The organism is Serratia grimesii NBRC 13537 (assembly GCF_001590905.1).
Taxonomy (GTDB): domain Bacteria; phylum Pseudomonadota; class Gammaproteobacteria; order Enterobacterales; family Enterobacteriaceae; genus Serratia; species Serratia grimesii.
Window position 1 is genome coordinate 1 of record NZ_BCTT01000013.1, and the last position, 57,671, is coordinate 57,671.

At 54.2% G+C, this 57,671-nt stretch carries 50 protein-coding genes and 2 tRNA genes (1 of these 52 running past the window's edge); 22 read left to right on the forward strand and 30 right to left on the reverse strand.

The annotated features are described in order from the left end of the window. Positions 1 to 47 precede the first annotated feature (47 nt). Positions 48 to 123 (forward strand) — tRNA-Val (locus SGR01S_RS17040). Positions 124 to 130: 7 nt separating this feature from the next. Next, a tRNA-Lys gene (locus SGR01S_RS17045) sits at positions 131 to 206 on the forward strand. Between the two features lie 338 nt (positions 207 to 544). Here the strand turns inward: SGR01S_RS17045 and dhbA are convergent. The 4 genes from dhbA to SGR01S_RS17065 are packed head-to-tail and all read right to left on the reverse strand — an operon-like array spanning position 545 to position 5,006. After that, positions 545 to 1,303: a 2,3-dihydro-2,3-dihydroxybenzoate dehydrogenase gene (gene dhbA / locus SGR01S_RS17050; protein ID WP_061808086.1), complete on the reverse strand. Its 759-nt coding sequence runs from the start codon at positions 1,301 to 1,303 to the stop codon at positions 545 to 547. Continuing rightward, positions 1,303 to 2,157: an isochorismatase gene (locus SGR01S_RS17055; protein WP_037423743.1), complete on the reverse strand. Its 855-nt coding sequence runs from the start codon at positions 2,155 to 2,157 to the stop codon at positions 1,303 to 1,305. The genes dhbA and SGR01S_RS17055 overlap by 1 nt, the downstream gene beginning before the upstream one ends. Positions 2,158 to 2,160: 3 nt before the next feature. Further along, positions 2,161 to 3,789 carry a (2,3-dihydroxybenzoyl)adenylate synthase gene (locus SGR01S_RS17060; protein ID WP_037423746.1) on the reverse strand — a complete coding sequence of 543 codons (1,629 nt, stop codon included), beginning with the start codon at positions 3,787 to 3,789 and terminating at the stop codon, positions 2,161 to 2,163. Positions 3,790 to 3,797: 8 nt separating this feature from the next. Then, on the reverse strand, positions 3,798 to 5,006 hold the full coding sequence (locus tag SGR01S_RS17065; RefSeq protein WP_037423749.1) for an isochorismate synthase: 1,209 nt from the start codon (positions 5,004 to 5,006) through the stop codon (positions 3,798 to 3,800). 198 nt (positions 5,007 to 5,204) lie between these two features. Here SGR01S_RS17065 and fepB point away from each other — a divergent pair, with 198 nt between their 5' ends. After that, positions 5,205 to 6,164 (forward strand): Fe2+-enterobactin ABC transporter substrate-binding protein, encoded by a 960-nt coding sequence (gene fepB, locus SGR01S_RS17070; RefSeq protein WP_061808087.1) that lies wholly within the window; start codon positions 5,205 to 5,207, stop codon positions 6,162 to 6,164. On the opposite strand, the gene entS is transcribed toward fepB, so the two are convergent. Then, entirely contained in the window at positions 6,151 to 7,419 is a 1,269-nt protein-coding gene (entS, locus tag SGR01S_RS17075; protein WP_061808088.1) for an enterobactin transporter EntS, read from the reverse strand. The genes fepB and entS overlap by 14 nt on opposite strands. Before the next feature lie 134 nt (positions 7,420 to 7,553). On the opposite strand from entS, the gene fepD reads away from it, so the two are divergent. The 3 genes from fepD to SGR01S_RS17090 are packed head-to-tail and all read left to right on the forward strand — an operon-like array spanning position 7,554 to position 10,461. Next, on the forward strand, positions 7,554 to 8,627 hold the full coding sequence (gene fepD / locus SGR01S_RS17080) for a Fe(3+)-siderophore ABC transporter permease (RefSeq protein ID WP_061808089.1): 1,074 nt from the start codon (positions 7,554 to 7,556) through the stop codon (positions 8,625 to 8,627). Beyond that, positions 8,627 to 9,652, forward strand: coding sequence for an iron-enterobactin ABC transporter permease (gene fepG / locus SGR01S_RS17085; RefSeq protein ID WP_061808090.1), 1,026 nt, complete (start codon positions 8,627 to 8,629; stop codon positions 9,650 to 9,652). Before fepD ends, fepG begins: the two co-directional genes overlap by 1 nt. Continuing rightward, the gene (locus SGR01S_RS17090) at positions 9,649 to 10,461 is read left to right on the forward strand and encodes an ATP-binding cassette domain-containing protein (RefSeq protein ID WP_061808091.1); all 813 of its coding nucleotides are present in this window, start codon (positions 9,649 to 9,651) and stop codon (positions 10,459 to 10,461) included. The genes fepG and SGR01S_RS17090 overlap by 4 nt, the downstream gene beginning before the upstream one ends. Before the next feature lie 65 nt (positions 10,462 to 10,526). On the opposite strand, the gene SGR01S_RS17095 is transcribed toward SGR01S_RS17090, so the two are convergent. Genes SGR01S_RS17095 through fes form a run of 3 tightly spaced genes read right to left on the reverse strand, consistent with a single transcriptional unit; the run spans position 10,527 to position 16,043 of the window. After that, positions 10,527 to 14,459: an enterobactin synthase subunit F gene (locus tag SGR01S_RS17095; protein ID WP_061808092.1), complete on the reverse strand. Its 3,933-nt coding sequence runs from the start codon at positions 14,457 to 14,459 to the stop codon at positions 10,527 to 10,529. A 32-nt stretch (positions 14,460 to 14,491) separates the two neighbouring features. Then, complete coding sequence (locus SGR01S_RS17100; protein WP_037423971.1) at positions 14,492 to 14,698, reverse strand: MbtH family protein; 207 nt, start codon at positions 14,696 to 14,698, stop codon at positions 14,492 to 14,494. Continuing rightward, positions 14,673 to 16,043 (reverse strand): enterochelin esterase, encoded by a 1,371-nt coding sequence (fes, locus tag SGR01S_RS17105; RefSeq protein ID WP_073963473.1) that lies wholly within the window; start codon positions 16,041 to 16,043, stop codon positions 14,673 to 14,675. The genes SGR01S_RS17100 and fes overlap by 26 nt, the downstream gene beginning before the upstream one ends. A gap of 321 nt (positions 16,044 to 16,364) precedes the next feature. Between fes and SGR01S_RS17110 the strand changes: the two genes are divergently transcribed. After that, a complete protein-coding gene (locus SGR01S_RS17110; RefSeq protein ID WP_061808093.1) occupies positions 16,365 to 18,644 on the forward strand; it encodes a TonB-dependent siderophore receptor in 2,280 nt (759 codons plus the stop codon). A gap of 91 nt (positions 18,645 to 18,735) precedes the next feature. On the opposite strand, the gene SGR01S_RS17115 is transcribed toward SGR01S_RS17110, so the two are convergent. The 3 genes from SGR01S_RS17115 to budA form a co-directional block, all read right to left on the reverse strand. Then, a complete protein-coding gene (locus SGR01S_RS17115; RefSeq protein WP_061808094.1) occupies positions 18,736 to 20,331 on the reverse strand; it encodes an ABC transporter substrate-binding protein in 1,596 nt (531 codons plus the stop codon). Between the two features lie 139 nt (positions 20,332 to 20,470). Further along, the gene (alsS, locus tag SGR01S_RS17120; protein ID WP_061808095.1) at positions 20,471 to 22,156 is read right to left on the reverse strand and encodes an acetolactate synthase AlsS; all 1,686 of its coding nucleotides are present in this window, start codon (positions 22,154 to 22,156) and stop codon (positions 20,471 to 20,473) included. A 39-nt stretch (positions 22,157 to 22,195) separates the two neighbouring features. Next, positions 22,196 to 22,975 carry an acetolactate decarboxylase gene (budA, locus tag SGR01S_RS17125; protein WP_037423980.1) on the reverse strand — a complete coding sequence of 260 codons (780 nt, stop codon included), beginning with the start codon at positions 22,973 to 22,975 and terminating at the stop codon, positions 22,196 to 22,198. 437 nt (positions 22,976 to 23,412) lie between these two features. Here budA and SGR01S_RS17130 point away from each other — a divergent pair, with 437 nt between their 5' ends. Next, positions 23,413 to 24,315: a LysR family transcriptional regulator gene (locus tag SGR01S_RS17130; RefSeq protein WP_061808096.1), complete on the forward strand. Its 903-nt coding sequence runs from the start codon at positions 23,413 to 23,415 to the stop codon at positions 24,313 to 24,315. Here SGR01S_RS17130 and eutC read toward each other — a convergent pair. Next, entirely contained in the window at positions 24,294 to 25,085 is a 792-nt protein-coding gene (gene eutC / locus SGR01S_RS17135) for an ethanolamine ammonia-lyase subunit EutC (RefSeq protein WP_061808097.1), read from the reverse strand. The two genes, SGR01S_RS17130 and eutC, sit on opposite strands and share 22 nt — an antisense overlap. Beyond that, the gene (locus tag SGR01S_RS17140; RefSeq protein WP_037423989.1) at positions 25,082 to 26,467 is read right to left on the reverse strand and encodes an ethanolamine ammonia-lyase subunit EutB; all 1,386 of its coding nucleotides are present in this window, start codon (positions 26,465 to 26,467) and stop codon (positions 25,082 to 25,084) included. The genes eutC and SGR01S_RS17140 overlap by 4 nt, the downstream gene beginning before the upstream one ends. 212 nt (positions 26,468 to 26,679) lie before the next feature. Between SGR01S_RS17140 and SGR01S_RS17145 the strand changes: the two genes are divergently transcribed. Next, positions 26,680 to 27,228 carry a nucleotidyltransferase family protein gene (locus tag SGR01S_RS17145; protein WP_061808098.1) on the forward strand — a complete coding sequence of 183 codons (549 nt, stop codon included), beginning with the start codon at positions 26,680 to 26,682 and terminating at the stop codon, positions 27,226 to 27,228. A 59-nt stretch (positions 27,229 to 27,287) separates the two neighbouring features. Then, the gene (locus SGR01S_RS17150) at positions 27,288 to 27,764 is read left to right on the forward strand and encodes a FlxA-like family protein (protein ID WP_037423994.1); all 477 of its coding nucleotides are present in this window, start codon (positions 27,288 to 27,290) and stop codon (positions 27,762 to 27,764) included. Here SGR01S_RS17150 and SGR01S_RS17155 read toward each other — a convergent pair whose 3' ends face one another. Continuing rightward, positions 27,765 to 28,685, reverse strand: coding sequence for a LysR family transcriptional regulator (locus SGR01S_RS17155; protein WP_061808099.1), 921 nt, complete (start codon positions 28,683 to 28,685; stop codon positions 27,765 to 27,767). A gap of 96 nt (positions 28,686 to 28,781) precedes the next feature. Between SGR01S_RS17155 and SGR01S_RS17160 the strand changes: the two genes are divergently transcribed. Next, complete coding sequence (locus SGR01S_RS17160) at positions 28,782 to 29,774, forward strand: bile acid:sodium symporter family protein (protein WP_037423997.1); 993 nt, start codon at positions 28,782 to 28,784, stop codon at positions 29,772 to 29,774. A 35-nt stretch (positions 29,775 to 29,809) separates the two neighbouring features. Here the strand turns inward: SGR01S_RS17160 and SGR01S_RS17165 are convergent, their stop codons facing one another. From SGR01S_RS17165 to zipA, 3 genes are all read right to left on the reverse strand, one after another. Then, positions 29,810 to 30,025: a DUF3820 family protein gene (locus SGR01S_RS17165; RefSeq protein ID WP_061808100.1), complete on the reverse strand. Its 216-nt coding sequence runs from the start codon at positions 30,023 to 30,025 to the stop codon at positions 29,810 to 29,812. Further along, positions 30,025 to 32,046: an NAD-dependent DNA ligase LigA gene (gene ligA, locus SGR01S_RS17170; RefSeq protein ID WP_061808101.1), complete on the reverse strand. Its 2,022-nt coding sequence runs from the start codon at positions 32,044 to 32,046 to the stop codon at positions 30,025 to 30,027. The genes SGR01S_RS17165 and ligA overlap by 1 nt, the downstream gene beginning before the upstream one ends. A gap of 78 nt (positions 32,047 to 32,124) precedes the next feature. Further along, positions 32,125 to 33,123 (reverse strand): cell division protein ZipA, encoded by a 999-nt coding sequence (zipA, locus tag SGR01S_RS17175; protein ID WP_037424006.1) that lies wholly within the window; start codon positions 33,121 to 33,123, stop codon positions 32,125 to 32,127. Between the two features lie 221 nt (positions 33,124 to 33,344). On the opposite strand from zipA, the gene cysZ reads away from it, so the two are divergent. The 5 genes from cysZ to crr all read left to right on the forward strand — a co-directional run bounded on the left by cysZ (position 33,345) and on the right by crr (position 38,244). Further along, positions 33,345 to 34,106: a sulfate transporter CysZ gene (gene cysZ / locus SGR01S_RS17180; RefSeq protein ID WP_037424008.1), complete on the forward strand. Its 762-nt coding sequence runs from the start codon at positions 33,345 to 33,347 to the stop codon at positions 34,104 to 34,106. Positions 34,107 to 34,289: 183 nt separating this feature from the next. Continuing rightward, positions 34,290 to 35,258, forward strand: a complete 969-nt coding sequence (cysK, locus tag SGR01S_RS17185; protein ID WP_037424010.1) for a cysteine synthase A — start codon at positions 34,290 to 34,292, stop codon at positions 35,256 to 35,258. A 395-nt stretch (positions 35,259 to 35,653) separates the two neighbouring features. Next, the gene (gene ptsH / locus SGR01S_RS17190; protein ID WP_004936458.1) at positions 35,654 to 35,911 is read left to right on the forward strand and encodes a phosphocarrier protein Hpr; all 258 of its coding nucleotides are present in this window, start codon (positions 35,654 to 35,656) and stop codon (positions 35,909 to 35,911) included. A gap of 46 nt (positions 35,912 to 35,957) precedes the next feature. Continuing rightward, positions 35,958 to 37,685, forward strand: a complete 1,728-nt coding sequence (gene ptsI / locus SGR01S_RS17195; protein ID WP_037424013.1) for a phosphoenolpyruvate-protein phosphotransferase PtsI — start codon at positions 35,958 to 35,960, stop codon at positions 37,683 to 37,685. Between the two features lie 49 nt (positions 37,686 to 37,734). Continuing rightward, entirely contained in the window at positions 37,735 to 38,244 is a 510-nt protein-coding gene (gene crr / locus SGR01S_RS17200; protein WP_037424016.1) for a PTS glucose transporter subunit IIA, read from the forward strand. A gap of 272 nt (positions 38,245 to 38,516) precedes the next feature. Here crr and SGR01S_RS17205 read toward each other — a convergent pair whose 3' ends face one another. Beyond that, positions 38,517 to 39,842: an ATP-binding protein gene (locus SGR01S_RS17205; RefSeq protein ID WP_061808117.1), complete on the reverse strand. Its 1,326-nt coding sequence runs from the start codon at positions 39,840 to 39,842 to the stop codon at positions 38,517 to 38,519. 5 nt (positions 39,843 to 39,847) lie between these two features. Further along, the gene (locus SGR01S_RS17210; protein WP_061808102.1) at positions 39,848 to 40,528 is read right to left on the reverse strand and encodes a response regulator transcription factor; all 681 of its coding nucleotides are present in this window, start codon (positions 40,526 to 40,528) and stop codon (positions 39,848 to 39,850) included. A gap of 175 nt (positions 40,529 to 40,703) precedes the next feature. On the opposite strand from SGR01S_RS17210, the gene SGR01S_RS17215 reads away from it, so the two are divergent. Both SGR01S_RS17215 and SGR01S_RS17220 read left to right on the forward strand, forming a co-directional pair. After that, entirely contained in the window at positions 40,704 to 41,897 is a 1,194-nt protein-coding gene (locus SGR01S_RS17215; protein ID WP_061808103.1) for an efflux RND transporter periplasmic adaptor subunit, read from the forward strand. Positions 41,898 to 41,899: 2 nt separating this feature from the next. Further along, on the forward strand, positions 41,900 to 43,849 hold the full coding sequence (locus SGR01S_RS17220; protein WP_061808104.1) for a MacB family efflux pump subunit: 1,950 nt from the start codon (positions 41,900 to 41,902) through the stop codon (positions 43,847 to 43,849). A gap of 3 nt (positions 43,850 to 43,852) precedes the next feature. On the opposite strand, the gene cysM is transcribed toward SGR01S_RS17220, so the two are convergent. The 8 genes from cysM to SGR01S_RS17260 form a co-directional block, all read right to left on the reverse strand. After that, a complete protein-coding gene (cysM, locus tag SGR01S_RS17225; protein WP_061808105.1) occupies positions 43,853 to 44,734 on the reverse strand; it encodes a cysteine synthase CysM in 882 nt (293 codons plus the stop codon). 82 nt (positions 44,735 to 44,816) lie between these two features. Next, positions 44,817 to 45,905: a sulfate/thiosulfate ABC transporter ATP-binding protein CysA gene (gene cysA, locus SGR01S_RS17230; RefSeq protein ID WP_061808106.1), complete on the reverse strand. Its 1,089-nt coding sequence runs from the start codon at positions 45,903 to 45,905 to the stop codon at positions 44,817 to 44,819. After that, positions 45,895 to 46,770, reverse strand: a complete 876-nt coding sequence (cysW, locus tag SGR01S_RS17235) for a sulfate/thiosulfate ABC transporter permease CysW (RefSeq protein WP_037424033.1) — start codon at positions 46,768 to 46,770, stop codon at positions 45,895 to 45,897. The genes cysA and cysW overlap by 11 nt, the downstream gene beginning before the upstream one ends. After that, on the reverse strand, positions 46,770 to 47,603 hold the full coding sequence (gene cysT, locus SGR01S_RS17240) for a sulfate/thiosulfate ABC transporter permease CysT (RefSeq protein ID WP_037424035.1): 834 nt from the start codon (positions 47,601 to 47,603) through the stop codon (positions 46,770 to 46,772). The genes cysW and cysT overlap by 1 nt, the downstream gene beginning before the upstream one ends. Beyond that, entirely contained in the window at positions 47,603 to 48,625 is a 1,023-nt protein-coding gene (locus tag SGR01S_RS17245) for a sulfate ABC transporter substrate-binding protein (RefSeq protein WP_061808107.1), read from the reverse strand. Before SGR01S_RS17245 ends, cysT begins: the two co-directional genes overlap by 1 nt. 205 nt (positions 48,626 to 48,830) lie before the next feature. Further along, on the reverse strand, positions 48,831 to 49,730 hold the full coding sequence (locus tag SGR01S_RS17250) for a Dyp-type peroxidase (protein ID WP_037424042.1): 900 nt from the start codon (positions 49,728 to 49,730) through the stop codon (positions 48,831 to 48,833). A 358-nt stretch (positions 49,731 to 50,088) separates the two neighbouring features. Continuing rightward, positions 50,089 to 50,673 carry an RpoE-regulated lipoprotein gene (locus tag SGR01S_RS17255; protein ID WP_061808108.1) on the reverse strand — a complete coding sequence of 195 codons (585 nt, stop codon included), beginning with the start codon at positions 50,671 to 50,673 and terminating at the stop codon, positions 50,089 to 50,091. Between the two features lie 133 nt (positions 50,674 to 50,806). Beyond that, positions 50,807 to 51,271, reverse strand: coding sequence for a DUF2919 domain-containing protein (locus tag SGR01S_RS17260; protein ID WP_037424048.1), 465 nt, complete (start codon positions 51,269 to 51,271; stop codon positions 50,807 to 50,809). A gap of 172 nt (positions 51,272 to 51,443) precedes the next feature. Between SGR01S_RS17260 and SGR01S_RS17265 the strand changes: the two genes are divergently transcribed. Continuing rightward, a complete protein-coding gene (locus tag SGR01S_RS17265) occupies positions 51,444 to 51,842 on the forward strand; it encodes a YgiW/YdeI family stress tolerance OB fold protein (RefSeq protein WP_061808109.1) in 399 nt (132 codons plus the stop codon). Between the two features lie 43 nt (positions 51,843 to 51,885). On the opposite strand, the gene SGR01S_RS17270 is transcribed toward SGR01S_RS17265, so the two are convergent. Beyond that, positions 51,886 to 52,311 (reverse strand): GNAT family acetyltransferase, encoded by a 426-nt coding sequence (locus tag SGR01S_RS17270; protein ID WP_061808110.1) that lies wholly within the window; start codon positions 52,309 to 52,311, stop codon positions 51,886 to 51,888. A gap of 205 nt (positions 52,312 to 52,516) precedes the next feature. Here SGR01S_RS17270 and amiA point away from each other — a divergent pair, with 205 nt between their 5' ends. The 3 genes from amiA to SGR01S_RS17285 all read left to right on the forward strand — a co-directional run bounded on the left by amiA (position 52,517) and on the right by SGR01S_RS17285 (position 54,963). Continuing rightward, on the forward strand, positions 52,517 to 53,404 hold the full coding sequence (gene amiA / locus SGR01S_RS17275) for an N-acetylmuramoyl-L-alanine amidase AmiA (RefSeq protein WP_037424057.1): 888 nt from the start codon (positions 52,517 to 52,519) through the stop codon (positions 53,402 to 53,404). Positions 53,405 to 53,587: 183 nt separating this feature from the next. After that, positions 53,588 to 54,508, forward strand: a complete 921-nt coding sequence (gene hemF, locus SGR01S_RS17280; protein WP_061808111.1) for an oxygen-dependent coproporphyrinogen oxidase — start codon at positions 53,588 to 53,590, stop codon at positions 54,506 to 54,508. Next, a complete protein-coding gene (locus SGR01S_RS17285; RefSeq protein ID WP_037424104.1) occupies positions 54,508 to 54,963 on the forward strand; it encodes a YaiI/YqxD family protein in 456 nt (151 codons plus the stop codon). The genes hemF and SGR01S_RS17285 overlap by 1 nt, the downstream gene beginning before the upstream one ends. A gap of 18 nt (positions 54,964 to 54,981) precedes the next feature. Here the strand turns inward: SGR01S_RS17285 and SGR01S_RS17290 are convergent, their stop codons facing one another. Together SGR01S_RS17290 and SGR01S_RS17295 are read right to left on the reverse strand one after the other, a co-directional pair. Beyond that, a complete protein-coding gene (locus SGR01S_RS17290) occupies positions 54,982 to 57,243 on the reverse strand; it encodes a TonB-dependent receptor domain-containing protein (protein WP_061808118.1) in 2,262 nt (753 codons plus the stop codon). A gap of 120 nt (positions 57,244 to 57,363) precedes the next feature. Continuing rightward, positions 57,364 to 57,671 carry the 3' portion of a S9 family peptidase gene (locus SGR01S_RS17295; RefSeq protein ID WP_082797639.1) on the reverse strand. Its footprint extends 1,825 nt past the window's final position, so only the last 308 of its 2,133 coding nucleotides appear in the window; its start codon lies off the right edge, out of view; its stop codon occupies positions 57,364 to 57,366.

Here is a 57,671-nt window from a genome sequence, read left to right on the forward strand (position 1 = left end):
ACCCACCACTCATTCTCTTGTTTAGCAGTACCCGGAAGTTCTGAAGTGGGTGATTAGCTCAGTTGGTAGAGCATCTCCTTTACACGGAGGGGGTCGGCGGTTCGAGCCCGTCATCACCCACCACTTCTGCGGGTCGTTAGCTCAGTTGGTAGAGCAGTTGACTTTTAATCAATTGGTCGCAGGTTCGAATCCCGCACGACCCACCAATACAGAAAAAAGCGCCTTTTGGCGCTTTTTTCGCATCTGTCGTTCAGAACCCCTCAAAACCTTTACCACCCTCCCAGTATCTTCATACAACTAACCATGCTCGTTATTAGGGAGAGCGTGCCGAAGGGGTCGTAGCGGCTTGCCCGCCGACCAATTTGCCGGGAGCAAATTGGAACGACTTCCAGTCGGCCCGTAGGGTGGGACACATGGACGTGTCCCATAATGGCCCCTCGGTGCGCTAGGCCGGGTATCTCGGGTTTAAAGACAACTATTTCACTACAAAATAAAGGCGCTGCAAGCAGCGCCTATAGGCTATAGCGAAGGTAAAACCTGATAATCAGGCCGCCAGCGTCGCCCCGCCATCAATCACAATATCCTGCATGGTGATATGGCTGGCGCGATCGGAAGCCAGGAACAAAATGGCATCGGCGATTTCCTGCGGCTGAGCAATTTTCCCCAACGGAATACCCAGTTTGAATTGCTCCGGGAAACCATTGATGGTGTTCTGCTCACCCGTTTCGTCCTGCCACATACCACGCTGCATTGGCGTATTGGTTGAACCTGGAGATACCAGGTTGCTACGGACGCCATAAGGGGCCATTTCCAATCCTACGGTTTGACACAGGCTACGCAATGCCGCCTTGGAGGCACAATAGGCCGCCATACCGACACGCGGTACATGGGCTGCATTAGACGCCACACTGACGATAGCACCACGCCGTTGGCGGCGGAAAACGGGCAAAGCATGGCGGAACATATTGAATGCGCCACCCGCATTGACGGCCAGACAGGCCAGCCAATCTGCAGTGCTGGTTTCATCCGTCATCCCCATACGCAGAATACCCGCCCCATTCACCAGGACGTCCAATTCACCTTGCTCAGCCAGCAAACGTCTACACACAAGGTCTACTGCGTCAGGGTCGGCGATATCCAGTACTTCAGTACGGAAGGCATATTCCGCCTCGCCAAAGTGCTTATCGAATCCAATCACCTCGGCACCGGCCCGCATAAAAGCTAATGCCGTTTCTAACCCAATCCCGGCTCCCGCGCCAGTAACCCAGACACGCTTACCCGCGAAATCGCCCTGTTGCCCCATCAGGCTTTCCCCTCTGACAACAGAGCCCACCAACCATCAATACTCGGGTTCTTGGCCAAGGCGATAAAATCAATATCACCACGGATTTTACGCCAGCGCGCTGCCAGCTCCATGATGCGCACCGAATCCAAACCGTAGTCGATCAGGTTTTCATCGTCACCCATATCTTCACTGTCTTCGTCGAGGAAAGGCATGATTTGCTGACGCAGTGCTGCCTTACTGGCGATGCCTGGCAGCAGTTCCGCGGTCGTTACCACACGACCACAACGACCTGCGGTATAACGCAGGGCCATCAGGTGCTCTTCACGGGAGAAGTCGGCCAGGCCGTCAGCCACCATAAACGGCTGAATATTACGCATGAAGGCATCAATCGCCGTGGTCATGCAGCCGATATGCGCGTACACGCCGCAGATAATCAATTGATCGCGTCCTGACTCCTGCAAAATTTCCTGCAAGGGGGAGCGGTGGAAAGCACTGTAGCGCCACTTCACCAACACGGTATCGTCGTCTTCCGGAGCCAAAGCAGCAACTACGGCTTGCTGTTCCGGATGTTTATTCAAACCCGGCCCCCACATGTCATTTAGCAAGGCGCGATCTTCATCGCTCTGCTGGTTCGGCTGCGCGGTGTAAAACACCGGGATACCCTGTGACTTGCAGTAACGGCGCAGGTTGGCAATGTTCTCCACCACCTGTTTGATCAACGGGCTGTCTTCACCCCAGAAATTCAGAAAATACTGCTGCATGTCGTGGATCAGCAGTGCAGCGCGCTGCGGTTCTACCGTCCAGGTCACTTTGTTGGTTGGCAGCTCAGCCTGAGTCGGCAACGCGTAATCATTAAGTTTTGGAATGGCCATGACTTATTCTCCCTGGACCAGAGTCAGTTGTTGCGCCTCTAGGCGTTGGCGCAACAGTTTTTTATCCACTTTGCCAACCGGGGTGAGCGGCAGCGTATCAACCTGTATAAAGCGGTCGGGTAACTTGAAATCGGCCACACCCTCGGCGCGTAAATGGCGACGCAGCACGACCGGTTTCAGTGCAGTTGTGGCGATAATATAGGCGCAGCTTTTTTCGCCCATCAGCTCATCCGGCATCGACACCAGCGCCGCATTGATCACTTCCGGATGGCGTAACAGCAGATTTTCGATCTCCTCGGCGGCGATCTTTTCCCCACCGCGGTTGATCTGATCTTTCTGTCGCCCCTCAACCTTCACATAACCGTCTTCGGTCAGGCTGATCAGATCGCCAGAACAGTAGAAACCGTCGTTATCAAAAGCCGCCGCGTTATGTTCCGGGCTTTGGTAATAACCGCGGAAGGTATAAGGCCCACGGGTCATGAGACGCCCGGTTTCCCCTACCGGCAGTGGGTTGCCATCATCATCAGCCACCCACAACTCGTCATCCGGAGACATCGGGCAGCCTTGGGTCGTCAAAATATGCTGATCGTCATCATCCAACCGGGTGTAGTTCACCAAGCCTTCCGCCATACCGAACACCTGCTGTAACTGGCAGCCGATTTCCGCGGGAATGCGTGCCGCCAGCGTTTCACCCAACTTGGCGCCGCCCACCTGTAGCAGCTTAAGGCTGGCCAGTTGTTGGCAACCGCCCCACTCTTCAATAGCCTGCAGCCACAGCGTCACCGCCGGTGGTACGAGCGCAGTCACATTAATCTGATGCTGATCGATTAGTCGGAAGCACTGCCCGGCATCGGGATCGCTGGCGAACACGACCAATCCGGCACCATAGAAAACACCCAGGACACCCGGGGAGCTCATCGGGTAGTTATGCGCAACCGGTAACGCGCACAAATAGCGGGTATCAACGTCGAAATGACAGATCTCCACACTGCGGCGAATGCTGTAGTAGTAATCATTGTGGGTGCGAGGGATAAGCTTTGGCGTACCGGTGCTGCCACCAGACAACTGGAAAAATGCCACCTGGTCTGCCGGAGTTGGTGCAACAACAAAATCTGCGCTGTCCTCTGCCAACCAAGCCGACAGTGACTGTTCACCGTCATCCTGGCTACGTAACCCCACCACACGCAATGAAGGATGCTCGGCACGGAACGCCGTCAGGAATTCGTCGTTACCAAACAGACCATGTTGACGGTCGGCAATCAGTAATGCCGGTTTGATTTGTGTGGCATAAGCGTTCAGCTCATTGCGTTGATGACTGAAGAGTGCGTTCACTGGCACAACACCCATTTTCAGCAACGCAAAGAACGTTACATAGAACTCGACCACGTTACCCAGTTGCACCAACGCAGTATCACCGCTTTGCATACCCCGACGTTGAAGGGCTGCAGCCAACCGGTCGGAAAGCTGGTTAAGCTGACGATAGCTCAGGCTACGTTGTGGGTCGATCAACGCGATGGCGTCATTTTTAGCCTGACGAGTGATGATGTCGGTCAATGGCCGATCAGTCCAATATCCGCGTTCACGATAACGACGGGCTAAATCATCAGGCCAGGGGGTAAAAGCAATACTCATGGGAATGTCTATCCTTGGTTCAGGCCAAACGCCCGCGAAATGGTACTGAGTTTGGTGCCGGTTTCATGCCACTCAGATTCCGGCGAAGAGTCCTGCACTATGCCGGCACCGGCAAACAGCCGCACCTGATTGCCTTGCACCGTGCCACAACGAATCGTCACCACCCACTCACCGTTACCTTCGGCATCACACCAGCCGACAATCCCGCCAAACAGGCCGCGGTCAAAGGGCTCCAGTTGCTTAATCACCTGGTGTGCCAATGCCGTCGGCGTACCGCACAGCGCGGGCGTTGGGTGCAGCAGGCAGGCCAGCGAGAGCGCATTTTCAGCACGGCTGGCAGCCTCACCGTCAATCGGTGTCGACAAGTGCCACAGCGTGGTGGTGCTCAATAACTCAGGTGTGGTTGGGATATTCAGATAGCTGCAACGTTCGGTCAGCACCTGCCGCATCCCTTCGGTGACAAACTGGTGCTCATAGCGATCTTTTTCTGATACCAACAGCTGCTGACTGATCTCGCGATCTCGCTGTGGATCGGCATTGCGTCGAGCGGAACCGGCCAACGGGTTAGAGAAAAATTGAGCGCCGGACTTACGTAACAGCAGTTCTGGGCTAGCACCCAGCAATGCCCCCTGTTCCAGCGGTACATGGAAGTGGAAACCATGTGGGTTCTGGGCGATGATACGCGCCATCAACGCCTGACGGTCCACCGGCTCGCGTGTTTCAATCTCCAGCAAACGCGACAGGACCACTTTATCCAACTGGTCGCCTTTGGTCGCTTCTACCGCATCCGCCACCATTTGCATGAAGGGTTGTTGAGCAGGTACCTCTCTTTGACGGGTAATTTCCGGCAAAGCGTCCTGTGGAGATTTCACGCTGGCCAAAAAGGCATCGCGTTCAAACCATTGAGTGTGCTGAGGGATAAACAGCGCAGAGGGTTGATGAGTGTCAAACGGGATCGCACCGCACAAAACCGGGTTCTTAACTCCTGCCAGTTTGGCCTCAGCAAAAGCATGCTGCACCGCCTGCTGGAATTCGCCATTCAATTGGTCGCCATCCAGGGCCGGCAGCGTGATTTTGGCGAAGCAGCCTTGCGTGCTCAGGCTACGGAAAGGAGAGGTAAAGAAAAAGCCGGAAGTCGGCGACACACCTGCGACAGGCTGTTCGCTATCCTTGCTTTGTGGCTTCTTATGCCCGGTACCCTTTACTGTAACACTCATCGGTTCTCCCTTTCGTATCATTAACAATAACCCGTATAATAATGATTATCATTTGTATTGAATCGCGTTAAATTACCCTCGTGAATATGCTATGTCAATAAATGTAAACAGTTCTTCCAATCATAATCATGATATAAAACCAGCAGCTTTAATTATATAAATGATAAGTATTACTATTTAACTTCTAAGGAATTCTTTATGAAGAAGAACCTGCTCATCAGCCTGGCACTATTTGGCATGATGGCTATCGGTGTAACCCATGCCGCAGACGCTGGCTGGCCACGCAAAATTGAAACGTCACACGGCGTGGTAACACTCACATCCCCTCCAGCCCGTATCGTTTCCACCAGCGTTACCGTCACCGGTACCCTGCTGGCGATCGACGCACCGGTAGTCGCCAGTGGTGCCACAACGCCAGGCAGCCGTCTGGCGGACTCACAAGGGTTCTTCCATCAGTGGAGCGCTATCGCGGCGCAACGCGGCGTTAAACGCCTGTACATCGGTGAACCCAATGCAGAAGCCATCGCCGGTGAAGCCCCCGATCTGATTATCATTTCGGCAACCGGTGCCGATTCCGCTCTGCGTTTGTACGATCAACTCTCCGCCATTGCCCCGGTGTTGGTCGTCAATTACGACGACAAAAGTTGGCAAGCGTTGGCGACTCAATTGGGCCAGGTCACTGGACATGAAGCCCAGGCACAAAAAATCGTCAGTGATTTCGATGCCCGTGAGAAATCGTTGAAACAGCGCATGAAGCTACCGGAACAACCCGTCTCCGCATTGGTATTCAGCGCCGATGGCAAGGCTGCCAATCTATGGACGGCTGAATCTTCCCAAGGCCAAATGCTCAAACAGCTTGGTTTTACGCTAGCCATCCCGCCAGCCAAGCTGAACAACAGCCGCAGCATGGGGATGCGCAAAGACATTATTCAACTGAGCGGTGAGAACCTGGCGGAAGGTCTGAACGGCCAGACGCTGATGTTATTTGCCAACAACGACAGTGATGCACAACGGCTGATGGCTAATCCTTTCCTGGCTCATCTGCCGTCAGTACAACACAAGCGGGTTTACGCACTGGGGAATGATACTTTCCGACTGGATTATTACAGCGCCAGCAACCTGCTGACGCTGTTGGAAAAACAGTTTATTTCTCAGTAGATTCTGCGGCGGGCCGGAGATCGTTTTCTTGCCCGCCACTGCCCACCTGACGCAAACCGCGCATCGCAAACGCCAGCACTACGCCGAGTACCGCAACACCAAAACCAAAGCTGGTTGATGTCATCGCTGGCAGCATAAACGCACCCATCGCCCCCAACAGCAACGCTCCAAGTGCGTCACCCACCACGTTCTGCGCCGTCCACAGGCCATTAATGCGCCCGAGGAACGCATCAGGCGTCAGGTTCTGGATCAACCCATACTGCAACAATGAGTTCAGCGCGCTCAGGTAACCAAAAACCACCAGGAAAAACAGCGCCAGACCATACCATGGCATGAGACCAAACAGACCAATGGCAACGAAAGCGCCAATCGCCGTCATCAGCATCATCCAACCCGGACGCGCAACGTGGGCAACCCGACCACTGGTGAAGGCGCCAATCGCCGCCCCCAATGGCACAGCAGAGTACATAAAGCCCAACTGCGCCGCGCTGACATGCCACATACCGGACATGGCCGGATACAATACTCGCACCGCACTGGCCATGGTCAGCAGTGCACCGATCAGCGCCACCATACCAATCACCCGATTGCGGAACAGAAAGCCAAAACCGCCGGCGAGCGCACGCAGCGGATGCTCACGCGGCTGTGGTGGTGGAAACAGCTGTGGAAGACGCAGTAAAGGGATCAGCGTCAGTAAGGTACCAAATGCCGCCAAAGCGTAGTTCCACGTCACACCGGCGTTAGCGATCACCAAGCCACCGATCGCCGGGGAGAGGATCGAACCAAAACGCACCGTCAGCATGCTGATAGCCCCGGCCTGTACGATATTTTCACGCCCTACCAGCGCCGGTGTTGCCGCCAACAGTGCCGTGACGCCGACCGCGCCAAAGAAACCGTCCCAGACCGCCAGCAGATAAATCAGTGTTAATGACGGTGCGGGCAACGCAGCATTCATACACAGGCCGATAAAACCTATGCCGCAGGTGGAACGCGCAAACAAAATCAAACGGCGACGTTCGTAGCGATCGGCCAGTACACCGCCCATCAGTAATCCGGCAAACATGCCGCTGCCTGCCAGCGTTACGGACAATCCGACCAACAGCGTCGATCCGGTCAAGGCTTGAATCTGAACCGGGATCGCAATGGCCATCAACCCCAACGCGAGAATAGAAATAAAACGCGCGCAGAATACGGCACGAAAGGCGCCATTGGTCTTAAGCAGGCCAAAATCAAGCAAAATAGAGGGCTTACTCATGTGCTTTCTCACCACAACTAAAGAAAAGGGGCAGCGTCTGTGCTGCAATAGCGAAGGGACTCATGGTACCATAGATGAAAACAATCAATAATGATAATAAATATCATTTATATTCAATTAAATAATGGATTGTTATGTTACGGATTTCACGCCATTGCACACAGTCTGTTCCCACCCCACGCGGGCGTCATCTTGGGAACACTCCCCATTCATTCCGTGGCAGGCTGTTTGGCCTGCTGATTGCCCTTTTCGCACTGCTGGTTATCATGCTGCTCAGCCTGTCGCTTGGCGCTAAATCTATCCCTTTTGACACAGTTATCCAGGCGCTTAACGGACAATGCAGCGGCGCGGACTGCACCATCATTACCAACGCCCGGCTGCCACGCACGCTGGTTGGCGTGTTGGCCGGCATCGCGCTGGGTCTGTCTGGAGTACTGATGCAAACCCTCACCCGTAATCCGCTGGCCGATCCCGGTATTCTTGGGGTTAACGCCGGTGCGGGTTTTGCCGTAGTGCTGGGTATCACTTTCTTTGGCGCCGCTAACATCAGTCAATATCTGTGGTTCGCCTTTGCTGGCGCAATGTTTGCCGCGCTGCTGGTCGCATTGATCGGTGCTCTGGGTGGCAGCAGCCTGAACCCGGTACGCCTGACGCTAGCCGGGGTCGCCATGGCGGCGGTGCTAGAGGGCCTGACCTCCGGGATTTCCCTGTTAAACCCGCTGGTGTTCGATCAGTTGCGTTTTTGGCAGGCCGGTTCGCTGGATATTCAAAATATGCAGGTAGTGCGCACCGTCGCCCTGCCGATCCTGCTGGGCACGCTGATTACGCTATGGATGAGTAAGTCGCTGAATAGCCTGAGCATGGGCAATGAATTAGCCACTGCGCTGGGGACCGGCATTGTTCGTACCCAGTTGTTGGGCCTGCTGGCCATTACCTTACTGTGCGGCGGTGCCACTGCCGCCGTCGGCCCGATTGCCTTTGTTGGCCTGATGATGCCACATATTGCTCGTCGGCTGGCCGGTTCAGAACTGCACTGGATGCTGCCGTGGACACTGGTGTTGACCCCTATCCTGCTGTTGAGTGCCGACCTCATCGGCCGCTTCCTGGTTGCCGGTGAATTACGTGTCTCCATCGTCACCGCCCTGATTGGTGCACCGCTGCTGATCATTCTGGTGCGTCAACGCCATATGTTCAGGAGGCAGCGCTAATGTCGATGTCTGCAGCCCGTCAAATGGCGAACCATAAAATTCGAGCCTTGTCGCGTCCGACACTGACCGCGCTGTTGCTAATGCTGGCCGCTCTGGCGCTCGCCATTTACGCCTTGGGTTCTGGCGCACTGTCGCTAAGTGCTTCGCAGGTGATCGATGCCTTGCGTGGTGAAGGCCCGGCAAATCTGGCGGTGATCGTCACCCAGTGGCGCTTGCCACGCGTGACGATGGCACTGTTGCTGGGGGCCGCACTGGGCCTCAGCGGTGCCATTTTCCAGTCAATATTGCGCAACCCGCTCGGCAGCCCTGACGTAATTGGCTTTAACACCGGCGCCTACAGCGGTGTATTGGTGGCAATTGTGGTGTTTAATGGTGGTGTCTTCGGCATCACTACTGGGGCGTTGGCCGGTGGTTTACTCACCGCCGCGTTGATTTATTTGCTGGCATGGCGCAATGGTGTCGAATCATTCCGTTTGATTATCGTCGGCATCGCGGTGCGCGCCCTGCTGGTTGCCGGTAATACCTGGCTCCTTATCAGTGCATCGTTGGAGTCAGCGATGTCTGCCGGACTGTGGAATGCCGGTTCACTTAACGGTGTCAGCTGGGCGAAAAGCCTGCCCGTAATAGTCGTAATTGTACTGTGTTGCCTGCTGCTCTTGACCCTGGCTCGCCGCATGCGGCTGCTGGAAATGGGGGATGACGCCGCCTGTGCGCTCGGCGTGTCAGTGGAACGTTCGCGTGTATTGCTACTACTGATCGGGGTTATCCTGACAGCCGCCGCAACCGCTGTGGCTGGACCAATCTCCTTTATCGCATTGGTGGCACCACAGATTGCCCGACGCCTGTGCGCTAACCGTAGCGTACTGCTGCTGACGGCTCTGACTGGCGCACTGCTGCTGCTGTTCGCTGATGTCGCCGCACAACGCCTGTTTATGCCTTATCAGTTGCCGGTCGGTGTACTCACCGTCAGCCTGGGTGGCATTTACCTGATTTGGCTATTAATCCGTGAGTCACGAAAAAAATGAATGCTGACCCCTTACAGACCGCGCCATTGCGCGCTGAACATCTGACACTCGGCTATGACAAAAAAATCGTCGCAAGCGACCTTTCCGTCTCAATACCGCACGGTGAACTGACGGTAATTATCGGGCCAAATGCCTGTGGCAAATCTACCTTGTTACGTACCCTCAGCCGTCTGATCCAACCCCAGGCAGGTGCCGTATGGCTAAACGGCAAACACATCAGCGAATATGCAACCAAAGAGGTGGCACGCCAGCTTGGGCTGCTGCCACAAAGCTCAACCGCGCCAGGCGACATTACTGTGTTTGATTTGGTGGCCCGTGGCCGCTATCCGCATCAGCGTCTGTTCAGTCGCTGGCGTGAGGAAGATCAACAGGCAGTAGAACAAGCAATGCGTTCTACCGGCGTTTTTGAGCTGTCCGAACAGCCGGTCGATACGCTCTCTGGCGGGCAACGCCAACGCGTGTGGATTGCTATGGTATTAGCACAGCAGACACCACTGCTGCTGCTGGATGAACCGACCACCTGGCTGGACATTACCCATCAGATAGACCTGCTGGAGCTAATGCGTCAACTAAACCGTGAAAACGGCCATACATTGGTGGTGGTGCTGCACGATCTCAACCATGCGTGTCGTTATGCCACACATCTGATCGCCATGCGCGACGGCAAAGTTGTTGCCGAAGGCGCACCTAAGGATATTGTGACGCCAGAACTGATCGAAGCAGTGTATGGTCTGCGCTGCATGATCATTGACGATCCGGTTTCACACACGCCGTTGGTGGTACCTCTGGGTAAGCAACAGACAGTGTAAGGGCCCAGTAGCTGGACCCTTATTAATCGGGGCGAATGTATTCGCCCCCTCCCCGTCACTGGGTATTACAAAGCGCGTAGTATGCGGTTCAGCAACGGCCCCAGCACTTTGAACGACGCCGGTGAAACGATATCTACGTGCGCGCAATCCAGTTCATGCACCTGCAAGGCATCCACGTATTGCGACCAGGTCTGCTGCACATCCATCCCTTCCTGTAAGGTCTGACGCGCAACAAACAACGTCGCCTGCCCTTTGAAGTTCGCCGTATTGGTCGCTGAAAGCAAGCGGACTGAATCGGCATAGTTGGCTTCGATATTATCAAACATCGCCACACGGGTTTCGCCCAATGCAGTATCCAACGCATCCTCAGACACTGCCAGGAACTGCTGACGTTCGCGCTGAACTTCTTTTAGCACGTTGTCATCGAGCATCACATCCCAGTTCTGGGTTTCCGGCGGGTAAGTATCCAGCAACCCAAGGAAGGCCACTTCTTCACCCCGTGCCTGCAATCTGGCTGCGATACCCTGCGCCAAAGTGCCACCCAGTGAATAACCGATAAAGTGATAGGGACCCTTCGGCTGCACCTGCAATACCTTCTCCAGATGCGCGTCGCAGACCTGATCCATATGCTCACTGAGCGCCAGCGGGCCATCAGGACGTGGCGATTGGATCCCCACCAACGACCAATGCTGATCGATATAGCGCGGCAATACACTGAACTGCCAGGAGAATCCAGAAGCAGGATGCAGACAGAACAACGTCGGACCGTCGGTGGTACGCAGTGGCAATATGCTGTCAAAACCCGTCTGGTCCGCTTCTTCCTGCGTGCGCTCTTGCGCCAACAGTTGCGCCAATTGTTCTACACGGGAAGCAACCATCACCTGCCCGACAGACACCGCCTTGCCCAGATCACGACGCAGTTCCGCCGCCAGACGCATCGCCAACAACGAGTGCCCGCCAAGCGCAAAGAAATCATCGTCGGCAAATACAGTTTCACGCTGTAGCAAACGGGCGAACACGGCGGCGATTGCCGTTTCCAGCCCCGCTTCAGGTTCACGCCCTGCGGCTCTGACACCGCTTTGTGGTTGCGGTAATGCTTTACGATCCAGCTTGCCATTGGCGCTCAGCGGTAGAGACTCCATCTCAACTAACGCTACTGGCACCATATGTGGCGGCAGACGATCGACCAGCGCAGCACGCAACGCGTCCAGATCAAGACGCACGCCAGGCTGCGCCACCAGATACCCCACCAGTTGGCGGGCATCTCCACCGCCAGGATCTGTTGGCGTATTATTCAGTACCAGCGCATGCGTAACCGCCTGCTTGATACCCGGTAACGACAGCAGCGCATGATCGATTTCACTCAATTCGATGCGTTGACCACGAATTTTTAGCTGATCGTCACTACGGCCAAGGTATTCCACCTCGCCTCCTGGCAGCCAACGAGCAACGTCACCCGTGCGGTACATGCGACCACCGTCGCCGTCAGGATCTGCCACAAAGCGGCTGGCCGTCAGTTCCGGCCGCCCCAAATAACCCTGCGCCAGCTGTACGCCCGTAAGATACAAATCGCCAGCAACACCGGGCGGCACCGGACGCAGACGTGCGTCGAGGATGCGCAACCCGGTATTCCACACTGGCAAACCGATCGGCACGTTAGCCCCCTTGACAGCGGCCAAGGCCTCGCCCCAGGCAGGATGCCAACTGACATCAACAGCGGCTTCGGTCGGACCATACAGATTGTGCAACGGCACACCTGTGCGACTTTGCCACAAGCGACACAGCTCGGCAGGCAGTGCTTCACCACTACAGAATACCTGTCGTAATGGTGCGCAGCAGGCCACTGCTTGTCGGCTGTCCAACGCCCCCACAAAGGCCGCCAGCATCGAAGGCACAAAGTGCATGGTGGTAACTCTGTACCGGTCAATCAATTGCAGCAGTTGTTCCGGATCACGATGCGCTTCCGGCGGCGCCATAACCAATTGCGCCCCCACCATCAGCGGCCAGAAAAACTCCCACACCGAGACATCAAAGCTGCAAGGGGTTTTCTGCAACACCACATCGCCTGCCGCCATCGGATACTGGTGCTGCATCCACAGCAAGCGGTTGACGATCGCCTGGTGGCCAACCAGCACACCTTTGGGCCGCCCAGTCGAACCAGAGGTAAAAATAATGTAGGCCGGATGATGCGGCGTTGGCCCGTGGAGCACGACGTCTGCCGTCAGCGGTGCGTCATACAGGAAAATATCGCCCTTTCCGGCAAAGCGTGCTTGCTGACCAGGCTCGGTGATAATCAGGCGAGGTGCCGCATCCTCCAGCATCATGCTGAGGCGTTCGTCAGGGTAACCGGTGTCCAGCGGTAAATAAGCCGCTCCGGCCTCAACAATGGCCATTAATGCCAACGACAGGAAAACTGAACGCGGCAACGCGACGGCGACGATATCACCAGGCTGTACGCCCTGCGCTGTCAATTGGCGCGCCAACGCCATCACCTGCTCACGTGTCTCCCGGTAGCTGAATTGATATTGCGCATCAGCCAGTGCCGGGGCATTCGGGGTTTTCTGCGCTTGCTCTGCTAGTAGGCCCGTCAGCGTTTGCGGCGCCACCGGATGCGCAGTGTCGTTAACTCTGGTCAGCAGTTTATGATCTTGCTCGGTAAGCAAATCAGCTTCGCTGATCGGCATCTGCGGCTGAGCGGCAAACTGACGCAACAATAGCGGCAAACGCTGTAAATGTGCAGCCAACTCATCACGCTGATAGCGCTCAGCATTGGCCAGCAGATCAACCTTCAGCGTACCGGATTCATCCAGGTACAGTGCGATTTCCAGATCCCGGACCGGCCCTGAAGCCAATTCATGGGTAATACCTTCAATACCGCCGAAGTCCAACTGGAAGTCGAACATTTTAAAGTTGAACACCGTGCCATACAGCGGCTGAGCATCGCCAATCCGCCCCAGATCACGTTGTACCTGTTCCGCTTCATAGCGCTGATGGCGACGGACGATTTTCAGCTCGCGACCAATATTGCCGGCAACGTCGCTCAAGGTCGCCTGCGGATCGAGGTGCATTTCGATCGGCAAAACGTTAATCACCGGCCCATTAGCACACAACGCGGCCGAACCGGTACGGCGCATAAAGATAAAACCTGCGCTGAAACTGGCGTGACCACTCAAGCGGGACACCCATAATGCCACCAGTGCCAACGCCATATCTGCCACGCTGAATTGCTGCTGACCGGCATTGACCAGTCGGTTAAAATCCTGCTGGTCACACAGTTGCGATAACCGATGGATACGGGTGGTCGGCGTCTGCCCAGCCAATGGCTGAGGGCAAAGGGTAGCCGGTGTCGGCAACTGTTGGGCCTTATTCAGCCAAAACGCGGCGTCGCGTTGGCACGTGGTCGACTGTGCATAACGCTGATACTCCTCGACCACCTCACTGAATGCGGTGAACGGCGTCGGATCCGGCAGTTCATTACGTAATATTCGGGTGTAAATATGGGCAATTCTGCGGGCAATAGCTGTGAAACTAAAGCCATCAACCAGAATATGGTGATAACGCTGATACCAGAACCAGCGTCGCTCCGACAGGCGGATCAAGATATGCCGATACAGCGCATTGCCGCTGCCGATACGCAAATCGCCGGACATATCCAATTGCATGACAGCACGTGCCGCCGCAGCAGCATCGGGGGAATCACGCAAATCAATCAACTCAACCGGCAGGATCGCGAGTTGCGGGTCAAGCCACTGCACCGGTACCCCATCACGCTCTTCAAAGCGGAACTGCAAGGTATCCACTTCGGATAGGCCCTGCGCAATCGCCTGCATCAAACGATCCTGATCCAACGCGCCATTCAGTTCAATGTAGTGGGAGACCGCATAAGCATTCGCGTGCGGTGAAATTTGATCGGCAACCCAAATTCCGGGTTGCGCAGCGACCAACGGCAGCTCAGTGGCAAGTTGCTGTTCGGCCGATAATAAAGTGCTGTCTGACAAGGTACTGACTCCTGTTTTCGGTATTGGCGCCATCACGCCTTACGCAGTGATGCGGGCCGCATATCCTGCCAATGCTTTTCCAGCCAGTTCACACACTGTGATCGTGCTGCCGGGCCGAATACCGGCGTCCACCCCGCCGGTACTGCGCTAAAATCCGGCCACAGGCTGTATTGTTGTTCGTCATTCTGCACAATCAGGCAGATTTGTTGCTCGTCATCGAACGGGTTCAGAGTTTCCATCGCGGACTCCTTGGACAGAAAAGGTTAGCTTGGCCGAAGACGCAGGATACTGATCTGCCCACAATGCCTGTAGGCCATCGATCAAACCGCCACGCCAACAGAGATAGTCATGCCCGCCGGCAACCGTTCGGTATTGCACCCGGTGACCGGCATCGCGCAACAAATCCGCCATTCGATCATTCACACGATGTGCTACTTTTTCGTGCACCCCGGCTTCCATAAATACTTTCAATGAGCCCTTGCCAACGCCCTGCTCGACTTGACGCAGTAGCCAACCCGCATCGGCCGGTATCTCTTCGCGCTGGTACATGTCACGTCGCGGCCACCAGAAGGAGCCTGACTGACTGATCACTCCACCGAAGCACTGTGGCCAGTGCAACCCGGCATACAGTGAAGACAAACCACCAAAACTTTGACCGCACACCAGGGTGCGAGCAGGATCACGGCTGTGCGGCGCCCATTCGGCAACCTGCGGCAGCAATTCTTCTTGCACCGCTAGCCAGAAATCTTCATTACAGGCTAATTCCTGCGTACGGTGCTTGAGGTCGATGATGTCGATCAGCAAATAAACCGCTTCCGGCAGTTTGCCCTCGCGGGTTAACTGCATCAGCGGATCCCAGACGGGCATGTTGTTCGACCAGAACTGGCCATCCAGTAACACCGCCAATGGACGCTGCCCCGGGTTACTGTCACCCGTGGTATACACCCACACATTACGGGTATTCCCCAACCGTTCACTGTGCCAACTGTGGCGCTGTAATCTCGCCGGAGGGGCTGGCGTGCAACGTCCGCTGGCGACCGCGTAGCGATCAAAATCCTGCCAGGCGGGTTGCGCCGGCGCTTCCGGCATATGCAAACCTGACAGCACATTGCCACTGACACCTGCCCAAGAACGGTGAGGATTAAGCAGGTCTTGAGTGGCGCCGGCAAACACCTGATGCCACCAGTGACGAATCGAATGCATATTCGCATGCGTATCGTCACCACTCTGTTCCAGAGGACGATCATCCATGCAGGGGATAAAACAGTAGCTGCCACGCCAGTCGGCGCTGAGTTCAGTTTGCCAGTACCAAACGTCGGTTCCTTCCAATCGTTGCAAGCTCTGTGGCGGCGATGATTGATGGTGGTCGGTCAGGCAATTGATGTGGATCCAGACGCGTTGATAGGCTGAAGTGAGCTCACATCCCTGAGGATCACGCCATAAAAATGTGACCTTCCCTCGCCCATTCCCTTGCAGCTCCACCAGCGGCGTGCCGCGTTTGGCAATATTCAGCCACCATCCATGGCGCCCGGCGTGCTTGCTCGATAATAATCTGCTGCTTTCTGACTCGGATTTTGTTTTCAAAACGCCTATTCACTATTTAGCTGGCAGCTTCAGGAAAGCCGGTAAATTCGCGGCGCGAGGCGCTGCCCAAGAAAACGGTAAACCGAATACTATTGATAATTATTTGCGTTTGCAATAGTGTGTGTAGACTCGTAAACAGGGCAGGTATTCTTCAACAGGGATGGATACCGGATTTTAGCGCTAAATCCGATGCTGTTGCCGTTGCGTCTCGGCCAGTTGGATTTTTATTTTCGAAAACACAAAAACTACAACCGCCCTTCTCTCAGCCGGTGGCCTACTGCGTCGGTGCCCCGGGAAAGGCAGCAAGGTAGGAACACTCACATGAACCGCAAATTATCTCGTTACTCCTTAGCCACACTCATCGGGTTAGGGTTAGGCGCGTCCGCCTTTGCGCACGCCGCACAGCAAACTGATACCACCGCAGAAACAGACACTGTCGCCAAAAATAAAAAAGAAGCCGCCGAAGACACCATTGTTGTCACCGCCGCCAAGCAGAATCTGCAGGCTCCGGGGGTTTCCACTATCACTGCCGAAGAAATCAAAAAGCGCCCACCCGCACGCGATATCAGTGAACTGATTCGTACCATGCCTGGCGTTAACCTAACCGGTAACTCTACCAGCGGTCAGCGTGGCAACAACCGTCAGTTAGATATTCGCGGCATGGGCCCGGAAAACACCCTGATCCTGATCGACGGCAAACCGGCTACCAGCCGTAATTCGGTACGTCAAGGCTGGCGTGGTGAACGTGATACCCGCGGCGATACCGGCTGGGTACCACCAGAGATGATTGAACGCATTGAAGTGTTGCGCGGCCCAGCTGCGGCACGCTACGGCAACGGTGCCGCCGGCGGCGTGGTCAACATCATCACCAAGAAAAACACCAAAGAGCTGCACGGATCTCTGAATGCGTTTTTCAACGTACCGCAGCATAAGCAAGAAGGTTCTACCAAGCGCACCGACTTTAGCCTGTCTGGTCCGTTGACCGACGAACTCAGCTTCCGTTTGTTCGGTGGTTACAGCAAAACTCAGGCCGATGCGTGGGATATTAACGAATCACATAAATCTTACCGTGCAGGTGCCTATGCCAACAGCGTGCCAGCCGGACGAGAAGGCGTAGAAGACAAAAATATCGATGCTATGTTGCATTGGGATTTTGCACATTTGCAGTCACTTGAGTTTGAGTATGCCTACGGTCGCCAGGGCAACCTGTATGCCGGTGATACTCAAAACACCAACTCCAATGCGCTGGTACAGAGCAACTACGGCAAAGAGACTAACCGCATTTACCGCGAAACCTTCGGCCTCAACCATCGTGGAGCCTGGGATAACGGTGTCAGCACCAACAACTATATTCAGTTCGAACGCACACGTAATACCCGTTTGAATGAAGGTCTGGCCGGCGGTACTGAAGGCATCTTCGATACTAAAAATAACGGCTTCGGCACCACCAAACTGGACGATTTCCTGGCTCACAGCGAAGTCAGCGTACCGTTTGAACTGGGCGTGACGCAAACTGCGACTGTGGGGACCGAGTGGAACCAACAGAAAATGAAGGATGGTACCTCCACCAGCCAAACGCTGATGGGCGGTACCATTCCTGGCCAAGAAACCGGTACACGTAGCCCTTATGCATCTGCGCATATCTTCTCGCTGTTTGCCGAAGACAACATGGAGCTGACTGATACCACCATGCTGACGCCAGGTCTGCGTTACGATCTGCACTCTGAGTCCGGCAACAACTGGAGTCCGTCGCTGAATCTGTCACAGGAACTGGGCGATTTCTTCACCCTGAAGATGGGTATCGCCCGCGCCTATAAAGCGCCAAACCTGTACCAGACCAACCAAAACTATTTGCTCTATAGCAAAGGCCAAGGTTGTGCAGCCAGCGATGTCAAAAATGGCTGTTACCTGCTCGGTAACGACGATCTGAAGGCGGAAACCAGCGTCAACAAAGAAGTTGGCCTAGAGTTCCATAACGACGGCTGGTTGGCTGGTGTGACTTACTTCCGTAACGATTACCACAACAAAATTGAAGCAGGTAATAGTCGCATCGGTACCAGCAGCACCGGTACAGCTATTTACCAATGGGAAAACGTACCTAAAGCGGTAGTGCAGGGCTTAGAAGGCACGTTGAACGTACCGGTCAGCGAGAGCGTGTCCTGGACCAACAACGCCACCTACATGATTGAAAACAAGAATAAGAGCACCGGTGATTACCTGTCGATTATTCCTGAATTCACCATCAACTCAACCCTGAGCTGGCAAGCAACCCAAGAGCTGTCGATGCAATCGACCCTGACTTGGTACGGCCGCCAGAAACCGAAGAAGTACAACTATCAGGGTAAACCGGTTAGCGGTACCGAAACCAAGGAAGTCAGCCCGTACGCTGTGGTTGGTGCCAGCGCAACCTATGATGTGACCAAGAACGTCAGCGTAACTGCCGGTATCGACAACCTGTTCGATAAACGCCAATTCCGTGAAGGTAACTCGCAGAACGTCGGCGACCCAATAACCGGTACCATTAACATTGCCGGTGCAGGGGCTGCGACCTACAACGAGCCAGGCCGGACTTACTATATGAGCGTGAATACCCATTTCTAAACGTCCGCTCAAACAAGGCTGCTAACGCCATGTGAAAGGGCTAAACCCTTTGCCAACAAACCCAGGGGCTGCCAATGCAGCCCCTGTTTTATTATTTCTCCAGTGAGACTTGTTTGAAGATGTGCTTACCAAACGGATCAATCTCGTAACCTTTCACCTCTTTGCGCACCGGTTCAAAAATGGTCGAGTGAGCAATCATCATTGCCGGCATTTGTTCATGCATCATCACCTGCGCCTGTTCGTACATCGCCACCCGCTTGGTATGGTCGTTCTCTTCACGCGCCTGTAGGATCAACTTATCAAACGGCGGATAGCACCACTTGGCCGAGTTTGAACCCCCGTTGGCTGAAACGCAGGTAAACAGAGGCCCGAAGAAGTTATCCGGATCGCCATTGGCGGTAGTCCACCCCATCAATGCCGTTTGATGCTCACCATTTTTTATCCGCTGAAGATATTCGCCCCACTCGAAGGTAACAATCTTTGCCTTCACACCGATCTTCGCCCAGTCAGACTGGATCATCTCCGCCATGCGTTTGGCATTCGGGTTATACGGACGCTGCACCGGCATTGCCCACAAATCGATAGCAAAACCCTGCCCCAGACCCGCCTCTTGTAGCAGCTGTTTAGCTTTTTCCGGTGAGTACGGGTAATCCTCAATCTTGGCATTACTGCCCCATTGCGTCGGTGGCAGTAAGTTTTTTGCCGGTTGGCCCGCGCCGTGGAACACCGCTTCGAGGATCGCCGGCTTGTTCACCGCCAGCGCCAGGGCCTGTCGCACCTTAAGGTTATCCAGCGGTTTTTTCTGGGTATTGAACGCCAGAAAACCGATATTCAGCCCAGATTTTTCCATCACCTGAATATTGGGATCCTGGCGCATCCGTGCCAGATCCGCCGGATTAGGGAACGGCATCACCTGGCACTCATTCTTTTGCAATTTGGCATAGCGTACTGCCGCATCTGGAGTGATCGAGAATACCAACCGATCAATCTTCGGCTTGCCTTCCCAATAGTGATCAAACGCCTTGTAGAGGATCTTCGCATCCTTCTGGTACTGCACCAATTGGAACGGCCCGGTACCTATTGGGTCGTTATCCACACGCTGCGGCGTACCGGCTTTCAACATGGCATCGGCATATTCGGCTGAAAGAATAGAGGCAAAGTACATGCCGAGATCGGCCACAAAGGGTGCTTCGGCCCGCGAAAGCTCGAAACGCACGGTGTTGTCGTCAACTTTGACAATCTGGTTGATCAGCGTGCCAAACTCCATCGACTCGAAGTTGGTATAAGCGCCGTTAGAAACTTTGTGATAGGGGTTATTCGCGTCCTTTTGTCGCATGAAGGAGAAAATGACGTCGTCGGCATTGAAGTCGCGGGTTGGCGTAAAGTATTTATTACTCTGGAATTTCACCCCTTTCCGCAGATGGAAAGTGTAATGCTTTCCGTCTTCACTCACCTGCCAGCTTTCCGCCAGGCTAGGTTGCAGCTCGACGGTGCCGACTTTGAAATCCACCAGCCGGTTGTAAATCGTCGCCGAACTGGCGTCAACCGTTGGACCGGAGGTAAATAACTGCGGATTAAACCCTTCCGGCGAACTTTCGGAACAATAAACCAGCGTATTGGCGTGCGCACCACTCATCACAGCCATCGCTAACAATCCCAGTGCCGTTGTTATTGCTTTTTTATTCATTGTGCCATCCCCAGAGTAGAAATCAGACTCGAGGGATACCAATAAATCATGCAGTTAGGGATGTAAAGGACAAATTATGAGCACAAAAAACGGGGAGTGCTGGATGCCGCGCCCCCCGTGGTTAAGACGTCTACTGAAATTAAATCATCTGGCTGAAGTTCATCTGTGCCATCAGTTTATAGTTGTCAGCGTAATCGACCGGAATGGCCACAACGACTGGCCCCTGTATTTCCATTGCTTTACGCAGCATCGGTCGCAAATCCTCCACCGATTGCACGGCAAATCCGACCGCACCACAGGCTTCCGCATAGGCTTTAAAATCGATTGGGCCAAATTCCACCCCGGATTTGCGTTGGTATTTGTTCACCTCCTGCATTTCCACCATGTTGTAGGCGTTATCTACCCAAATCACGTGCACAATATTATTTTTCAGCCGTACTGCCGTTTCCAGTTCCATGCTCGATTGCATAAAACCACCGTCACCTGAAATCGACACCACTTTGTCTCCCGGACGTACCAGCGCCGCACCGATCGCCCACGGCAACGCCACACCCATGGTCTGCTGGCCGTTGGAAATCAACAACTGACGTGCACGGAAGCTGTAAAGATAGCGCGCAATCCAAATGTGGAAACTGCCCATGTCAACACACAGCGTCACATCGTCACTGACAATGTCTTGCAGCTCTTTCACAATACGCAGCGGGTGAATTGGCATGCCACCGCGTCGTGCAGCGCGTTCTGCCAATTCGTTGCGCTGGCGGCCAAGATCACTGAGGATCAATTCAACCTCTGCCGGTACGCTCACAACCCCGTTAAAGGCTTCGGTCATCATGTCGAGAGTAGCGCTGATATTGCCTACCAGCTCAACGTCTGGGCGGTAACAGGTATCAATGTCTGCCGGCAGCACATCAATATGCACCAGTTTTAATCTGCCCTGGCTGTTCCACATGCAGGGATCGTACTCGATCGGGCCATAACCGACACTGACCACCAGATCCGCCTTCTGCAATAACTGATCGGCAGGTTGGTTGTTGAATAATCCGACACGGCCGGCAAAACGGGCAAAGTGATTAACGTCGATCACCCCCGCCGCCTGATAAGTCCCCACGACCGGCATATGAGTGCGGTGTAACAAATGACGCACCGCCTCGCTATTTTCCGGACGGCTGGCCTGTAGACCAAGCAACAGCACCGGGCATTTCGCTTGCTGGATCAGTTTTACTGCGGCATGAATATCCTCGGTCGCAGCAGCGCCCATCCGCGGCAATCGGCAACCCGCCAGCACAGGCGCACTGACCGGCTCATTGACGATGTCCATTGGCAGGCTTACGAACGAGGCTCCCGGACGACCAAATTCAGCGTGACGGAAAGCATTGGCGATCACTTCAGAAATAGCCGAACCTGCATGCACTTCGGCGCAATACTTGGTTACCGGGCGGAACATGCTGACGGTATCCATGCTCTGGTGAGTCTGCTTCAGGTTATCAGCACGTTTCACGGCCCCGCCAAACGCCACCACCGCATCCCCTTCCGAAGTCGCGGTTGCCAGCCCGGTAATCAGGTTGGAACTGCCCGGCCCAGAGGTCACCAGCGCGACCCCGGCTTTGCCGGTTAAGCGCCCGACCGCTGCCGCCATAAATGCCGCGTTGGCTTCATGACGCACGACCACGGTTTCTATCGATGGTGCGTCTTCCAGCGAATCGAATACGCGGTCGATCTTGGCCCCCGGGATACCGAATACGTGTTTGACGCCTTGCGCCTCCAAATTTTTCACCACTAAATCTGCGCCGCATGACCAGTTATGGTCTGTATTTGCCTTGCTCATGGAATACCTCCTGAAAATAAACCCAAGACTGTCGCGGAATTAACCCTCGGCAGAACGAATCGCGCGATCCAAATCCTCTGGACAGAGGTCGGCACGCAGAAAATCCGCATCATGCGGCAACTGAAGATTGAGACGGGTGATCACACCAAATTGCAGGCGGCCATGGTCGAGTTGGTAATCCAGTACGTGACCACCACCGTTACGATCGTCGGTGATAAAATGTTCGTGATAACCGGCGACCCCAACGCCCTGCATATAATCAGGCGAACGGAAACCGACCAACGTGCCCTTCCGCTGACGGAAAGCAAATGTAGGCTGCTCCTCGATCGCTTCTAACATCGGGCGATAAGGACGCTCCTGACGAGGCACTGTGCGGGTTTCCACATGGCTGAACTCACCGTCAACCCGCACTGCACAGAACAGGTTTGGTGAAGCAACTTGCTCGTCAATGCACTGGTGCAGTTGCGCCTTGGTGATCGGACGATCAAAGTGTTGGGTGATGCTCGGTTGGAAAAAGGTGACAACGGCAAACGGGGTTTTTTGCTGCAAGCTGGCCGGCCGCGCGCTACCGTCGGCGCGTAACTGGTGAATTTCCTTGTCGAAGGCGATCAGTTCACCGTCAAGGTGATTGAAAGTGCCCAGGCCGAAGTTACCGTGCCTGAGCAATTCGGCAATGGTAGTCTCCCCTTCGTAAACGCCGCTGATTAACGCGCTCATCAGCGAGATTTGATAAATCTCGCCCTCCCCAACGCTCAGCGACTGCCTGGCAAACCCCTGCGCCAAATGCTGCGCACAAGAACAGCCGTGGTTTTCGTTCATAACCTACTCCTCCACCAGCGCGGAGTGATATACCCCGCGCGTTCAAAATGCTCACATGAGGGTGAGCAAAGATGTCGCCTGTGGCCCGTTCGGTTGGAACGATTCAGCCAATGGCGACAAAAAAACCGGCACGGCTGGCCGGCGACACTCAACATCAACAACGGTTTAGATTCACTAATCATTGTTGGTAAATAGAGTGTCAAATTGAACGGTTAATCTGGTGTTGAAGCAGTTATCAATGTCACAGGCACACGCTGGAGCCTGAGAAAAACCTGTTATCTAATGTTCTTAAAACCGCACGATTTATGCATTTTCTCTCTGAGCGGTGAGGATCACAGCAAACTCTTACCTGCCGTAAGCCCCCAAAAAGAGTAGCTTCAATACGGTGAACGGAGAACCTGGTATTCATAAGAAACGCTTTTGCATATAATGCAAAGATGAATGACGCCCGTTATGTAGAACATCTACCCATATTTCTTGAAGTCGCCCTGCTCGGCAGCTTCTCCGCTGCCGCTCGCAAGCTGGGCATGGTGCCCTCTTCACTGGTTCGCCATGTTGATGCGCTGGAAAGCGCGCTGGGTGCCACTGTGTTTATCCGTTCAACACGTGGTCTGATGCTGACGGACGCAGGGGAAATGCTACAGGCCAGAGCGGCCGCGTTGCTGGCGGATATCACCGATATTCGAGCCGAACTGGCATCGTTAAGTGATATGCCACAGGGCACCTTACGCATCAGCTGTCTGCCAACCTTTGGCAAGACGTACATCTTGCCGCTGTTACCGACCCTGGCCGAACGCTATCCGCAGTTATTTGTTGAGTTGGATTTAACCGAACGTCAAACCGACCCGACACAAGAACTTCTGGATGCCGCCATTCGCATCGGCGAACAAAAAGACAGTGGGCTGTACGCCAGCCGCATAGCAACCCAACGCTGGGTGATGTGTGCCAGTCCCGACTATCTCGCCCGCTACGGGCAACCAACCGATCTGAATGCGTTACCTGAGCATCGCCTGATTGCTCGCTACCACAAACAGCAGCCCGCCTGCTGGGCACAAATTCTCAATGTTCCGCTAATGAGTCGATGCAGTATGGTGCTGCGTTGCGATGACTTTACCGCTCAACACCAGGCAGCGCTGATGGGAATGGGGATCGCCTTTTTACCCAACTGGGTTGTAGGACCGGATATTCAGGCTGGTCGATTGATACAAGTACTGGAAGATCCGCGTCAGGAGCAGCAAGGTATTTACCTGCTGCGGCCCGTAGCAAAAATGTCAGTCCGATTGAACCTGTTCATTACCTTACTGAAGCAAAACATCGGTCAGCCACCCAGTTGGGAATGAAGTGGTGATATTCGGCCATACAACGCCGGGTTGTCGCTTTCGTCTTTCAGTTCGATTCCGGTCAAACGGCGTTGGAAAGCCTGCTCCAGCAACCACGCCAGCTTGAACGCTGCCTGCGGATAATCCAATCCCTCTGGGCGCACGTTGGAAATACAATTACGCTCCGATTCACGCCGCTGGGTGTTCGGTCCCCAGGTGAGATAGATCCCCAGACTGTCCGGCGATGATAACCCCGGTCGTTCGCCGATCAACATCACGACCGCCCTGGCCCGTAAACACTCACCAATATCATCCCCAAGCGCGACCCGAGACTGATGCGCCAGAACCACGGGCGCCACCGAGAGTGATAGCTGTTCGAGATAAGGCCGTAATGCCTGTAACAAGGGCAGCGCCTGACGATGTACCGCTTTGGAGGACAAGCCATCTGCAACCACCAGCAATAAATCAGCGGGCTTGTCCGTTAGGCCCAGCAACAGATTGCGGCTGTCCGACGCCAGCCTGCGCCCCAGATCTGGCCGACTGAGATAAGCGGTGCGATCGCAAGCAAGGCTGTGCACCGTCAACGTCTGCCAGCCTTGCTGGTGTAACGTCTCTGCCAGCGTATCACTGTCGAACGGCTGATGTACCGCATCGCGCGCTTGCGCATGCGCCAAACCGAATTTAAGCAACTCCTGGGTCGGTAAGCTGGACCCTGTGCGCCCCAGTGCAATACGTGCGTCGGTGAAGGCACGCAGCGCGTCCCAACTGTTGACGTGGACCGGTTTGCTCATCCTCTCTCTCCCTGTAGCGCCAACAACAATGGGTGATTGGCAGCAGTGTCGCGCAAGCGCCCCAGTTCGTCAGTGATGTGCATTTTCGTTAGCCAGTCGGCGAATTCCGGCGCGTGCTTCAGTCCCAGTAATTCTCGGATGTACAACGCGTCGTGAAATGAAGTGCTTTGATAATTGAGCATGATGTCATCCGCGCCCGGTACGCCTATCAGGAAGGTCAATCCGGCGGTGGCCAACAGCGTCAGCAACGTGTCCATATCGTCCTGATCTGCCTCTGCGTGATTGGTGTAACACACATCACAACCCAGTGGCAGGCCAAGCAATTTGCCACAGAAATGATCCTCCAACCCGGCACGAATGATCTGTTTGCCGTCGTATAAATACTCCGGACCGATAAACCCGACCACGGTATTGATCAGCAACGGGGAGAAATGACGCGCTACCGCGTAGGCGCGCGCCTCACACGTTTGCTGATCAACACCATGGTGTGCATTGGAGGACAAACAGCTGCCTTGTCCGGTTTCGAAGTACATAACGTTATTACCTACAGTACCGCGATGGAGGCTCAGCGCCGCCTGCTGAGCCTCTGCCAGCAGTGCGAGGTTAATGCCGAAACCGCTGTTGGCCGCTTCAGTGCCGGCGATAGACTGAAACACCAAATCCACCGGCGCACCACGTTCCATCAAACGCAGCGTATTGGTTACATGCGTCAGCACGCAGGATTGTGTAGGAATCGCGAAACGTTGAATAACGTCATCCAGCATGTAGTTCAATTTTTCCAGTAACGGCAGGCTGTCGCTGGCCGGGTTGATACCGACGACTGCATCACCACTGCCATATAACAGGCCATCGAGCATACTGGCAGCAATCCCCTGCAAACTGTCGGTAGGATGATTGGGTTGTAAGCGTACGCTGAGGTGGCCAGGAAGGCCGATGGTATTGCGAAAGCGCGTGACGACCCGGCATTTCTTCGCAACCAAAATCAGATCCTGATTGCGCATCAGTTTGCTCACTGCTGCCGCCATTTCTGGCGTAATGCCTGGAGCCACCAGCGCCAACATCTCGCTATCTGCCTGTTCACTCAGCAGCCAGTCACGAAAATCCCCCACGGTCAGATGCGAAATGGGTGCAAAAGCCAGAGGATCATGGCCATCGATAATCAGTCGGGTAACCTCATCCTGCTCATACGGCACCAGCACCTGTTGGAGAAAACTTTTCAGTGGTACGTCTGCCAGCGCAATGCGTGCCGCCATACGTTCCTCTGCACTGTCTGCCGCCACTTCCGCCAGATAGTCGCCGGAACGTGCCGGTGATGCCTTGGCCATCAATTGGCGTAAGTCACCAAAACGGTAACTGCGCCGGCTAAGCGTTGCCTGATACATTGCGCCCCCTGTTCTGCCCTGAATAACCACCTGAAGTTGCAAACCCTGTACCAAGTGTAGTCAGTCCATCGTCGAAATTATTTTTTACCGAAAATCATCCGATTAGCCTCTCCCAGAAACCTAACGAACCCCGGATAAGATGCACTAAAATCATGCACGGCATTCCGCCCGCAGGCGCTTCAGGTTAAAGTAGCCGCAACAAAGGAGAGGTAATGAACCGGCAACAGCAAATTATCCAGTGGTTACAGCAAGATAGTGAAAGAATGGCCGCATTGCGTACCGCACGGCGACTCGGTCTGAATGACTGGTGCCTGGGCGCTGGCTTTGTGCGTAACCTGGTATGGGACCAGTTGCATGGTTACGCCACACCGACACCGCTCAATGACGTTGACGTGATTCATTATGATCCACAGCGACCAGAAGCAGAGCGTGACCAAATGCTGGAAAGACGGTTGCAGGAGTGGATGCCGCAGCCCTGGTCAGTGAAAAATCAGGCGCGCATGCACCTGCGCAGCGGTCGAGCGCCCTACCTTAACAGCGAAGATGCCATCAGCTTTTGGACCGAGAGAGAAACAGCGGTTGGCTCACGCCTGAATGCCGATGACAGCATTACATTGGTGGCACCATTCGGCCTCGACGGATTGTTTGCTGATACCATCACTTTCAATACGAAAAACGGCGATCTCAATGCCTATGAACAACGGGTTACGGCCAAAGGTTGGCTGCAACACTGGCCACGCCTGCGGCAAATTCGTGGGTAAAGTTTTACCCTTTACGGCCGATACCCTGAACAGCCACATCAAGACTCAGGGAGAGTATTATGTCGACCAGTATTACCATGATTGTCCCAGTGAAAAACACCGTACCCGGCATCAGCAACGTCTTTAGCGCCCCTGGCAACGAAGGCCAGTTGTTGATGGCCAAACCGGTCAATCAGCAGCCGGAAGGCGGCAAAATGAAAGAAACCAAGGAAGCCGCCAGTAACGATCAGGTAAAAGTTGCCGACAGCGGTGCCTCGGCGCGTATCAAAGCACTCAATAAACAAATCCAGAATTTGCAGCAAAAACTGGTCGATCTGAAAGACGCTGAAGGTGATCCTAAAGAGATCGAAAAGCAGAAACAGCTGATCCAGGCGCAGATTAAAATGCTGCAAGCCGAGATCGCGCGGATTCAAAAAGAAGAGATGGAAAAGCAACAAGCTGCGCAAATGGCCAGTGCTGCCGACAGTGCCACACCCGTTAAAGGTGATGGTATTAACCGCCCAACCGCGCGCAACGCCGTGGATGTGTATATCTGATCAGTAATCTGCCTGTTGCCCGCGCTGCTGTTGCAGTAACGCTGCCTGCTGCCCTACCACCTGCCAAATGACCTCCGCGGCGGGTGTCAGCGAACGGTTTTTACGTCGCACCAGCATCAATGCGCGGTTGATTTCTGGCACCAGTCGACGCACTTTTAGCTGGCCCCCCTCCGGCAGCGGCAACGCCAGCGCCGGGAAAATGCTGATGCCAATGCCCGCCGCCACCATCGGGAACAGCGTCGCTGGGTGGCCAATCTCCTGTACCACCGAGGCTTCCACCCCTTGCTGGCGCAGTGCGCTATCAATCAGTGGTCGGCTACCGGAAGCATAGTCCTGTAATACCAGACGGCAACCATTCAGCGCCGACCAATGCACTTCGGGTTGCCTGGCGAACGGGTGATCATTACGGCACAGCAACAAAAAGGGTTCGTACAGAATCGGCTCGCAATCAAGATCCATCGCCTGCACCGGATCCACCACAATACCAAAATCCACTTCAGCGTTTCGAATACTGTGAAGCACCTGCTGTTGTGCCTGGTCACGCAGCATAATGCGAATATCCGGGTATTTTTTTTCACCCGCAGCGATACATTGCGGCATCAGATGTGCGGAAATAGTCTGGCTTGATGCGACGCGCACCGTGCCGCTGCGCTGCACACCAAAGCTACGTGCATCCAGCAATGACGACTGTAACTCATCGAGTAAACGCTCAACGCGGTTCGCCAGACGCTGTCCGGCATCGGTCAGCAGCACTTCACGCGTTGTGCGATCAAGCAAGCGCACGCCGATCTCTGCCTCTAACTCTTTCACGCTGTGGCTGACAGCCGATTGAGTCAGGCCAATGGCCTCACCAGCCCGGCTGAAACTGCGGTGCCGCGCAATGGCCACAAAAACTTTGAGCTGCTTAATCGAGTAATTCATGTTTTTTATTCATAAATGAATTAAATAAATCAATTTAATTATTATATCTCGTCGCGCGACAATGCGTGCATCGATTTCTTTCCCGAGTGCGCCTCCATGAGATTTTTGCCCGATCGCTTTACTCTGACGCTGATCGCCACCGTGCTGTTGGCTTCATTCCTGCCGGCACGCGGTGAGTTTGTCGGTTGGCTGAACACCCTGACCATCGCAGCCATCGCTCTGCTGTTCTTTATGCACGGTGCCAAGCTGTCGCGTGAGGCCATTTTGGCCGGCAGCAATAACTGGCGGCTGCATCTGTGGGTGATGTTCAGCACCTTTATTATTTTCCCCGCGCTCGGCGTGCTGTTTAAATGGTGGTCGCCAGTCAACGTCAGTCCAGAGTTGTATTCCGGCTTCATTTACCTGTGCATTCTGCCTGCTACCGTGCAATCGGCCATCGCTTTTACATCGCTGGCAGGTGGCAACGTTGCAGCGGCGGTATGCAGCGCTTCGGCTTCGAGCCTACTGGGCATCTTCGTCTCTCCCCTGCTGGTCGGGCTATTGATGAACGTCCACGGTGAAACCGGCAGCCTTCAACAGGTCGGTTCCATTGTGCTGCAACTGCTGGTGCCCTTTGTCGCCGGTCACCTGTCACGGCCGTTGATCGGCAAATGGATTGAACGCAACCGCAAGTTGATCGGTAAAACTGACCAGACGTCGATTCTGCTGGTCGTCTATGCCGCTTTTAGCGAGGCAGTCACGCACGGTATCTGGCATCAGGTCGGCATTGGTTCACTGGTGTTTATTGTCGTGGGCAGTCTGGTGTTGTTGACCATTGTATTAGTGGTCAACACCTACATGGCGCGCTGGCTGGGCTTTAGCAAAGCAGATGAAATCACCATTGTGTTTTGCGGTTCGAAGAAAAGCCTGGCAAACGGTATCCCGATGGCCAACATCCTGTTCCCAGCTTCGACCGTTGGGATTATGGTGCTACCACTGATGGTGTTCCATCAGGTGCAGTTGATGACCTGCGCAGTACTGGCGCGGCGCTATCAGAAGAAACAACAGGAAAAACAGGCTGTGCCAAACGCAGAAACAGCGCGGGGATAATGAAACGGGCGCGGCAAGGTACCGCGCCCGGCAATTCAACCTTTCTTCAGCGGCTTGACCAGATGGTCGAGCCCTTCGATTTTAATCGCCAACGTCATTTCCATCAGCATGCCAAGTTTGCCGTTGGGGAACTCCCCTTTGCGGGCGAACCACAGCAAATACTCTTCGGGCAAGTCGATCAGCACCCGTCCCTGGTACTTGCCGAACGGCATCAGAGTGTTGGCGATTTCAATCAGGTTCTCTTTTTCCATCAGGCACCCAGCAGGCGGATCATTTCCGCTTCGTCGATGACTTCAATGCCCAGCTCCTGCGCTTTCACCAGTTTGGAGCCGGCCGCTTCACCGGCAATCACCAGATCGGTTTTCTTCGATACGCTGCCGCTCACCTTAGCCCCCAGCGCCGTCAGGCGATCTTTGGCCTCATCGCGTGAAAGCTGACTCAGCGAGCCGGTCAGCACCACCGTTTTACCGGCAAACGGACTGTCGATCTCTTCCGCGACGATTACCACCGGTGCCGGCCAGTTAATGCCTATCTCGTCGCTGACCAGTTCCCGGATAACTTGCTGGTTAAGCTCTTCGTCGAGGAAATGACGCGTGTGTTTCGCCACGACTTCACCGACGTCCGGCACCTCTTTCAACGCTTCAATATCGGCGGCGAACAGCTTCTCCAGCGTACCGAAGTGGGCAGCCAGATTAGCGGCCGTGGCTTCACCGACCTCGCGAATGCCGAGTGCATACAGGAAACGGGCGAAAGTGGTCTGCTTGGACTTCTCCAGAGCATTGACCAGATTTTGCGCCGATTTTGGCCCCATGCGATCCAGCCCCGTCAGAATCCCTGCGGACAGACGGAACAGATCGGCTGGATTCTTGACGTACTCTTTTTCCACCAGCTGTTCGATGATTTTGTCGCCCATGCCGTCAACGTCCAACGCACGACGGGAAACAAAGTGCTTCAGTGCTTCTTTGCGCTGTGCAGCACAGATAAGCCCACCGGTGCAGCGCGCTACTGCTTCGCCCTCCACCCTCTCGACATCGGAACCGCAGACCGGACAATGCAGTGGGAACAAAATTTCACGCGCGTCCGCTGGGCGGCGCTCAGTCATCACCCCCACCACTTGTGGGATCACGTCGCCCGCGCGGCGGACAATCACTGTGTCGCCGATACGTAGGCCCAGGCGTTCAATTTCATCCGCATTGTGCAACGTGGCATTACTGACAATCACGCCCGCAACCAGCACTGGCTCCAGACGTGCCACCGGTGTAATTGCCCCGGTGCGTCCAACCTGGAATTCCACCTCACGCACCACGGTGATTTGTTCTTGCGCCGGGAATTTGAAGGCCGTCGCCCAGCGAGGTGCACGCGCCACGAAGCCGAGCGTTTCTTGCAGATCGATATCGTCGATCTTCACCACCACGCCGTCGATATCAAAGCCAAGTTGCGTACGGTCTTGCTCTACCTGGCGATAAAACGCCAATACCTCATCGCTGCCAGTGCAGCGTTGAGCGCGATCGCTGACTGGTAACCCCCAATCTTTGAACTGCATCAGACGCTGCCAGTGACTACGCGGCAACTCGCCCCCTTCCAGCAGACCAACGCCATAACAGAAAAAGGTCAGTGGGCGTTTGGCGGTGATCCGTGGGTCAAGCTGACGGATCGAGCCAGCGGCAGCGTTACGCGGGTTGGCGAAGATCTTGCCATCTTTACGGCGCGCCTCTTCGTTCATCTGCTCAAAACCAGCTTGGGGCATAAACACTTCGCCACGCACTTCCAGTCGGGCGGGGATATTGTCGCCGGTCAGCCGCAGGGGAATGGCACGGATGGTGCGCACGTTGGAGGTAATATTTTCACCCGTAGTGCCGTCACCGCGCGTGGCCGCACGAACCAGTTCCCCCCCTTCGTACAGCAAGCTGACCGCCAGGCCATCCAGTTTCAGCTCGCAGCAGAAAGTCAGTGGGTCACTGCTCTTGAGGCGATCTTGCACTCGCTTGTAGAACGCCAGGAAACTCTCTTCGTCAAAGACGTTATCCAACGACAGCATCGGCACTTCGTGACGGACCTGATCGAACGCTGCCAGAGGAGCTGCACCCACACGCTGGGTTGGGGAATCCGCGGTGATCAGCTCCGGGTGCGCGCTTTCCAGTTCACGCAATTCACGCATCAGACGATCATATTCCGCATCCGGCACTTCCGGTGCGTCCAGCACATGGTATTGATATTCGTGATGGCGCAGTGAGGTTCGTAGTTGATTGATTTGTTGGATTATCGATTCCATGGCTCACCATCAAAGATAAAAAACCCCCGGCAGGCGGGGGCTTTGTTGTTACGGATATTCAGTGCGCGTAGCAGCCGATCAGTCGTTGTTATCCAACACTTCACGAATGCGCGCTTTGTAGGTTTCCAGCTTCTGCGGGGTCATCATGCGGCGCTCATCGTCCAGCACCACACCACCCACATCGTCGGCGATTCGCTGTGCCGACTGCAGCATCAGCTTGAAGTTCTGATTAGCGTCGCCATAAGACGGCACCATCATGAACATCGACACGCCTGGCGTGGAGAAGTCGGACATCATCTCAGGATCAAAGGACCCTGGTTTGACCATATTCGCCAGACTGAACAGCACTGGACCGCTGCCTGCAGGACTGATATGGCGATGGAAAATGCCCATTTCGCCAAACTGGAAGCCCGCCTGCAACACGCTCTGCAGCAAGACTTCACCGCCGATCACGCCACCCTGATGTGCAGTCACGTGCAACACCAGTACGGTTTCTTTCAGTTTTGCCGGTTTGATGGCAGCAGGAGCAGGCTGAGGCTCGTTCACCACCGCTGGCTTCACTTCCGTCTGCGGCTGATGAGCAGGTTCGGCGTGGAACGCCGGTTCTGCTGCATGCGCCACTGGCGGCAGATCGTCAACGCGCGGTTCACGGCGTGTCGCAGGCTGCTGCGGCTCATCGTCTTCGTCCTGCGCGTAGTTGTCCAACAGGATGTCATCATAATCCGGCCGCTGGGACAGCGGTGGCGGAGACTGATGAGCAGCCGGCTGAACGGCACGCGGTGCTGGCTCAGCCGCCGGAGCAGGCTTGGGCGCAACCACGGGTTCTTCGCGAGCGGCATCAAAATGACCAAAGGACGGCTCATCCTGCGGGTGAGCGGAGCGTACACGCACCTCTCCCACGCCTTCATCGAGATCGTCGATCGGGGATTGTTCACGTTCTTTCTTAGAACGTTTGGCTGGGCGATCGCGGAAAAGCGATGAGCGTTCCTTACGACTGGTCCAAAGACCGTGCAATAACAACGCTATTATGGCGATCGCGCCAACAACGATTAATATCAGACGCAAATCCTGCATCATTGCTATCTCTGTTGTTCCAATACATTGCCACCGCGGCAAACATTCACTCTTTAACTCTATTTGCCCGAGCACACAAGTGCAAGTCCGTGCTGAACTTTATGCCAATAAAGATGATTACACTGCCTTTTTTTGCTGTTTTTTCAGCCAATGTCACCCTAGCCAGTAGAAAATCATCCCGATATGATAGCGATGCCTGTTCAGACAAAGAGATAACTTAAGATATGTCCTATACGCAGTCACCTTCTCACCCCACCAACGGCCTTCATTATTTTGCCGAAGGCTGGCGCCTGATTTCGCGCCCGGGGATTAAACGCTATGTCGTATTGCCGTTACTGGTCAACGTACTGCTAATGGGGTCCGCCTTCTGGTGGTTGTTCAGTCAACTCGGCGACTGGATCCCGAGTATGATGAGCCATGTGCCTAGCTGGTTGCAGTGGCTGAGCTATTTGCTGTGGCCGCTGGCGGTCATCTCCGTGCTGTTGGTGTTCAGTTATCTGTTCAGTACCATCACCAACCTGATTGCTGCGCCGTTCTGTGGCCTGTTAGCCGAACAGCTGGAAGGTAGCCTGACCGGCAAGCCGTTGCCAGACACCGGTATCTTCGGCATTGTGAAAGACCTGCCACGTATTATGGCGCGTGAATGGCGCAAGCTGGCTTACTATCTGCCCCGCGCCTTGCTGTTGCTGATTCTTTATTTCATTCCAGGCATTGGCCAGACTGTAGCGCCTGTGCTGTGGTTCCTGTTCAGCGCCTGGATGCTGGCTATCCAGTATTGCGACTACCCGTTCGATAACCACAAGGTGAGCTTCGCCGATATGCGCAGCGCACTGCGTCAGCATAAAACCGACAACCTGCAGTTTGGCGCGATGGTTAGCCTGTTCACCATGATCCCAATCCTCAATCTGGTTATCCTGCCGGTCGCGGTTTGCGGCGCCACCGCCATGTGGGTCGACCGTTATCGCACGCAATTCGTACGATCCTAAGCCATTTTCGGCCCCGCATTACGATTAATTCTTCGACAGGGCGCGCAATTTGCGCCCTTATCCTTGTGCTTAAAACTTATTTCCTAATAACATATAGATATACCAATTCTTTACTTCCCTGCCGGTACTGTTAGCGTATGCTTTCGATGTTCCCCACATTTTCATAGAGTTAAAGGACGGGCTATGAGCAAGATATATGAAGATAACTCATTAACAATCGGCCATACGCCGCTGGTTCGTCTGAACCGTATCGGCAACGGACGCATTCTGGCTAAGGTTGAATCTCGCAACCCTAGCTTCAGCGTTAAGTGCCGCATCGGTGCCAATATGATTTGGGACGCAGAAAAACGCGGCATCCTGGTCGCCGGCAAAGAACTGGTGGAGCCAACCAGCGGCAATACCGGTATCGCTCTGGCGTTCGTCGCCGCGGCGCGTGGTTACAAGCTGACGCTGACCATGCCAGAAACCATGAGCATCGAACGCCGTAAACTGCTCAAAGCCCTGGGTGCCAACCTGGTGCTGACCGAAGGCGCAAAAGGCATGAAGGGCGCGATCGCCAAGGCAGAAGAAATCGTCGCCACCGATCCAAACCGTTACATCATCCTGCAACAGTTCAGCAATCCGGCTAACCCAGCCATTCATGAGCAAACTACCGGCCCAGAAATCTGGGACGACACCGATGGTGAAGTGGATGTATTCATTTCCGGTGTGGGTACCGGCGGTACGCTGACGGGTGTCAGCCGCTATATCAAGAATACCAAAGGCAAGGCAATTACCACCGTTGCTGTGGAACCTACCGACTCACCGGTCATCACCCAGGCGCTAGCCGGTGAAGAAATCAAACCGGGCCCGCATAAAATTCAGGGCATCGGTGCAGGCTTTATCCCTGGCAACCTGGACCTCAAACTGGTCGACCGCGTCGAACAAGTCACCAACGATGAAGCCATCAGCATGGCACGCCGTCTGATGGACGAAGAAGGCATTCTGGCGGGCATTTCCTCAGGTGCTGCAGTGGTGGCAGCAGTGAAATTGGCCGAAGAACCTGAATTCGCCGACAAAACTATCGTGGTGATCCTGCCGTCCTCCGGCGAGCGCTATTTAAGCACCGCCCTGTTCGCTGATTTGTTCACTGAGCAAGAATTGCAACAGTAGTGCCCACTGTGCACAAATCGCTAAAAAAGCACCTTTCGGGGTGCTTTTTTGTGGACTGGATCAAAGTTTATAGCAGTCAAAGATTGATTTTACCTGCCAGCTTTAGTATTTAACGGTGCATTATTTCGGTGCGCAAAATTAATCACTCTTCATTCCTTGTTTAAGCTGAATCGATTTACTCATTTGTCGCTGATGCGTTAAACACGGCATAATGGGGAGCTGATTGAAACGACGACAGAAGCCAAATTTTTTGATCTGAAGTGCCTAACTCGTCGTTTTCTGTTGCATCAATGCTCGCCCCTGTACCATAGTCAGGCGCTAACCAGACAAGCTAAAGTCACACCCTTGGGCTAAACTTTAGCTCCACAACACACCAATAAGTTGGGGAAACATCAATGTTCCAGCAAGAAGTTACTATTACCGCTCCGAATGGTCTGCACACTCGCCCTGCCGCTCAGTTCGTTAAAGAAGCTAAAGGCTTCACGTCTGACATCACCGTGACCTCTAACGGTAAAAGCGCCAGCGCCAAAAGCCTGTTTAAACTGCAAACTCTGGGGCTGACTCAAGGGACCGTAGTGACCATCTCCGCTGAAGGTGAAGACGAGCAGAAAGCCGTTGAGCACTTGGTAAAACTGATGGCAGAGCTTGAGTAATCGGCCCGTCTTCTTAGTTAACACCAGTCAAGAGTAAGGTAGGGTTATGATTTCAGGCATTTTAGTATCACCGGGTATCGCTTTTGGTAAGGCTCTCCTACTGAAAGAAGATGAAATTGTCATCAACCGGAAGAAAATCTCTGCAGATGATGTAGAGCAGGAAGTCTCACGTTTTCTTGCTGGCCGCGCCAAAGCGTCCGAGCAGTTGGAAGCGATCAAGACCAAAGCTGGCGAAACCTTCGGCGAAGAAAAAGAAGCGATCTTCGAAGGCCACATCATGCTGTTGGAAGACGAAGAGCTTGAGCAGGAAATCATAGCCCTAATCAAAGACGATCTGGCTTCTGCGGACGCAGCTGCCTACACCATCATCGAAGGCCAGGCGAAAGCACTGGAAGAACTGGATGATGAATACCTGAAAGAACGTGCGGCTGACGTACGTGACATCGGTAAACGCCTGCTGCAGAATATTCTGGGTCTGGCTATCGTCGATCTGAGCGCGATTCAGGACGAAGTGATCCTGGTTGCCACCGATCTGACCCCGTCAGAGACCGCACAGTTGAACCTGGACAAAGTTCTGGGCTTCATCACCGATCTCGGCGGTCGTACGTCTCACACCTCGATCATGGCCCGTTCTCTGGAATTGCCGGCAATCGTAGGCACCAGCGACGTGACCAAGCAGGTTAAGAATGACGATTACCTGATTCTGGACGCGGTTAACAATAAAATTTACGTTAACCCAACAGCTGATGTTATCGATCAGCTGAAAGCCGAACAGAACCAGTACGTGACCGAGAAAAACGATCTGGCCAAACTGAAAGATCTGCCGGCAATTACGCTGGACGGTCATCAGGTTGAAGTCTGCGCCAACATCGGCACCGTGCGCGACGTCGCAGGTGCAGAGCGCAACGGCGCTGAAGGCGTCGGCCTGTATCGTACCGAATTCCTGTTTATGGATCGTGACTCACTGCCAACCGAAGACGAGCAATTCCAGGCCTATAAAGCCGTTGCGGAAGCCGTAGGTTCACAGGCTGTGATTGTCCGTACCATGGACATCGGCGGCGACAAAGATCTGCCGTACATGAACCTGCCGAAAGAAGAGAACCCGTTCCTTGGATGGCGTGCCATCCGTATCGCCATGGACCGCAGAGAAATCCTGCACGCTCAGCTGCGCGCTATTCTGCGTGCCTCTGCGTTCGGTAAACTGCGCATCATGTTCCCGATGATCATTTCCGTGGAAGAAGTTCGCGATCTGAAAGGTGAAATCGAGACGCTGAAAGCGCAGCTGCGTGAAGAAGGCAAGGCGTTTGACGAAACAATTGAAGTCGGCGTGATGGTGGAAACACCAGCGGCGGCGGTGATTGCTCACCACCTGGCAAAAGAAGTCGACTTCTTTAGTATTGGGACAAACGATCTAACCCAGTATACTCTGGCAGTAGATCGCGGCAACGAGCTGATTTCTCATCTCTATAACCCGATGTCCCCATCAGTACTTAGCCTGATCAAACAGGTTATTGATGCATCTCATGCAGAAGGCAAGTGGACCGGTATGTGCGGTGAACTGGCTGGCGATGAGCGTGCTACACTGTTGTTATTGGGCATGGGGCTGGATGAGTTCAGCATGAGTGCGATTTCAATCCCGCGCATCAAGAAAATTATTCGTAATACTAATTTCGAAGATGTGAAGGCGTTGGCAGCGCAAGCCTTGGCACAGCCAACGGCGCAAGATCTGATGAATTGCGTGAATAAATTCATCGAAGAAAAGACGCTCTGCTAAACTTCCACGACACTGGAACGCCGCCCAATTTAATGCTTAGGAGAAGATCATGGGTTTGTTCGATAAATTGAAATCTCTGGTTTCTGATGACAAGAAAGACACGGGCACTATCGAGATCGTAGCTCCACTTTCTGGCGAAATCGTTAATATCGAAGATGTACCTGACGTAGTATTCGCTGAAAAAATCGTTGGCGACGGTATTGCTATCAAACCAACAGGCAACAAAATGGTTGCCCCGGTTGACGGCACTATCGGCAAAATTTTCGAAACCAACCATGCTTTCTCTATCGAATCCGACAGCGGCATCGAGCTGTTTGTCCACTTCGGTATTGACACTGTTGAACTGAAAGGCGAAGGCTTCAAACGCATCGCTGAAGAAGGTCAGCGCGTCAAGAAAGGCGACGTCGTTATCGAGTTCAACCTGGCACTGTTGGAAGAGAAAGCCAAGTCTATCCTGACGCCGGTTGTCATCTCCAACATGGACGAGATCAAAGAGCTGATCAAACTGTCCGGTAACGTCACCGTTGGCGAGACCCCGATCATCCGCATCAAGAAGTAATCGCGAATGACCATAGAAACGGCGCCCAGTGCGCCGTTTTTTTTATCCCTTTCGTCTTTCAAACTGCAGCGTTGTTGGCTGCTTGTGCTTACCCAAGCCACTCACCAGTGTAAGCTACGGGGATTACCCACGCTTGCCGCCTGGCTGCAATTCGAAATCCTTTGGGTATACCGGCTGTAATAGACGTTATCGGCGCGCGTAGCCCCAGCGTACACGTAGTACGTGAGGACGCGAGCACTGCCCTGGTTCAAAATGGCAAGTAAGATAGTCTGTTATGACCAGCGCGGGATGCGCAGGGTAATAACCAACCCCTCTAGTTCGCCGTTGCGCGCTTCAACCTGACCGCCGTGCGCCAGCACCACCTTGCGGGTGATCGCCAGCCCCAGCCCGTATCCCTTGCCTGACAGTGCTGATTTCACGCGTACAAAGGGATCGAAAATGCTCGACAGCTTCGACTCTTCCACACCCGGCCCCTGATCGCTGACCTCTATCTGGAACAGTTGATCGATACGCGTTAGCACCACCGTCACTTGCTGTCCGTGGCTGGAGAAACGCAGCGCATTACGCACGATATTGTCCACTGCGCGACGCATCAGCTCGGCATTCCCTTTAACGGTATATTCCACGTCCGAACTGGCTTGCAGCACAATATCCACTCCCGGAACCTGCGCTTCGTAGCGTGCGTCGCTCACCACCGCATCCACCAGTCCGTACAAATCGAAATACTCTTCATCCAGCAGATTGTTGCTTTCGGCGCGTGACAGCGCCAACAGCTCGCCAATCATTTTATCCAACCGCCCTGCTTCATGCTCAATACGCTGCAACGAGTTTTCTACATTACCTTCATTCTGTCGCGCCAGACCAATGGCTAACTGCAAACGGGCCAGCGGTGAACGCAACTCGTGCGAGACGTCATGCAACAACTGCTCTCGAGCGCTGACCAGCAACTCTAACCGTTCCGCCATGCTGTCAAAGTCACGCGCCACCTCAGAAAGCTCATCATGTCTGCGGCGCATCGCAGGGAATAAACGCACCGATAAATCGCCCTGTGCCACGCGATCAAAACCGTCGCGCAGTTTGCGCATCGGCCGGGTCAGGTTCCAGGCCAACACCGCGCTGAATAACAACCCCGCCAACCCGCCTACCCACAGCATCGGAGCGGGGATATTGAAGAAATGCGAGCGCTTGTTCGGGCGGTACTCCTCCCGCAGGCCACGCATGTCGTAGCTCAGCAGATAGCCCTTACCGTCCCCCTCGCCTGCCACCCATTCTGTAACCGCTTTCGGCATCCGACGGCCTTCAAACACCGGCTCTTCCGGTGCCGGTGCCGGCGGTTGCGCCTGCGGAGTCACGGACAGCAAGCGCCGGTCATCTTCCGGCCAGTCTTTCAGCATCGCCTCGAGTGCCGGCATTCCACCACTGCGCAGTTGCGTCGCGGCAGAAGTTAAATGCAGCGCAATCACTCGCCGAGCCATTGCGTTTTCCGGCGGCTCGTAGCGATCGCCGTACAATGAAAAAGCGACCCACAATGCCTGGGTCATGATGATAAAGGTCAGCCAGAAGCCGAGCAGGATTTTCCAGAAGAGTCTTCCGCGCATGGGCATTATCGGATTCGGTAGCCGATGCTGCGCACCGTTTCAATACTTAACGCGTTGTCCGTCAAGGCGCCCAGCTTCTGCCGGATATTGCTGATATGGACATCAACGCTGCGGTCATAAGCTTCACGCGGGCGTCCCAAACCTTTTTCTGACAGCTCATCTTTTGATACTACGCGTTCAGGTGCACGTAACAGCAATTCGAGCAGGTTGAATTCGGAAGCCGTCAGATCAAACGGCTTGCCACGCCATTCGCTGCTACGGGTAGACGGGTTAAGACTCAGCTCACCGAAATTGATAATAACCTCGTCGTCCACTTCATCCGGGCGCTCGTCAAAACGGCGCAACACCGCACGCAAACGTGCCACCAGCTCACGGGGATAGCACGGCTTAGGCATGTAGTCGTCAGCGCCCATTTCCAGGCCGATAACCCGATCGATGTTATCGCCTTTGGCTGTCAGCATAATGATTGGCATACGGCTCTTTTTACGCACGTCGCGCAGGACGTCAATGCCACTCATGTCCGGCAGCATGATGTCGAGGATCATCGCGGTATAGTCGCCCGACAGCGCGCCTTCCACCCCGGCTTTGCCAGTCAGTACCAGCGTGGCGTTAAACCCTTCGCCGGTCAGGTATTCGCTCAGCATGGTGCCGAGTTCGAGGTCATCATCGACCAATAAAATTTTCATGCCTTGCTCCTTCGCGGATTTTCGCCATTTTCACGCCTATTTGTCTGCTTCGCAGCCGGTTTTACTCAATCCTTACATATTCCTGAACGCCACTTAACCGCAGACCCATCGGCGGCGCGTTAAATTAGTGCCAACAGATTTTTACCGCGCTTTTATGCCAGGGAACTTCATCGTCATGCCATCGTTTCAACGCTCAAAACGCTATCTGCTGCCCACTGTTATTGTGGCTGCTATCGCCCTATTTCTCTACTTCAGATCTCAAGGTGATACAGCGCCTCCCCGTTATATCACTGCGGTGGCGCAAACGCGCGACCTGGAACAAACGGTGTTGGCTGACGGCACCATTGAAGCGCAAAAACAGGTCAGCGTCGGCGCGCAGGTGTCTGGTCAGATAAAGGCCCTGTACGTGGCGCTGGGCGATAAAGTACATAAAGGGCAACGGGTCGCTGAGATTGACGACTTAACCCAGCAGAATGCCCTGAGGGACGCAGAAGCGGCATTGAAAAACGTTCAGGCGCAACGCGCATCAAAAATGGCGGCATTACACAACAATGAGCGCGCCTATCAGCGTCAGCAAGCCATCGTGGCGCATGGCGTCGGTATACGGGCAGATTTGGACAATGCTCAGGCCACACTGATTGCCACACGCGCCGATGTTAATGCGCTGGATGCGCAAATCGTCCAGGCGCAGATTGCGGTCAACACAGCACAAGTTAACCTCGGTTACACCAAAATCACCTCGCCGATAGACGGCACCATCGTCGCGTTACCGGTGGAAGCTGGGCAGACGGTGAATGCGGTACAAAGCGCACCGACCATCGTCAAAGTCGCTCAATTGGCAACCATGACCATCGAAGCACAGATTTCTGAAGCTGACGTGGTCAAGGTTAAAACCGGCATGCCGGTCTATTTCACCATCCTGGGTGAACCCGGTAAGCGCTACCGCACCACATTGCGGGCGATTGAACCGGCCCCGGATTCCATCAATGATGAGACCACCTCTTCCAGTACCAGCAGCTCCAGCAGTTCCTCCAGCTCCAGCACCGCAATTTACTACAACGGTCTGTTCGACGTCGCCAACCCTGACGGTGCGCTACGTATCTCAATGACCGCACAGGTGTATATCGTGTTAGCCAAGGCAGGGAACGCCGTGGTCATCCCCGCAACGGCCTTACAAGGAGACTGGGTGCAGGTGGTCGACAAACAAGGCAACATTGCCAGACGTCCGGTAAAAGTTGGTATTAACAACAACGTCGATGCACAGATTATCAGCGGCCTATTGGCCGGTGAGAGTGTCATTGTCAGCCAGGTGAATTCCGCAACCAAAAGCAGCACGCGCCGTATGGGCCCGCCGCCAATGGGAATATAACCATGAGCCAACAACCTTTGCTGCAACTGCGCGGCATCAGCCGCCGTTTTCAAGCCGGTGAACAAAACGTAACGGTATTGAACAATATCGATCTCTCCATTGGTCAGGGTGAAATGGTGGCGATCGTGGGCGCTTCCGGTTCCGGTAAATCGACGCTGATGAACATTCTCGGCTGTCTTGATCGCCCGAGCGAAGGCGATTACCAGGTGGCTGGCCGCAGTACTGGACAGTTGGATCGCGATAGCTTGGCCGAACTACGGCGCGAACACTTCGGTTTTATCTTCCAACGCTATCATCTGCTGGGCGATCTGAGTGCGCAGGGCAACGTGGAGGTGCCGGCAGTGTATGCCGGCCATCCACGCCGTTCACGTCAACAACGGGCAGCTGATTTATTACAGCGGCTAGGGTTGTCGCAACGATTGAATTACCGCCCAAGTCAGCTCTCCGGGGGCCAACAACAGCGGGTTAGCATCGCCCGTGCATTGATGAACGGCGGCGAAGTGATTCTGGCGGATGAACCGACCGGTGCGCTGGACAGTCACAGTGGGCAAGAGGTGATGAGTATCCTGAAAGGCCTGCACGCACGGGGCCACACGGTGGTAATTGTCACTCACGACATGCAGATTGCCGAACATGCTCAGCGCATCATTGAACTCAGTGATGGCAAGATCGTTGCCGATCGACAGAAAACCGTCCAACGCGTCGCACGCCTGCCAAAAGCGTTGGATAACACAACCAGCCGCTGGCAATCACAACGCGATCGCCTGCGCGAAGCATTCAAAATGGCGCTCTTGGCTATGGCCTCCCAGCGCCTGCGCACCCTCCTCACCATGCTCGGCATTATCATTGGCATTGCCTCGGTCGTCTCGGTAGTGGCACTGGGCAAAGGCTCTCAACAGCAAGTACTGGCCAATATCAACGCCATGGGCACCAGCACACTGGAGGTCTATCCGGGTAAAGATTTCGGCGATATGCGCTCAGCCGCAGTGCAAACGCTGCGTGCTACCGACGCCGACGCACTGGCACAGCAAGGATACGTGCACAGCGTGACACCGACCGTCTCCACCAGCACCACGTTCCGCTATGGCAACCAGTCGGTCAGCGGCACAGTCAATGGTGTCGGGGAACAGTATTTTCTGGTCCGTGGCTATAACATCGATAGCGGCATGGCATTTAACCGTCATAGCATCGAGCAGCTGATGCAGGAAGTCGTGATCGACGAAAATACCCGTGACACGCTGTTTCCTCACGGTACCAACCCACTTGGCGAAGTGATCCTGCTCGGTTCACTGCCTTGCCGCATTATCGGCGTCGCCGCTAAAAAGCAAAGTGGCTTCGGCAGCGATGAAAACCTGAATGTCTGGATCCCCTACACCACCGCGATGAAACGCATGCTAGGCCAGAGCTACCTGAAAAGCATTACCGTACGCGTTAACGATGATGTCGATCTCTCCAGTGCTGAGGATGGCGTAACGCGCCTGCTGAGCCAACGTCACGGTGGCAAAGATTTCTTCGTGATGAACACCGACAGCATTCGCCAAACCATTGAACAAACTACCGCCACCCTGACGCTGTTGGTGTCGATGATTGCGTTGATTTCGCTGGTGGTCGGCGGTATTGGGGTGATGAATATCATGCTGGTGTCGGTCACCGAGCGCACCCGTGAAATTGGCGTACGCATGGCGGTTGGTGCACGTGCCAGCGACATCATGCAACAATTTTTGATTGAAGCAGTTCTGGTGTGCCTGCTGGGTGGGACGCTGGGGGTGTTATTGTCACTGGCGATAGGCGTGCTGTTCAGCCAATTCAGCGATAACTTCACGATGGTTTATTCCACCGAATCTATCGTTGCCGCCTTTATCTGCTCGACATTAATCGGGGTTATTTTTGGTTTCTTCCCGGCGAAACGTGCCGCCGGGATGGATCCGATACATGCGTTGGAAAGGGAATAATACTCAGCCAAAAACACCGGTAGAAAGATAGCGATCACCGCGATCACAGATGATCGCCACAATCACACTGCCGGGGTTTTCTGCGGCAATCCGCAACGCGCCCGCAACGGCGCCACCGGAACTGACGCCGCAGAAAATACCTTCACGTTGCGCCAACTGACGCATGGTCTGCTCAGCGTCAGTCTGCTCAATGTCCAATACCTGATCGACCAGATCCGGGCGGAATATCCCCGGCAGGTAGGCTGGCGTCCAGCGGCGAATACCGGGAATATTGCTGCCTTCTGCCGGTTGCAGACCGATGATCTGCACCTGTGCGTTCTGGCTCTTCAGATAGCCACCGACACCGGTTATCGTGCCCGTGGTCCCCATGCTTGAAACGAAATGGGTAATACGCTGCTCGCTCTGTTGCCAGATTTCCGGGCCAGTGGTGGTGAAGTGGGCGTACGGGTTATCCAAATTATTGAACTGGTCCAGTACTTTGCCCTGCCCCTGATTGTGCATTTCCAATGCCAAATCGCGCGCGCCTTCCATCCCGACTTCGCGGCTAACCAGAATCAACTCTGCCCCATAAGCGCGCATCGCCGCCTGCCGTTCCAGGCTCATGTTTTCCGGCATCAACAGCGTCATAGCATAGCCTTTCAACGCCGCGATCATCGCCAGCGCAATACCGGTGTTGCCACTGGTGGCCTCGATCAGACGGTCACCGGGCTGTATCTCACCGCGCAGCTCAGCCTGCTGAATCATCGCCAGCGCGGCACGATCCTTCACCGAACCCGCTGGGTTATTACCTTCCAGTTTGACCCAAACCTCGCTGTTCAGTCCTGTCGTCAGACGTTGTAATTTTACCAGCGGGGTATTACCGATACATTGTTCAAGCGTTGTCACGATCTTTGCCTGTGTGTTGAAGTGCGTAATATAAAAGGCAACCCCGGGGTTGCCTTTAAAATGATGACGGGTATAAAAACTATCAGGCGCTTTTAGCTAACGCAACAGGTTGTAGTAGTTGATCGCCGGCGTACAGACGCGCATTCAGGCTGCCAACGTAATAACGACCGCCGCGCACCGGGTTTTCATTGCCTTCCGGCAAAATCACGCTGATAGGCTCCTGATGCCAGCCGATCGGCTGCACGGTCAATTGCCAGAAGTGGCCACGCGGGCTAACTTCCAGCACCTGCACCGGTAACGGGCAGCGGTCACTGCTCTCAGTACCCACTTCCATTTCCCAAGGCCGCAGGAACAAGTCCACGCTACCCTGGTGCATCGGCTGGAACGACAGCGGCCACTGATGCGCACCAACAAACAGCTGTGAACCGCGGATCTCGCCGCTCAGGCGGTTCACTTCACCCATAAATTCCAGCACGAAGCGGCTGGCCGGTTCACGCACAATCTCTTCCGGCGATCCCACCTGTTCAATATTGCCCTGGCTCATCACCACGATACGGTCGGCCACTTCCATCGCTTCTTCCTGATCGTGGGTGACGAACACGCTGGTGAATTTCAGCTCTTCGTGTAACTGACGCAACCAACGACGCAATTCTTTACGCACTTGCGCATCCAGTGCACCGAAAGGTTCATCCAGCAGTAAAATCTGCGGTTCTACCGCCAAGGCGCGCGCCAGGGCTACGCGCTGCTTCTGGCCGCCAGAAAGTTGTGACGGATAGCGGTTAGCCAAATGGGCCAATTGCACCATCTCCAGCAACTGGGTCACTTTTTGTTTGATCGCCGCTGCATTCGGACGTTCACGACGCGGCAACACGCTCAAACCAAAAGCGATGTTGTCAAATACTGTCATATGGCGGAACAGCGCATAATGCTGGAATACGAAGCCCACCCGACGGTCGCGCGCATGGACATGGCTAACGTCGGTGCCGTGGAAGCCCAACTTACCGCTATTTTGGTTTTCTAGCCCAGCGATAATACGCAGCAGTGTGGTTTTACCAGAACCAGACGGCCCGAGTAATGCCACCATCTCGCCGGAAGCAATGTCGAGCGAGATATCGTTCAACACCTTGGTACGACCGAAAAACTTGTTGATACCGTTGATCTCAATGCTCATGATTTTCCTCCCGCTCGAGACGTGCATTCTGACGTTCCAGACGCCATTGCAGGCCACTCTTCAAAAATAGGGTCACTATTGCCATCAGGGTCAATAAACCGGCGGCGGTAAAGGAGCCAACCGTATTGTAATCCTGTTGCAATAACTCAACCTGCAGCGGCAGGCTGAAGGTTTCACCGCGAATAGAACCAGACACCACTGACACTGCGCCGAATTCACCAATGGCTCGCGCGTTGGTCAGTACCACGCCGTACAGCAGCGCCCAGCGAATGTTTGGTAACGTCACCCGGCGGAACATCTGCCAGCCAGAGGCGCCCAGCAAAATAGCAGCCTCGTCTTCCTGACTGCCTTGACTCAGCATCATCGGCACCAACTCACGCACCACAAACGGACAGGTAACGAAAATGGTCACCAGCACCATGCCCGGCCAAGAGAACATAAGCTGGATATTATGCGCATCCAGCCAACCGCCCAGCAGACCATTGCTGCCGTAAAACAGCAGGTAAATCAGTCCAGCCACCACCGGTGAAACGGCGAACGGGATGTCGATCAACGTCAGTAAAAGTTGACGCCCAGGAAAGGTAAAACGCGTCACCAACCATGCCAGCAACGTACCGAAAACCAGGTTGAACGGTACGGTAATCAAGGCGATCAGCACCGTCAGCCAGATAGCGTGCAACATGTCGCGATCGACCAGGTTACTCCACATCGCGCCAGCACCTTTGGAAAAGGCCTCGGCGAAAATCGAAATGATCGGTACCACCAGCAGCAGTACCGAAAACAGCACGCCGATACCGATCAACGTCCACTTGCCCCAGTTGACGCGCGGGCGTTCGACGCCGTTGAACTCAGAGATATCCGCCATCAGTGCCCCCCGATGCGTCGGCCAAAGCGGCTCTGCAAAACGTTAATGCTGAACAGCAACAGCAGTGATGCAGCCAGGATCACCGAGGCAATCGCACTGGCGGCCGGGTAATCGAACTCCTGCAAACGAACAAAAATCATCAGTGAAGTCACTTCCGTCTTCCAGGCGATGTTACCGGCGATAAAAATCACTGCACCAAACTCACCCAGGCTACGGGTAAATGAGATCGCCGTACCGGCTAACAGCGCAGGCGCCAGCTCTGGCATCACGACGCGACGAAAGCTCTGCCAGCGTGTGGCACCCAGCGTTTCAGCCGCCTCTTCGTATTCCGGCCCCAACTCTTCCAATACCGGCTGAACGGTACGCACCACAAATGGCAGGCTGGTAAATGCCATCGCCACCGCAATACCCAGCCAGGTAAACGTCACTTTGATGTCAAAATGCGCCAGCCATTGACCATACCAACCGGTAGTAGAAAACAGCCCCGCCAGCGTCAGACCGGCTACCGCAGTCGGCAACGCAAACGGCAGATCGATCAAGCCGTCCAACAGCGTGCGACCCGGGAAACGGTAACGCGTGAGGATCCAGGCCATCAGCATGCCAAACACCGCGTTAAATAGGCTGGCAACACCCGCAGCCAGCAGCGTCACCTTGTAGGCTGCGACCACCTGCGGATTGGAAATTACCTCCCAATACTGCGCCAGGCTCATTTGCGCCAACTGCATCACCAGCGCACTGAGCGGTAACAGCAGGATCAGACAGGTGTAAAACAGGCTGCTCCCGAGGCTCAGTCCGAACCCAGGCAGAACCCGTTTGCTGGACAACGACAACATTACTTATGCCCTGCTGCTAATAACTGATCCAACTCACCACCGGTGGAGAAATGCGTTTTCATCACCTGCGGCCAGCCGCCAAACTGATCTTCTACCCGGAACAACTTGGTGTCCGGGAACTGGCTCTTCGCTGCCGCCATCGCCTGCTTATCGTAAACGCGATAGTAGTAGCTGGTGATCACCTGCTGCGCTGCCGGGCTGTAGAGATAATTCAGGTAGTCTTTGGCCGCCTGTTCAGTCCCGTTTCTTTCTACATTCTTGTCAACCCAGGCAACCGGGAACTCTGCCAGAATATCGACCGGCGGCACGATCACTTGGTATTTGTCTTCACCATACTGTTTACGAATATTGTTCACTTCAGATTCAAAACTTATCAGCACGTCACCCAAGCCACGCTCCACAAAGGTGGTCGTCGCACCGCGACCGCCGGTGTCAAACACCAATACGTTTTTCAGGAAGCGGGTCATAAAGGCGCGAGTTTTCGCCTGATCGTTACCATCAGCCTGATTTGCGGCACCCCAAGCGGCCAGATAGGTATAACGGCCATTACCGGAAGTTTTCGGGTTTGGGAATACCAGCTTCACATCGTCGCGCACCAAATCATTCCAGTTATGAATGCCTTTTGGATTGTCCTTGCGTACCAGGAAAGCCATGGTGGAATAGAAGGGGGAACTGTTGTTCGGCAAACGGCTCTGCCAGTCAGCCGGTATCAGTTGCCCACGGTCGTGCAGGATCTGTACGTCAGTAACCTGGTTGTAGGTCACCACATCGGCACGTAACCCCTGTAAGATCGCCAGTGCCTGTTTGGAAGAACCTGCATGGGACTGTTTGATGGTCAGCTTGTCGCCCGGATGCTGCTGGTTCCATTGCTGCTCGAAACCAGGATTCAATGCAGCAAACAATTCACGGGAAACGTCATAAGAGCTGTTCAGCAATTCAGTTGCCGAAACGGTGCCACTGGCTAACAGCGCCGCTGCCAACCATCCTTTCAGCACAATATTTTTAACCCGTGTTTGTTTCATTCTGCACCTTAGCTAACTGAGTCAATCTGTCGGGCTTTCGCCCTGATGTTGACCAGTGTATTTATAACTAGGTGCGGAGCTGTAACGCTTTTATATACCGTTTAGTGATTTTCAAGCATCAAACGCTATAAGGCAGGGCCGGGGCGGTTTTGGCGAGGAGGGATGATGATACCGGAGCCGACGATAGCCGACTCCGGTGTCGCTCTTACAGCGACAACAAGCGCGTCAGCGAAGGAGCAAAGTAATAGCTACCGGTCACTGCACGGCTGAAACGCAACATGGCATCGCGTTTACCGTCGAGATCGCCAAACATACTCAACAGCTGTTTTTCGATGTTATGCAGGCGTGCGCAATAGGCGATGAAATACAACCCGTGCTTACCGCTGGCAGTGCCATAAGGCAGGCTCTGGCGCAGAATCTTCAGGCCTTTACCGTCTTCTTTCAGATCAACACGGCTGACGTGAGAAGTGTCCGGGCGCTGCTCTGGCGGCAACTCTTCACTGTCATGCTTGGTGCGGCCAATAATCTGCTCTTGCTGTTCCGTGGTAAAGCGCTGCCACTGACGCAAGTTGTGTTCGTAACGTTGTACCAGCACGTAGCTGCCACCTTCATCCTCTTCACCTTCGGCAATCACCGCCACTTCAGGACGTTTGTCGCCCTGCGGGTTTTCGGTACCGTCGATAAAGCCACTCAGGTCACGCTCTTCTACCCAGCGGAAACCGTGGGTTTCTTCTTCAATTTTGATCGCATTGCCGAACGCCGCGAGCGCAGCCTGCGCCAGCGTGAAGTTAACGTCATGACGTAAAGATTGGATATGGATCAACATGTCGCGCTGGGTCGCCGGCGCCAACCCTTTACCCAACGGGGTAAATGGCTTCAGCTCTTTGGCCCCCTGACCGCTGGACAGATCGTGCCAGACGTCATAACCAAAGGCGATCACCGCGCCCAAATGGGCGTCGGGGAACTGCTGTTGCAGCTCGGTCAACGTCTGGCAAAATTGCTTACAGCCCTGACGCAAATCGGCAAACTCGCCCTGCACGGTGGCTTCCATAAAAATGGCGAAACGGCAGTGTTCCAGCAAAATGCCGCTCTGAACCTGTGTCATTGTCGTTATCCTCAATACCTGAATCGGGTAACAGGCTTCCTGTCACGAATGCGCGGTATCATACCGCAAGCAAGGGTAATTGCCTTGCCCGAACGCAAAGAAAACAAGGATACCCGTCGCCTTTCAAACCACAGCGTTGTTAACTGCACACAGTTACGTGGCCTATCCGTGGGCCACGCCCTTAGGGGCCGCTGCAAGCAGCGTTCACATCTGTTCCCGACAGATTTGTCACCCAAGTCACTTACTAAAGTAAGCTCGTGGGGACTCCCGTGCTGGTCGCCCAGCTGTGGTTTGAAATGCATAGGGTAAAAAATTTATGAGGGTTTGGCGCCGCGAATAGGGCGCCAAAAAGAAAGGCTTACTGAGGTTTGGCGTGCCAGATGATCTTGCTGACCGTCCAGCTTTTTAGTGTGTCATCCGGTGGGATAATGTCCTGCGGGCCAGCCCATTTGCCGCTGAAGATGTAGGTAACATACTTACTCTGTTCTGCCACACACTCCACTTTGCCTGCGTCGTCGCCACTGGCTGGTTTACAGGCACCGAATGCCTTCTTGTACATGTCACTGAACGGCGTACCGAGCTTGCTGCCCCATTCGGTCGCCACTTTGCTGTCCATCACGTCCACACGCTGCACGTGGCCTTTTGGTTCGCCGGTGATCACCAGCTTCACTTCATTACCGTCGATCGCCTGATAGTAAGAAACGATCTGACCCTGGCTGGTGGCCATGCCACCACGCAGACGGTAATCGCCGTTCAGCCCGTCGTTGATCGCGCTTTCTGACATCGGGGTGCCGGCATTCAAATCGCCAACGCCCTTGGCGCTGACCTCAAGGCTGCTGCCAAACCAGTTAAGTGGCGACAGGCTCGACCAGGAGAAGTTCGACATGGTCGAACAGCCGGTCAGTAACAGCGGGAGCCCTAACAACAGTGGGCGAATATTCATCTTTAGCTCCTTAACATCAAAGGCATGGGCCCGGCGTTTTGCTGCGTGCCAGCCTCTCACAACTGCCCACGCTTCGCCATCAGTTGCGAGCTTGGAGTGCAGAAAATAAGAAAAGTGCCGCCGCAGGCGGCAATTAACCCACCTCTTCTTGCTGAGTAAAGCAGGCTTTCAGCCGCTGGTTCAGCAGCAGATAAGCCAGTGCCAGCGCATCAAGCAGTATCCATAACATATCCAACGGTGGCTGATTGTCGGCCTGTTGCCACAGGCTGAACACTGAACCGCCCAGTGCCGCCAGTAGCGAGAGACAAAGCACCCAACGCCAGGCACGCCACAATCGTGGCCATTGGTGACGTCGTGGAGCCAACAGAAATGCCAGCGCCGCCGGCAACCCCAGCATGATCCCATACCAGAATCTTTGGGTATCCGGATAGAACAGCTGCAACAACCCTTCCCCCTGCTGGCGTGAAGCACCGGCCATCACAAACAGGATCCAGGTACGGGCTTGTAAAACCAGGACGCCCCAAAACCACAGCGGCAAACGCAGTGCGCCGTGATGATCGTAATCGTCGGGGGAAAAACGGTGTGGGGGTGACTTCAACGTCGATTCCTTATCAATCTCATGAGTACTCCTTCAGATGGGAGTCACATTTATTGTTTTCAATGCGCACGCTTAAGAACCCCTTAAGATTTTCATGCTTTACTTAACCCCATCAAACCAGCAGTCCTGATTGGCAGGGCTTTGATTCTCGATTGAGATAAGGAAGCTTAAGATGAAAAAATATACCCTGGCCGCATTAATCGCGCTGTGCAGCGCACCGGTTCTGGCACAGCAAGGTGGGTTCCTCGATCCTGCCGCTCCGCAGACACAAACGCAAAATACCCAGCAAGGGGGCTTCTCTGGCCCAAGTGCCGCGCTGACCACCGTAGACAAGGTGAAATCAATGAGCGATGACACCTGGGTGATGCTGCAGGGTAACATTGAGCGGCGTGTGGGCGACGACACCTATACCTTCCGCGACGCCAGCGGCACTCTGACAGTAGAGATCGACAAAAAACGCTGGAACGGCCAGACCATTACCCCGAAAGATAAAGTGCAGTTGGAAGGGAAAGTAGACAAAGGCTGGAGCAGCGTGGAAGTCGATGTGAAAAACATCAAAAAGCTGCCATAACCCATAGCAAAGGGCGGTGAAGCTTCACCGCCCAAAGTACCACTCAATATTCCTGATCTTCGATCAGTCGTTTACCCAGGTTGGTCACGTTCTGGATCTCGTAACCGAGTTTTTCGTACATCTCGATCACCGTGTCGTTGTCTTCACGCACCACCAATTGGATCTTCGGGCACCCACGCGCGATCAGCTTCTTTTCCAGACGGTTAATTAACGCATTGGCAATACCGCGCCCGCGATAATCCGGATGAACCCCCAGATAATACGCCGAGCCGCGATGACCGTCGTAACCGCCCATCACCGACCCCACCACTTCCCCGCCCACTTCAGCGACCAGAAAGAGATCCGGATCGTGGTTCAATTTACGTTCAATGTCCATCTCAGGATCATTCCACGGTCGCAGCAGATCGCAACGCTCCCACAGAGTAATGACTTCTTCAAAGTCGTCTTGTCGAAATACGCGAATTTCCATCGATGTTCGCCGCTGTTAATTAAGATGTTTATCTGATTATCGCGTGATTATTCACTTACGCAATATCAAACTGCGATTTACCCCAGCAATTATCCAGAAATCACCGGTCCCCCGCGTAATAAATGGACATAGTTATCAGGTCGATTAATGATTATCAATACGATATAACGTCGCAAAATAGAATTTGTCGATGGAGCGTAGCGTTATGAAAAAGCAGGTTAAACAATTCTTCAATTTTAAGCCGCTTGCCACTTCTCCTACGCGACGCCAATTACTGCTCTCGGGCCTGGCTCTGGTGCTGCTCGGCAGCAAAAGCCAAACGGCCAGTGCCGAATCCGGTGGCATGCTGCGCAACCAACACAGCAAACCTGCACCTAAACCGTCGGGCAGTAAAAGGCTGGTAATGATCGATCCCGGTCACGGCGGTATCGACTCCGGCGCGGTCGGCAGCGAAGGTTCGCAGGAAAAACACGTCGTATTGGAGATTGCCAACCACGTCCGCCGCATCCTGCACGAACAGGAACACGTCGAAGTCCGTCTGACACGGGAAGAAGACGAGTTTATCCCGTTATTCCAACGCGTTGAGATTGCCCACCAGCATCAGGCCGATCTGTTTATCTCGATTCACGCTGACGGCTTTACCAGCCCGGAAGCCTCAGGTGCTTCGGTGTTTGCCCTGTCCAACCGCGGCGCCAGCAGCGCCATGGCACGTTATCTGTCTAACCGCGAGAATGCCGCCGATGATGTGGCTGGCGGGAAATACAAAAACCAGGACAATTATCTGCAACAGGTGCTGTTCGATCTGGTGCAGACAGATACCATCAATAACAGTCTGACACTTGGTCGCCACGTACTCGGACAGATTCGCCCGGTACATCATCTGCACAGTAACAGTACAGAGCAGGCGGCGTTTGCCGTGCTGAAATCCCCATCAATTCCGTCTGTGTTGGTCGAAACCTCGTTTATTACCAACCCGGCGGAAGAACGCCTGCTGGGTACCACCGCTTTTCGCGAAAAAATCGCCCGTGCCATCGCCGACGGTGTAATCAGTTTCTTCAGTTATTACGATGCACACCAACGAAAACCGGGCTAATATTGCCAGCCGAAGTGAATAAAGGTTCCCCCTTGAATCTCAGGGTTAGCAGCAATCACACGCCCAAATCAATGACCAAACTAAGCGTTTCGGGACCTGTTCACTTGCTGCCTTGCTGCAACTTCAAGGGCTTTGGGTATATACTCTGCGGCTTGTTCAGTCAGACGCTGTGAATTATTCCGTATGAGTTTATCGACCATCGCAGAAGTAAAATCCTTCCTGCTGGCACTGCAGGATCGCATCTGCACGCAATTAGCCCAGGCCGACGGCGGCGCCGTTTTCAACGAAGACCGCTGGACGCGTGAAGAAGGCGGCGGTGGCCGCAGTCGGGTATTGACCGACGGCGCAGTGTTCGAACAAGCAGGCGTCAACTTTTCACACGTCTCCGGCGCTACCCTGCCCGCATCCGCTACCGCACACCGTCCCGAACTGGCCGGTCGGAGCTTCCAGGCCATGGGCGTGTCGCTGGTCATCCACCCGCGCAGCCCCTATATCCCCACCAGCCATGCCAATGTGCGCTTCTTCATTGCGGAAAAAACCGGTGAAGAGCCAGTATGGTGGTTTGGCGGCGGCTTTGACCTAACGCCGTTCTATGGCTTTGAAGAAGACGCCGTTCACTGGCACCGCACTGCCGAACAACTGTGTGCGCCCTTCGGTGAACAGGTCTACCCCAAATACAAAAAGTGGTGCGACGACTATTTCTTTATCAAACACCGTAACGAAGCACGTGGCATCGGCGGCCTGTTCTTTGACGATCTGAACACCCCGGACTTCGCCACCTGTTTTGCGTTTACCCAAGCCGTGGGCGAAGGCTTCCTTGATGCTTATTTGCCGATCGTAGAAAAACGCAAGGCGCTGAGTTGGAGCGATAAAGAACGTCAGTTCCAACTGTACCGCCGTGGTCGCTATGTGGAATTCAATTTAGTCTGGGACCGAGGCACACTGTTCGGCCTGCAAACCGGTGGACGTACCGAATCCATCCTGATGTCAATGCCGCCGCTGGTGCGCTGGGAATACAACTATCAACCGGAAGAAGGCAGCCCGGAAGCAGCGCTGTACCGTGATTTCTTACCGGTGCGCGATTGGCTGAAGGAGCCTGAATGATGCAAATTTGGGTTGATGCAGACGCTTGTCCAAACGTGATCAAAGAAGTGCTGTTTCGGGCAGCGGATCGTACCGCTATGTCGGTGACGCTGGTGGCCAATCAGCCACTGAGAACGCCGCCGTCAAAACACATCCACACGCTGCAAGTGGCAGCCGGTTTTGACGTAGCGGATAACGAAATCGTGCGCCGCTGCGAAAAAGGCGATCTGGTGATCACCGCCGATATCCCGCTGGCAGCAGAAGTGATTGAGAAAGGTGCGGTGGCGTTGAACCCACGTGGTGAACGCTACACGCCGGACACCATTCGTGAACGTCTGAACATGCGCGACTTTATGGATACGCTGCGATCCAGCGGTATCCAGACCGGTGGTCCGAATACGCTGAACCAGCGCGATCGCCAGCAGTTCGCCAACGAGCTGGACAAGTGGCTACAGCAGGCAAAACGGGCGCAATAATTGCGCCCGCACTCCACTTTAGAATCGCACCTCCCCGCCGAAGATATAAGTTCGTCCACGGGCAGTGTTGGCAGCAGTGGCGTCATCACCTTGAATAGGCAACATATTCAGCTTGTTAAGCGCCTCTGAATAACTCTTGTTCATCAGATTCTGCACACTAAATTTTAGCAGCACGTTACGGTTAATTTGATAGGTGCTATACAGATCGATAATGGTCGGGATGTTCGGCATATCCTGCTTCACTATCTCACCGGTGGTTTCACTTTGTTCATAATCCGGAGACAAACGGCGGGCCTTTCCTGTGTATTTCACAATACTGCCGACAGTCAATGACTCATCCAGGAAACGCACCCCGGTATTCAGTGTAAAGTACATATCCGGAAGTTCATTGATATCACCCGCGCCAAAATAGGTGCTGGCAATTGAAGTCGGCTGCTCGGTATGCTGCTTACTGAATGACATGCGAGCGAAGGCGCGACCTGCGTCATAATTGGCTTCCAGCTCTACGCCATGCGCACGTACAGGAGTCAACGAGTTGACGTAGATGTACATATTGTCCGCATAGTCTTCACTTTCATCGGCCCAGTTATTTTCAAGGTTTTCGCGATAGCTACATTTGCGTCCATTACGGCACACCATGTATGACTCGCTGAAAATATAGTTGTTAACCTTACTGGTATAAGCCACCACTTTCAGTTGAAGCGAGTCCTCTTTAACCAATAAATCATGACCATTGGCGTTAAATCCCGCCTGCCAAGTTTCTGCTCGTTCCCCCTTCAAAAACGGGTTCATCGACGCTCCACCAGAGTTTGAATAGAACACTTCCTGAATATTAGGCGCGCGCATGGATTTGCTGTAGCTGACAAAGGGTTGCAGCCATGGCGTTACCTGCGCAGAAAGCATCACCGATGGGTTAAAACCTTGTTCTTTTAAATTAATATTAGCGGCACCCTGAGGGAAACATTGTACCCGGTAATCACAAGCAGGTTTAAATCCTGTCAGCTTGTTGCTGCTGTAATTCAGGTTTAAATCTAATTGATAAATATCCCGATTAAGCTGTAAGCCGGTGTACAAACTGGTGATACGCTGATCACCTGACGGCGCGAAGGTGTTGTTTTCGATAGACTCCTGCGCGGTCTGCTCATCTTCGATTGCCGACTCAACATGCTTGGTGTATCTGTTGTGCATGATTTTACCGCCGTAGCTGAAAGCTACATCGGTGTTCAACAGGCTGAAGCGACTTGTATTATTGATATCCAATGCGTCGGAACGGTTTTCCGAATTGGTATTAAAGAAGGTGAATAGCGAACCACCGTTATATTCCTGATTCCCTTTACTGGTACTGGCAGTAATATTTAAATCGACCAATTCCGAGAACGGTGCATAATGATATTTTATATAAAAATCATTACTGTGAATATCTCGACGAGAGAATCGGTTTTGATAGCTCCTGGCCGAAAGCTCAATACTATTAAATTCATCCGGCTTGATATCCAGTTTGAATAACTGCGATTTTGGATTTTGCTTCATAAACTCATCATATCCAAAATCCTCGCTACTCACCCCGTCACCATTATTGAAGTTCGAGTAAACAGAGCTGCCGCTGATTGCCGCCATGGCACCAATGCTGCCAGTATCGGTAAATGCTTGCCCTTTTCCCGCGACTGCAACCATACCACTACGACCAATACCATTACTGCCGACAGAAAATTTAGTCCTAATACCAAAAGGGTTGCCGGAGAAAATAACATCATCAACACCAATAGTACGAAAGTTCGCGCTGCCAGCCAGAGCATTGACCCCTGCTCCCCCACTGCTTTCACCGCGTGCCACGTCGACCCCAACGATAAAGTTTGGATCGATCAGAACACCTGACTGGCTATTGGTTGAACCATGTGAAAGAACCCCAGAAGTGGATGTTCCGTAATAGCTTTGGGTAATACCATCTACCATAGTGTTAACCCGGCCAAACCCGCTCATTCCACGGATATTAACGCTAACCGCGCCTTGACTCGGATCGATTTGGGTATAGGTACCTGGCATACTGCGCAGAATACTGTCTACCGACTCCAGGTTCTTATTTTCACCACGGGAACTGAACGCCCCCGGTTTTTCCAACGCCTCCCTTTCACTGTTGTTACTGCTGTCTGCCGCCGAAACATTTAACGGACTGAAAACCACCTTACCGCTGCCCTCTTTTGCCTCACTCTGTGCAGCCGTCGCCCCCCCGCTCAGCGCCATTCCCGCGCCGAACAGGCTTACTAATAATTTAATTTTCATATATCCCCAGAAATTGCCAAAAGGTTTGATGGCCGACAATGCCCAGCAAAAATCCCCGCCCATAAGACGGTAAATATTGTTATTGTTTTAATACGCCGCAGTTTCCTGCGGCGTTAAATATTATTTCTTTGCCTGTTGATCCATCGCCAGAATAAAGGCGTACTCCAGAGCGCTATTTTCCAGCCGAGCCAGGCGACCCGATTTGCCGCCGTGACCTGCAGTCATGTCGGTGGACAGCAGTAGCAACGAATCCCCTTGCTTAAACTGCCGCAACTTCGCTACCCACTTGGCGGGTTCCCAATACTGCACCTGCGAATCATACAACCCGCTGGTCACCAACAAATTCGGGTAGTGTTGCTTGCGCACATTGTCATACGGGCTGTAAGACTTCATCAGCGCATAGGCCTGCGGCTCATTCGGATTGCCCC

Bases quoted from the DNA above. Each gene is read 5' to 3' on its own strand.
- cysZ (WP_037424008.1), top strand. From the start codon at position 33,345: ATGTCCTATACGCAGTCACCTTCTCACCCCACCAACGGCCTTCATTAT.
- ligA (WP_061808101.1), bottom strand. From the start codon at position 32,046: ATGGAATCGATAATCCAACAAATCAATCAACTACGAACCTCACTGCGC.
- dhbA (WP_061808086.1), bottom strand. From the start codon at position 1,303: ATGGGGCAACAGGGCGATTTCGCGGGTAAGCGTGTCTGGGTTACTGGC.
- eutC (WP_061808097.1), bottom strand. From the start codon at position 25,085: ATGAGCAAACCGGTCCACGTCAACAGTTGGGACGCGCTGCGTGCCTTC.
- zipA (WP_037424006.1), bottom strand. From the start codon at position 33,123: ATGATGCAGGATTTGCGTCTGATATTAATCGTTGTTGGCGCGATCGCC.
- cysT (WP_037424035.1), bottom strand. From the start codon at position 47,603: ATGTTGTCGTTGTCCAGCAAACGGGTTCTGCCTGGGTTCGGACTGAGC.
- SGR01S_RS17150 (WP_037423994.1), top strand. From the start codon at position 27,288: ATGTCGACCAGTATTACCATGATTGTCCCAGTGAAAAACACCGTACCC.
- fepB (WP_061808087.1), top strand. From the start codon at position 5,205: ATGAAGAAGAACCTGCTCATCAGCCTGGCACTATTTGGCATGATGGCT.
- cysA (WP_061808106.1), bottom strand. From the start codon at position 45,905: ATGAGCATTGAGATCAACGGTATCAACAAGTTTTTCGGTCGTACCAAG.
- SGR01S_RS17245 (WP_061808107.1), bottom strand. From the start codon at position 48,625: ATGAAACAAACACGGGTTAAAAATATTGTGCTGAAAGGATGGTTGGCA.
- fepG (WP_061808090.1), top strand. From the start codon at position 8,627: ATGTCGATGTCTGCAGCCCGTCAAATGGCGAACCATAAAATTCGAGCC.
- SGR01S_RS17115 (WP_061808094.1), bottom strand. From the start codon at position 20,331: ATGAATAAAAAAGCAATAACAACGGCACTGGGATTGTTAGCGATGGCT.
- SGR01S_RS17065 (WP_037423749.1), bottom strand. From the start codon at position 5,006: ATGAGTGTTACAGTAAAGGGTACCGGGCATAAGAAGCCACAAAGCAAG.
- cysW (WP_037424033.1), bottom strand. From the start codon at position 46,770: ATGGCGGATATCTCTGAGTTCAACGGCGTCGAACGCCCGCGCGTCAAC.
- crr (WP_037424016.1), top strand. From the start codon at position 37,735: ATGGGTTTGTTCGATAAATTGAAATCTCTGGTTTCTGATGACAAGAAA.
- ptsI (WP_037424013.1), top strand. From the start codon at position 35,958: ATGATTTCAGGCATTTTAGTATCACCGGGTATCGCTTTTGGTAAGGCT.
- budA (WP_037423980.1), bottom strand. From the start codon at position 22,975: ATGAACGAAAACCACGGCTGTTCTTGTGCGCAGCATTTGGCGCAGGGG.
- SGR01S_RS17110 (WP_061808093.1), top strand. From the start codon at position 16,365: ATGAACCGCAAATTATCTCGTTACTCCTTAGCCACACTCATCGGGTTA.
- entS (WP_061808088.1), bottom strand. From the start codon at position 7,419: ATGAGTAAGCCCTCTATTTTGCTTGATTTTGGCCTGCTTAAGACCAAT.
- SGR01S_RS17270 (WP_061808110.1), bottom strand. From the start codon at position 52,311: ATGGAAATTCGCGTATTTCGACAAGACGACTTTGAAGAAGTCATTACT.
- SGR01S_RS17155 (WP_061808099.1), bottom strand. From the start codon at position 28,685: ATGAATTACTCGATTAAGCAGCTCAAAGTTTTTGTGGCCATTGCGCGG.
- SGR01S_RS17060 (WP_037423746.1), bottom strand. From the start codon at position 3,789: ATGAGTATTGCTTTTACCCCCTGGCCTGATGATTTAGCCCGTCGTTAT.
- ptsH (WP_004936458.1), top strand. From the start codon at position 35,654: ATGTTCCAGCAAGAAGTTACTATTACCGCTCCGAATGGTCTGCACACT.
- SGR01S_RS17265 (WP_061808109.1), top strand. From the start codon at position 51,444: ATGAAAAAATATACCCTGGCCGCATTAATCGCGCTGTGCAGCGCACCG.
- SGR01S_RS17285 (WP_037424104.1), top strand. From the start codon at position 54,508: ATGCAAATTTGGGTTGATGCAGACGCTTGTCCAAACGTGATCAAAGAA.
- SGR01S_RS17130 (WP_061808096.1), top strand. From the start codon at position 23,413: ATGAATGACGCCCGTTATGTAGAACATCTACCCATATTTCTTGAAGTC.
- SGR01S_RS17055 (WP_037423743.1), bottom strand. From the start codon at position 2,157: ATGGCCATTCCAAAACTTAATGATTACGCGTTGCCGACTCAGGCTGAG.
- SGR01S_RS17140 (WP_037423989.1), bottom strand. From the start codon at position 26,467: ATGTATCAGGCAACGCTTAGCCGGCGCAGTTACCGTTTTGGTGACTTA.
- SGR01S_RS17255 (WP_061808108.1), bottom strand. From the start codon at position 50,673: ATGAATATTCGCCCACTGTTGTTAGGGCTCCCGCTGTTACTGACCGGC.
- alsS (WP_061808095.1), bottom strand. From the start codon at position 22,156: ATGAGCAAGGCAAATACAGACCATAACTGGTCATGCGGCGCAGATTTA.
- amiA (WP_037424057.1), top strand. From the start codon at position 52,517: ATGAAAAAGCAGGTTAAACAATTCTTCAATTTTAAGCCGCTTGCCACT.
- SGR01S_RS17215 (WP_061808103.1), top strand. From the start codon at position 40,704: ATGCCATCGTTTCAACGCTCAAAACGCTATCTGCTGCCCACTGTTATT.
- SGR01S_RS17220 (WP_061808104.1), top strand. From the start codon at position 41,900: ATGAGCCAACAACCTTTGCTGCAACTGCGCGGCATCAGCCGCCGTTTT.
- SGR01S_RS17160 (WP_037423997.1), top strand. From the start codon at position 28,782: ATGAGATTTTTGCCCGATCGCTTTACTCTGACGCTGATCGCCACCGTG.
- SGR01S_RS17100 (WP_037423971.1), bottom strand. From the start codon at position 14,698: ATGGAAACTCTGAACCCGTTCGATGACGAGCAACAAATCTGCCTGATT.
- SGR01S_RS17205 (WP_061808117.1), bottom strand. From the start codon at position 39,842: ATGCGCGGAAGACTCTTCTGGAAAATCCTGCTCGGCTTCTGGCTGACC.
- SGR01S_RS17145 (WP_061808098.1), top strand. From the start codon at position 26,680: ATGAACCGGCAACAGCAAATTATCCAGTGGTTACAGCAAGATAGTGAA.
- cysK (WP_037424010.1), top strand. From the start codon at position 34,290: ATGAGCAAGATATATGAAGATAACTCATTAACAATCGGCCATACGCCG.
- hemF (WP_061808111.1), top strand. From the start codon at position 53,588: ATGAGTTTATCGACCATCGCAGAAGTAAAATCCTTCCTGCTGGCACTG.
- fepD (WP_061808089.1), top strand. From the start codon at position 7,554: ATGTTACGGATTTCACGCCATTGCACACAGTCTGTTCCCACCCCACGC.
- SGR01S_RS17165 (WP_061808100.1), bottom strand. From the start codon at position 30,025: ATGGAAAAAGAGAACCTGATTGAAATCGCCAACACTCTGATGCCGTTC.
- SGR01S_RS17090 (WP_061808091.1), top strand. From the start codon at position 9,649: ATGAATGCTGACCCCTTACAGACCGCGCCATTGCGCGCTGAACATCTG.
- SGR01S_RS17290 (WP_061808118.1), bottom strand. From the start codon at position 57,243: ATGAAAATTAAATTATTAGTAAGCCTGTTCGGCGCGGGAATGGCGCTG.
- SGR01S_RS17250 (WP_037424042.1), bottom strand. From the start codon at position 49,730: ATGACACAGGTTCAGAGCGGCATTTTGCTGGAACACTGCCGTTTCGCC.
- SGR01S_RS17210 (WP_061808102.1), bottom strand. From the start codon at position 40,528: ATGAAAATTTTATTGGTCGATGATGACCTCGAACTCGGCACCATGCTG.